Origin of the sequence: Kitasatospora sp. NPDC101235, assembly GCF_044767505.1 — a bacterium.
In the GTDB taxonomy this organism is placed as follows: domain Bacteria; phylum Actinomycetota; class Actinomycetes; order Streptomycetales; family Streptomycetaceae; genus Kitasatospora.
On record NZ_JBIWNZ010000006.1, the window covers coordinates 108514 to 163526 of the forward strand.

The window sequence follows — 55013 nt, forward strand, 5'->3', positions numbered from 1 at the left end:
GGCCGCCCGGCCCCCCCCCGGCCCGGCGCCCGCCCCCGCCGGGAGCCCGCCCGCCGGGGCGGCCGGGGGTCGGGCCCGGGCCGGCGCCCCGGCCGGCCGCCCGCCGGGCCCGCAGCCCTGTCCGCACACCACGGCCGGCTCCGCACACCGCAGCCGGCTCAGTGCCCGTTGACGTCCACCACCTCGACGCCGCGGATGTTCCGCTCGATCTCCTCGACCGGCAGCGCGATCGCCAGCGCCCAGTAGTAGACGACCAGCGAGAACGCCACCACGACGGCGATGTCCCACCACAGCGGCAGGTTCCCCCGCGAGCCCGCGCCGAAGGTGCCCTGCCAGGAGATCAGGCCCATGCCGACCAGGTAGACCGGCAGCCACTGCCCGGCCCGGAAGTCCATCCGGGGCGCGTTCGGCATCCCCTTCGAGCGCGCGTACCAGGAGTACCCGCCGAGCAGCAGGTAGCCGATCACGATCGCCAGGCCCAGCCGCCACAGGGTGTCCCAGCCGGACCAGTAGATGACCAGGCTGGCCACCACGAAGGCCAGCGGCGAGACCACCGAGCCGCCGGGCAGGTGGTACGAGCGCTCCATCGCGGGCAGCCGCTTGCGCAGCACCCCGAAGGCCAGCGGGGCGCCCGCGTACATCAGCACCACCGCCGAGGTGATGAACCCGACCAGCCGCTGCCAGCTCGGGAAGGGCAGGAAGCAGATCACCCCGGCCACCCAGGCGATGAGCAGGCCGAGCCAGGGCACCGAGCGCTTGTCGGTGGACTGCAGCACCTGCGGCGCGTAGCCGTTGCGGCTCAGGCCGTAGGTGACCCGGGAGCTGGAGGTGATGTAGACCAGCCCGGTGCCGGCCGGCGAGATGACCGCGTCGATGAACAGCACGGTGGCCAGCCAGCCCAGGCCGATCAGGGTCGCCAGGCCGGCGAACGGCCCGCTGATCCCGGGGTAGTCGAGCGTGCTCCAGCCCTGGGCGAAGGTCTCCGGCGGCAGCGCGCCGATGAACACCACCTGGAGCATCACGTAGACGATCGTGCCGACCACCACCGAGCCGAGCACGGCGCGCGGGATGTCCCGGCGCGGGTTGCGGCTCTCCCCCGCCCACTGGATGGCCTGCTCGAAGCCGAGCAGCGCGAAGATCACCCCGCTGCTGCTGATCGCGGTGAGCACGCCCTTGGCGCCGTCCGGCGCGAAACCGTGCACGGCGAAGTTGGAGCCGTGGAACTCGGTGATGCCGAGCGCGAAGATGGTCAGCACCGGGATGGCGACCTTCCACACGGTGGCCGCGCTGTTGGTGTGGGCGAGCAGCCGCACGCCGAGGAAGTTGACCGCGACGAAGACCCCGAGCAGGACGGCCGCGACGACGAACCCCCAGCCGGTCAGCGTCAGGTTCTTGTTCAGCAGGCCGTCCGCCCAGCTCCAGTGCTGGGCGTAGTTGATCATCGCCTGCACCTCGATCGGCGCGATGGTCGCGGCCTGGAGCCAGGTGAACCAGCCGAAGGACATCCCGGCGAACCCGCCGAAGGCGTAGTGCGGGTAGCGGGCCGTACCGCCCGCCACCGGGAACAGGCCGCCCAGCTCGGCGTGCACCAGCGCCAGCAGGATGATCGCCACCGCACCGATGCCCCAGGACAGCAGTGCCGACGGCCCGGCCGCCACCGCCGCCTTCTGCGCCCCGAACAGCCAGCCGGAGCCGATGATCGCCCCGACCGAGGCCCAGAGCAGTCCGATGACGCCGACCTCGCGCCGCAGCCCGGTGTGCCCCGCGCCGGGCGGAGTGGAGGAGGAATGGGCCATGGCCGATCGCCTCTCGAAGCAGGAGAAATTCCTCCGACAGTGCCGCAGCCATGCCGTCTCCCCACCCCGAAACGCCCCGTGCCCCGCTCCCCTCACTCGAACAGCCTGCCGGGGGTCGGTTACCGCGACCGCCTGCCGGCACAGTTCCCGCAGCGTTCACCCGCCCGGCACGTGGAACTCACCGGGGGCAGGCAGGCTCCCGACCAGGGCGTGAAGTTGGCTATACAACTTCAGCCAATACGACAGCCGTAGTGCCGCCGAGGAGAAGACCGATGACCGAGCTGCCGCCGTACTGGCTGCGCGACAACTGCCCGTGCGCCGAGTGCCGGGACCCGCGCAACGGGCAGAAGCTGTTCCAGATCGACGACCTGCCGCAGGACCTGGCCGTCGTCGGGAGCGAGGAGGCCGACGGGCACCTGGAGGTGCTCTGGTCGGACGGGCACCGCTCCCGTTACCCGCTGGAGTGGCTCGACCGGGCGGACGAGGGCGACGGACGGACCGAGCACGGCAAGCGGCTCTGGACGGCGGCGGACTTCGCCCCCGGCATCCCGGAAGCGGGCTGGGAGGCGTACCTGACCGACCCGGCCGAGCAGGCCGCGGTGCTGGCCGCCGTACGGCGCAGCGGCTTCGCCCTGCTGCGCGGGGTGCCGGCCGTGGAGCGGCAGGTGCTGCGGGTCGCCGAGAGCTTCGGGTACGTGCGGGTCACCAACTACGGGGAGCTGTTCGACGTCCGGGTCGAGCCGGACCCGAACAACCTCGCCTTCACCAGCGTCGCCATCGCCCCGCACACCGACAACCCGTACCGGGACCCGGTGCCGACCCTCCAGCTGCTGCACTGCCTGGAGAACTCGGCGACCGGCGGCGACTCCGGGCTGGTGGACGGGTTCACGGCCGCGGCGGTCCTCCGGGAGGAGGCGCCGGCCGAGTTCGAGGTCCTCACCCGCACGCCCGTCCCGTTCGTCTTCCGCGACCGTCGCACCGAGCTGCGCGCCGACCGCCCGCTGATCGACGTGGACCCGCAGGGAAGGATCCGGGAGGTCAGGTTCAACAACCGCTCGATCGGCACCCTGCGCGGGCACGGGCCGGACGACCTGGACGCCTTCTACGCCGCCTACCGCCGGTTCGCCGCGATCACCCTGCGCCCCGAGCTCCGGCTCACCTTCCGCCTCGGCCCCGGCGACTGCCTGATCTTCGACAACACCCGCCTGCTGCACGCCCGGACGGCGTTCCGGCAGGACGGCCACCGGCACCTCCAGGGCTGCTACGCCGACCTCGACGCACTGCACAGCACTCTCGCCGTGCTGCACCGCCGCGCCGCCGCGCTGGACACGATCGCCGCCCTGTTCGCGGGCGAGGGCGCCGGGGAGTACCTGGGCGAGGAGGTCACCATGGCGGAGCACATGCTCCAGGCGGCCGCTGCCGCCGAGGCCGCCGGGGCGCCGGAGCACCTGGTCGCCGCCGCCCTGCTGCACGACGCCGGCCACTTCTTCGACGAGCACGGCCGGGGCACCCTGCACGGACGGGATCTGATGGAGGGTCAGGACAACCGCCACAGCCACACGGGCGCCGACTGGCTGGCCCGCTGGTTCGGCCCGGAGGTCACCGAGCCGGTCCGGCTGCACGTGGCCGCCAAGCGCTACCTGTGCGCGGTCGAGCCCGGGTACCGGGAGCGGCTCTCCGCGGCCTCGGAGTACACGCTGGGCGTCCAGGGCGGCCCGATGGACGAACACCAGGCCGCCGCCTTCGCCGAACTCCCGGGCGCCCAGGACGCGGTGGCGGTGCGGCGCTGGGACGAGCAGGCGAAGGTGGCCGGCGCCCCGACGCCGGACTTCGAGCACTACCGCCCGCTGCTCGCCGCGCTCATGCGGTGAGGACTCCCGGCGGGCGGGCTCAGTCCAGCTCCCGGGCGTGCCGCGAAAGCGCCGAGGTGGCCAGGGAGTTGTGCACGCTGAACGCCACCGTCCCGGGCAGGTAGCGGTCCTGGGACCACTCCACCGGCGTGCCCGTCGGGTCGGTCGTGCGCCGCCGCTCGCGCAGCAGCGGACCGCCCCGACGGCAGCCGAGCAGCCGGGCGTCCTCGGCGTTGGCCGCGACGATGTCGATCGTGTGGTCGGCGTCGGTGAACAGGATGCCGTGCTCGCGCAGCACTTCGGTGTGCGAGACCACGTCCGGCGGCAGCTCGACGACGATCTCGCCGACCCGTGGCGGGTAGACGGTGCGCTCGACCATCACCGGCGTGCCGGACAGCGTCCGCAGCCGGACCGTCACGTACACCTCGGCGCCCGGCTCCAGGCGCAGCTGCTCGCGCTCGGCGGCGTCGGCCGGGCGGCGCACCAGCGAGTCCAGGATGCCGCCGGGCTCCTCGCCCATCGAGTACGCCCAGTGCGTGAAGCTGAGCAGTTCGGAGAAGCTCTGCACCCGGGCGCCGCCGAGCACCACCCGGCGGGTGCCGCGGCGGGAGGTGACCAGTCCGTCGGAGCGCAGCACGGCGAGCGCCTGGCGGACGGTGCCGCGGGAGACGCCGTACTGCTCGGCCAGCGCGCCCTCGGCGGGCAGCCGGCCGGCCTCGCCGTACGCGCCGGTGGTGATCGCCTCGCGCAGGTCGGCGGCCACCTTCCGGTACAGCGCGCCGGAGCGCTCGGCAGGGTGGTCCCCGGCTGCCGGGCGCCCCTCGGCCTCGGGGCGCTGGGGCTCAGTTGCCACGTCAGTCAATGTCCCTCCTGAGGGTGTCCTGCGCAGCCGTACCGGCGCGGACAGCCCGACCTTATCCCGCTGCGCCTTCGAAGCATCGCACCGAACGGATCACGCTCCGATGGCCGGATTCCACCGTTCCCGCAGCCGACCCCGGTTCTGGGCCGTCCGTTCACCTTCCTGTCACCGGGCTCCGGCGTACTTACTGCCGTCAGCGAAGTTGGCTAGTCAACTCGGACGACGTCGATCGATCGCTCACCCGGCCGGTCCGCCGCCCTTCGCGAGACGCAAGCCCGCGGAACCCCCGCGAACGCCCCTCGCAGTACGCCCCCTTAACAGGAGACTTCCCCGTGACCGTGCACCGCGCCCGCGCCGCCGCCTTCGCGGCCGTACTGACCGCCGCCGCGCTCTCCCTCACCGCCTGCGGCTCCGCCGGTTCGGGCACCAAGTCCGGCGACACCGCCACGGGCGGCGCCAAGGACGCCAAGACGGCCACCTCGGCCGCCGACTTCGGCGGCATGGACGGCCTGGTCGCCGCCGCCAAGAAGGAGGGCAAGCTGCACGTCATCACGCTGCCCCGGGACTGGGCGAACTACGGCAAGATCATCGACGGCTTCAAGGCCAAGTACGGCATCGAGGTCGAGGAGGAGAACCCGGACGGCTCCAGCCAGGACGAGATCAACGCGATCAACTCCCGCAAGGGCCAGGACCGCGCCCCCGACGTGGTCGACCTGGGCAGCGCCTTCGCCCTCCAGGCGGTCAAGGACGGCATCCTCGCCCCCTACAAGGTGGCCACCTTCGACAAGGTGCCGGACACCATGAAGGACGCGAACGGCGCCGCCGTCAACGACTACGGCGGCTACGTCTCGATCGGCTGCGACGCCAAGAAGATCGCCAACTGCCCGAAGACCTTCGCCGACCTGCTCAAGCCGGAGTACAAGGGCCAGGTCGCCCTCAACGGCAACCCGACCAAGTCCGGCTCCGCCTTCGGCGGTGTCTACGCGGCCGCGCTCGCCAACGGCGGCTCGCTGGACAACATCCAGCCCGGCATCGACTTCTTCGGCAAGCTGAAGCAGTCCGGCAACTTCAACCCGGTCGAGTCGACCCCGGCCACCGTCGAGAAGGGCGAGACCCCGATCTCGATCGACTGGTCGTACCTGAACGCCGGCTACACCGACGAGTTCAAGGACAAGGGCGTCGACTGGAAGGTCTCCATCCCCTCCGACGGCTCCTACGCCCAGTTCTACAACCAGGCCGTCAACAAGTGGGCCCCGCACCCGGCGGCCGCCCGCCTGTGGCAGGAGTACCTGTTCAGCGCCGAGGGCCAGAACCTCTTCCTCGGCGGCTACGCCACCCCGGCCACCTTCGAGGCCCTGAAGAAGGACGGCAGCCTGGACGCCGCCGCGGCCGCCAAGCTGCCGGCCGTCGAGAAGCCGTTCACCACCTTCCCGACCGTCGACCAGATCAACGCGGCCAAGAAGGTCGTCACCGAGAACTGGACCAAGGCCATCGCGGGCTGACACCCGCGCCGCGCACCGTACTTCGGGCTGAGAAAAGGCACTCATGACCACGGCTCCCACCCCGGTGCCGACCACCCCCGCCGCCACCTCCCCCGGTGGCGGCGCGGGGGCGTCCGCCACCGCCACGACCTCCCCCACCGCCCCCGCTCCCACCCCGCGGCGCCGGCCGCTCGCCCGCCTCGGCGGCGCGTCCTGGCTGGCCACCGTGCCGCTGCTGCTGTTCTTCCTGATCGGCTTCGGACTGCCCACCGTCGCCATCGTGATCGGCGCGTTCACCACCTCCAGCGACGCGGAGACCGGCGCCGGGCAGTTCACCTTCGACAACCTGACGGCCTCCGTCCAGGGCGGCTACCAGACGGCCATGCTGAGCAGCCTCAAGCTCTCCGCGCTGACCGCGCTGCTCGCCACCGTGCTCGGCCTGCCGCTCGCCCAGGCCGTCGTCACCTCCCGGCACGGCTGGCTGCGCCAGGCGGTGCTCACCGCCTCCGGCGTGCTCGCCAACTTCGGCGGTCTGCCGCTCGCCTTCGCGTTCGTCGCCACCCTCGGCAACGCCGGCGAGATCACCAAGCTGCTGCACCTCACCGACCACGGCTGGTCGCTGTACTCCTTCACCGGCCTGACCATCGTGTACCTGTACTTCCTCATCCCGCTGATGGTGCTCACCATCACCCCGGCCCTGGACGGCCTGCGGACCCAGTGGCGCGAGGCGGCCCAGAACAACCGCGCCACCACCGTCCAGTACTGGCGCCACGTCGCCCTGCCGATCCTGCTGCCCTCCCTGCTCGGCGGCTTCGTGCTGCTCTTCGGCAGCGCCTTCGCCGCCTACGCGACGGCCGCCGCCATGGTCGGCGCGACCGTCCCGCTGGTCAGCCGCTCGATCGCGGACGCGCTCTCCGGCAACGTGCTGGTCGGCCAGGGCAACCTCGCCCTCGCCCTCAGCCTCAACATGATCATCGTGGCCGTCCTGGTGATGGCCGTGTACCTCCCCCTCCAGCGCCGGAGCGCCCGATGGCTCAGCTGACCACCCCCGCCCGCCCCGGCCGACACACCGTGCGCTGGTGGCGCGGCGCCGTGCTGCTGCTCGCCGGTGTCTACTTCGTCGTCCCGCTCGCGGCCTCCTTCTGGTTCTCGGTCGACGACCCCAAGGGCATCTCCTTCGCGGCCTACACCGGGCTGCTCTCCGCCCCGGGCTTCCTGGACAGCCTCTGGCTGACCCTCGGCCTCGCCGTCGTCACCGTCGTGGTGCTGCTGCTCCTGCTCGTCCCGGCGCTGATCGCCGTCCGGCTCGGCTCGCCGAAGCTGCGCCCGGTCATCGACGTGCTCTGCACCCTGCCGCTGGTCGTCCCGCCGGTCGCCCTGACCGCCGGCCTCATCGGCGTGCTCCGCTGGGGCCCGGACTACCTGATGGACACCCCGTTCTTCCAGACCTTCGTGTTCATCCAGGACCCCGACTTCCCGCTGGTGCTGGTCATCGCGTACGTGCTGATGGCCCTGCCGCTCGCCTACCGCGCCCTGGACGCCGGCCTGCGCTCGATGGACGTGCGCACCCTGGTCGAGGCCGCCCGCAACTGCGGCGCGAGCTGGCCGCGCGCGGTGTTCACCGTCGTCCTGCCCAACCTGCGCGGGGCCCTGCTGAACGCCTCCTTCCTCACCCTGGCCCTGGTGCTCGGCGAGTTCACCTCCGCCTCGATCCTCGGTTTCCAGCCCTTCCCGGTCTGGATCTACTCGGTCGGCAACAGCCAGGCCCACATGTCGGTCGCGGTCTCCATCCTGAGCCTGCTGCTCACCTGGCTGCTGCTGCTCCTGCTGGCCACCGCCGGGCGCGAGCGCCGCGCCAAGACCGCCGCCTCCTGAACCCCCCGGAGTCACCAGTCATGACCACGCCCACCGCCATCGCCAACGGCATCTCGCTCTCCCCCGGCAGCGCCACCGTCGAGTTCCGCTCCCTGCGCCGCACGTTCGGCGCCACCACCGCGCTCGACGGCCTGGACCTGACCGTCCACCCGGGCGAGCTGCTCGCCCTGCTCGGCCCGTCCGGCTGTGGCAAGACCACCGCCCTGCGCATCCTGGCCGGCTTCGAGCAGCACGACTCCGGCGAGGTGCTGGTCGACGGCCAGGACATCACCAGGATCCCCGCGCACAAGCGCGACGCGGGCATGGTGTTCCAGTCCTACAGCCTCTTCCCGCACCTGACCGCGCTGGACAACGTCGCCTTCGGGCTGCGGATGCGCGGCACCGGCAAGGCCGAGCGTCGCAAGCGGGCCCAGGAGCTGCTGGAGCTGGTCGGCCTGCCGCACCGCGCCGAGCACTACCCGCACCAGATGTCCGGCGGCCAGCAGCAGCGCATCGCGCTCGCCCGCGCGCTCGCCCTCCAGCCGCGCGTCCTGCTGCTGGACGAGCCGCTGTCCGCGCTGGACGCCAAGGTCCGCCTCCAGCTGCGCGAGGAGATCCGCCGCCTCCAGCAGGAGCTGGGCATCACCACCCTGTTCGTCACCCACGACCAGGAGGAGGCGCTGTCGATGGCCGACCGGGTCGCGGTGCTGCGTGCCGGAAGGCTGGAGCAGTGCGCCGTCCCGTCCGAGCTGTACGGCCGGCCGGCCACCGCATTCGTCGCCGAGTTCGTCGGCACCATGAGCCGCATCCCGTGCACCCGCACCTCGGACGGCGTCGAGGTGCTCGGCCGCCGGCACGCGGTGGACGGCGCGATCCCGGCCGACGGCGAGCTCCAGGTGCTGGTCCGCCCGGAGAACGTCACCCTGACCCCGGACGAGAACGGCCCCGCACTGGTGGTCACCGCCTCCTTCCTGGGCGCCGTCACCCGGCTCACCGCCCGCCTGGACGACGGCACCGAGGTCAAGGTCGACCTGCCGACCGAGGCCGCCGCCGCGCTGCCGGCCGGCGCGCGGGCCGCACTCACCCTGCCGGAGCGTCCGGTACTGGTGGACCGCCGCGCCGCCTGAGAGCCTCATACCTCCCCGATCCGACCGAAGAACCACCGAAGGTACCGCCATGCCTGACACCGCCATGCCCGACAGCACCCTGCCCGACTCCGGGCCCGTACTCCCCGCCGCCGTCCTGTTCGACATGGACGGCACCCTGGTCGACACCGAGCAGCTGTGGTGGCAGACCGCCGCCGAACTCGCCGAGGAGCTGCACCGGCCGCTCACCGACCTGGACGCCCCCGAGGTGCTCGGCCAGGCCGTCGAGCACACCGCCGCCCACCTGCACAAGGTCAGCGGCACCGCCCTCAGCGAGGCCGAACTCGCCGCCCGGCTGGGCGAGTCCTTCGCCGGGAAGGTCGCCGCCGAGACGGTGCCGCGTCCCGGCGCGCTCGCCCTGCTCGCCTCGCTGCGCGACGCAAGGGTGCCCACCGCGCTGGTCTCCGCCTCCCCGCGCCTGGTGGTCGACCTGGTGCTGTCCGCCATCGGCCGGGACTGGTTCGCCGTCACCCTGGCCGCCGAGGACACCGAGCGCACCAAGCCCGCGCCCGACCCGTACCTCGCCGCCGCCGAGCGGCTCGGCCTGGACCCGGCCGCCTGCCTCGCCGTCGAGGACACCCCGACCGGGGTCACCTCCGCCACCGCGGCCGGCTGCGCCGTGCTCGCCGTGCCGTCCACCGCGGTGCCGATGCCGCGGGGCGAGCGGATCACCCTGCTCGCCAGCCTGGAGCAGGCCGATCTCGCCCTGCTCGGGAAGCTCGCCGGCGCGGGCGCGGTTCGACCCTGACATGCCCTATCTCCTGCTCACCCTTGCCATCGTCAGCGAGGTCTGCGCCACCAGCTGCCTCAAGCTCACCGAGGGGTTCACCCGGCTCTGGCCGAGCCTCGGCGTCGGCCTCGGCTACGTGCTCTCCTTCCTGCTGCTCGGCCGCGCGCTCAAGCACATACCGGTCTCCGTCGCCTACGCGGTCTGGTCCGGGGCCGGCACCGCGGCGGTCGCCGGGATCGGCGTGGTCGCCTTCGGCGAGTCGCTCGGGCGGCTGCAGTGGCTGGGGATAGCGCTGGTGATCGTCGGGGTGGTCGTGCTCAACCTCAAGGGCGGCCACTCCTGACGACGCGTCAACTCTGATCTCGCTGGTCAACTCGCCTGTCGGGGGGGGGGGGGGGGGGGGGGGGGCGGGCCCCCCCCCGCGGGGGGCGGGGGGCTCACCCACCCCCCGGCCCCCCCCCGGCGCCCCCCGCCCCCCCCGCGCGGGGGGCGCCCCCCGGGGGGGGGGGGGGGGCCCGGGGGCGCCCCCCCCCCCCCCCCCCGACGGCTTCGCTACGGTGTCCCCCATGACGGACCCCCGGCCCCACCACTACCGCTTCGTCCACCGCGAGCTCGCCCGCCAGGTACTGGAGTTCGGCCCGCGCGTGGCCACCCCGACCCCGGACGGCGGCAGTCTGCTGCCCGTCGTCACCCAGATCTGGGACGACCTCGGCAGCACCCTTCCGCCCGAGGACCGCCTGCCCAGCCACGGCCTCGACTGCCGCCACCTGTCGGTCGACGGCCACCACATGCTGCTGGTCACCCTGCCCACCCCGGCCGGCGCCACCGAGGCCCACTTCGTCGCCGCCGTTCAGCCCCAGGGCGCCAGGGCCGTCCGCTACGTGACCCTGGAACACGCGTTCAGCCCCTTCGACGGCAGCCCCGGCACCGTCCTCGGCGAGTGGACCGCCGAGAGCCACCTCAACCACGGCCCGGGCCCTTCACCCGTCGCCGAACTGTTCGTCACGGCCGTGGTGCAGCTCGTCACCCCGAAGAAGCGCGGCTTCTGGCGCCGCTGAGGCCCGATCGCACGCGCACACCCCAGGGTTGGGCCGCCGGCGTCAAGAAGGCGTCGACGGCCCGTAAAGGTCCCGTGACGACCGCGCCCTCTCCCGGTACGGGCGATCACCGGCAGCGCCGGCTGGGACTATGCTCGCCCGGTCCGACAATCGACGCATCGGGGGGCGAAAGTGTCCGACTTCAAAGTCAGTACCGAATTCCTCGCCAAGTTGGCCCAGGACCTCAAAGCCTGTGGCGACGAACTCGACCAGGGGCTCAAGGCCTTCGAAGCGGCCGGCCACACCGGCACCGGCTACGACTTCCTGGACGAGGCCTGCGGGCACTTCAAGGACAAGTGGCAGTTCGGCCTGAAGAAGGTCCGCGAGTGCGTCAAGGCCCTGGACGAGGGCCTTGAGCAGGTGCAGAAGAACTACGACGGCACCGAGCAGAGCATCGTCAAGGTCCTCGCCCCGGCGGGGCAGTCGTGAGCGCCCCCACGCCGGCGGCGCCCGACTGGTCCGGCCTCGGCTTCAACCCCACCCCCGGCGACTCCGCCGCCGTCACCGCGCTCAGCAACAGCCTGCGCCGGGTGGGCCAGCACCTGAGCGGAGTTCACACCACGCTCTCCCAGATCTCCAACAACGAAGGCCAGTGGACGGGCGAGGCGGCCAAGCAGTTCGCCAAGCAGTTCGGCAAGCTGCCCGGCTACCTCCAGGACGCCGCCGACTCGATCACCGCGGCCTACACGGCGCTCGACGTCTGGTACAAGGCGCTGACCGAACACCAGCCCAAGGCCGCCGAGTTGGCCGCCTCCGCGGTCGCCGCCAAGAAGAAGAAGGACGAGGCCGACCAGGCCCACAGAGCCGCGGCCGCCGCCCCCGACCTCGAACTGGCCGGCCGCCACTTCTCCGACGACGCGAGCCTCGCCGCCGCTGAACAGCGCTACAACACGGCGAAGAGCCACCTGGACTCGGCCGCCAACCTGCTCACCAGCGCCTCGAACGAGCTGGCCGGCCTTCAGAAGCAGGCCCACGAACTCGCCGGGACCCACAAGTCGGACGCACAGAAGACGGCCGAGGCCATCCGCAAGGCCGCCGACAGCAAGGCCCCGCCGGAGCCGGGCCTGCTCAGCAAGATCGGCGACTGGTTCAGCAAGCACGGCGCGGACCTGCTGACGGTGGCCTCGGGCATCTGCGGTGTCGCGGCCATCTTCTGCCCGGCGTTCGCCCTGCCCGCCATCCTGCTGAGCGTCGGCGCGGCGGGCCTGCACGCAAAGCAGTACGGCATCAAGGGACTGATGCCGACCAGCTGGGACAATCTCGGTAATGACCTCACCCTGGCCGGCGACATCCTCGGGGCGCTCCCCGGAGGCGCCCTCGTCAAGGGCGGGATCACCGCGTTCAGGGGTGCCCGCGCCGCCGAAGGCGGGGTCAAGGCTGTGAGCGCCACAGCCAAGGAGGTCCGCACCGCCGCCAGGGCGATCGACCCGGCCAACCCGATCTTCACCGCGATCGAGAAGCCCGCCATGAAGCTCGGGCTCTCCAAGGCCGCCGCGATGAACGTCTCCGACGGTGCGCAGGCGGCGAGCGGCCTCGCGCTGACGGCCCCCACCGCCGCCGGCCTCTTCACCGACAACCCGAGCCCGGGGCTGGGCGCCGCGATCAACTACACCACGGGCGGCGGAACCGCGCTCAACGGTGCCGGAGGCGCCATTGGCGGCAGCGGCAAGGGCCGGATCCTGCCCGCACTGCTCGGCGGCGGCAGTGCGATCGTCACCGGCGTCTGGGGAGTGGGCCATGACTGACACGATCGCCCCGTCGTTCTGGCTCTCACTGCCCGAGGGGTTCACCGGCATCGACCTGTCCGAGGACCCCGGCGACCGCATGAGCCGGATCGTGGACGGACTCGACGCGCTCACCGATGCGGGTCCGGAGCAGAAGCTCGGCATCGCCGTCTCCGCCGAGCTCGCCCTCCAGGCGCAGCTGCGCGAGGGCGCGGTCCACGTCTCCAACTGCCTGGTGGAAACCGAGGAAGGCGCGATCCTCCAGGGCATGTTCAGCCTGTTCCTGCGCGAGCAGGAGCAGGGTGCCCCGGGTACCTACCCCCAGCGCGTCGCGGAAGAGCTCGCGACCGCCTGGCCGGACGCCGACGTCGCCGTCCTCGACTTCCCGCTCGGCCGAGCCGCCGTGACCGTCCGCGACCTGGCCGTTCCCGTGTCCGGGGCGGTCTACGGCCTGCCGGGATCGGGCATCGCGACCGTCCGCCAGCTGGAGGCCCTGTTCGCGCACCCGTGGAGCCCCCACGTGCTCGCCGTCGTCTTCACCACTCAGCACCTGGACTACTGGGACGGCTGGTCGGTCCTGGTGGGCGCCGCCATCAGCGGGATCTCCTTCTACCCTCCGCTCGACGAAGCACGGAGCGCCCTGCCGCCGGAGCGGCGGGACAACATCCGGAAAGCCTTCGGGTGACCAGCACCGGCGAGTCCGCCCGGCCCCGGACGGAGCCCCGCCGGGGCTCCGTCCCGCTGACGACCGCCCTCGCGCTCGTCGCACCGCTGGCGGTCGTCGGCCTCACCGCCGCCTACGGGGCCTACGGCTGGCCCGCCGGCCTGGCCGTCGTGGTGGCAGCCACCGCCGTCCTGTCGCCCGGCCTCGGCCGCCTGGCCGGCGGCGGGCGCGGCTGCGTCGCGATCCTGATCGTCCCGTTCCTCCTGCTCGTCGCGGCGTCGGCGACCAAGAACGTACGCGACGACCTGGTACTGAACGCCGGATCCACGGTGACCGCCCACGTCGTCGACAAGGAGCGCCCCGCCGGATCGCGCGATCAGTCCTGGGACTACGCCCTGGCGGCACCCGACGGCACCCCCGTCCCGGGCGGCCGGCTCAACCAGCGCAAACCGGAACTGCGGATCGGCGACGAGGTCACCGTCCGCTACGCCCCCGACGGGACCGCCCGCCCCGAGCGACCCGAACGGATCGACCTGGGCACCGACCTCGTCTGGGCCGCCACCGTCCTGCTCGGCACCGTCCTCGCGGTGGTCGCGGTCGGCATCCACGCCCGACCCACCAGTCCCCTGCAGGGCCGCCTCACCGCCCTCGCCCGGGCCACTCGCACCCGTGCCACCGAGCTCGGCGCCACCCGCGCCGCCCTCGTCTGGGGCGCCCTGTCCGCCGTCTGGCTCGCGTTCTTTCTGCTCGCCCGGCACACCGTCGGCGGCCCGCTCACCTCGGCGCTCCTCCTCCTCCACTTCCTCGCCCTCTTCACCTGCGCCTGGCCGATCCTCGAGAAGCCCACGGCCGGGCCCGCCGCCGCCCTCCTCACCACCGGAACCGCCTTCCTCCTCCTGGCGCTGTTCCTCTGACTGGCGGCCGACACCCGTCGGCAAGGTGAGCCAGAGACCCGAAAGGCCTTCGGATGACCATCACCCAGTCCGACCAGGGCACGCGGAGCGGGCTCCGCCGGCTCCGCGGAGCCCTCGCCCTCATCGCCGTCACCACCACGGTGCTCGTCGGCGTCATCGCACTGGACGTCTACGTCAACTCGTTCCTCGCCGGCATCGTGGGGCTCGCCTACCCCCTGATCGTGCTGTACGCGTTCGCCGTACGCCGCGACGCCGACAGCAACCCCCGGTTCCAGAAGAACATGGCCGCCTGGGGGCTGGGCATCTCCGCCGCCGGATTCGTCGCCTATCTGGCGGGTTCCGACGCCTGGGCGAACCTGATCCTGAGCACGGGGCGGACGGTGCAGGCCGTGGTCGTCGACGAGGAGGTCACCAACGTGCTCCACGACTCCGGGCGGGCGTACACCCTGACCTCGACGGGGTCGGCCGACGCGGTGCCGGGCGGCCCCCTCAAGGAGGACTCCCGCCGGCTCCAGCGCGGCGACGTGGTCACCGTCCGGATGGACCCGGCCGGACGGGTCGCCCCCAAGCTGCCCGGCGAGGCCGACTCCCCCGCGAGTCTGCTGCTGTTCCTCGGCTGCAACGTCCTGATCGACGGCACCGTGCTCTGGTCCGTGCGCAGGCCCGGACCGTCGCCCGCCTGAGTCGGGCGGGCGCCTTGCGACGCCCGCCCGACGCGGTCCGCCCGATCAGCCCAGCAGGGCGGGCAGTTCGGCGATCGACCCGAGCACGTGGGTCGCGCCGTCGGCCCGCAGGCGGGCCTCGTCGTGGGCGCCGGTGAGGACGCCGGCGACGACCGAGGCGCCGGCCCGGGTGCCGGTCAGCATGTCGTAGCCGGTGTCGCCGGCGACGGCGACCCGGCGGACCGATTCGGTGCCGGTGCGCAGCAGGGCGGTGAGTGCGAGGTCGGGGTACGGGCGGCCGCGGCCGGCCTCGGCGGGGCAGAGGGTCAGGTCGGCGATGGACTGCCAGCCGAGGGCGTCCAGGATGCGGTCCTGGGTGGCCCGGGAGAAGCCGGTGGTGAGGACCACCTTGCGGCCCTGGCCGCGCAGTTCGGCGATGGCCTCGGCGGCGCCGGGCAGCGCGGCGCAGTGACCGGCGTCGACCAGGTCATGGTAGGCGGCCTCGAAGGCGGTGTTGGCCCGCTGGGCCTTCTCCTCCTCGCCGAACAGGTGGCGGAAGACGGAGATCTTGGACTCGCCCATGGTGGCCCGGACGTGGGCCAGCATCGGGTCGAACTCCGGGCTGCCGGCCTCGACGCCGAGCGCCGCGGCGGCCGCGGTGAAGGCCTGCTCGACGAGGCCGTCGTCGGCGACTGTGGTGCCGGCCATGTCGAGCACGACCAGGTGGATGTCGGTGGTCACAACAACGTTCCTTACAGGTTGGCGAGTTCGGCGGTGGTCTCGGCGATGGCGGGCGAGCAGGTCATGCCGCGCCCGCCCGGGCCGGTGACCAGCCAGACGCCGTCGCGCACGCGCTCGCGGTGGACGACCCGGGCGGAGTCGACGCACTGGGCGTACACCCCGGCCCAGCGGCGGCGGATCCGCGGCATCGGGCGGCCGAGCAGTTCCTCGACGACGCCCACCAGGTGGTCGTACGGGTCCTCGACGACGTCGAAGCCGAACGGCTGGTCGTACTCGTGGGTGTCGCCGATGGTCAGGCCGCCGTCGCGGCGCTGGACCATCAGCAGCTGCATCTTGTGCTCGGCGGCGACCGGCGGCTGCGGCTGGGTCTCGCGCAGCCGGTCCAGGGCGGTGCCGGTGAAGGCGGGGTAGTAGCGGAAGCTGTCGCCGTCGGCGACGGAGGTGGTCAGGGTCTCGCCGAGCGGGTCGGTCTGCATCATCTGGAGGCGGACCCGGCGGACGGGCAGGGCGGGGGCGAGTTCGCGGACCAGGCCGCCGAGCCAGGCGCCGGTGCAGAGGATCACCAGGTCGCCGGTGTGGACGTCGCCGTGGTCGTCGCGGACGGCGTTCTCGCCGACCACCTCGCGCACCTCGCGCCCGGGCAGGAAGGTGTACCGGCCGGTGGACTCCAGGTACCCGCGCAGCGCGCGCTGGGCGGTGCGGGGCTCGACGGCGGCGTCGCGCTCGCACCACAGGGCGCCGAGCAGCTTGCCGCGCAGGGCCGGGTTGACGGCGCGGGTCTCGTCCGGGTCGAGCAGCCGGTAGCCGCGGGCGGCGGCGTCCGGCAGGGTCAGGGCCTGCTCGGCGACGGCGAGTTCGGCCTCGGTGCGGATGGCGGTGAGCGATCCGTTGGCCCGGAAGCCGAGGTCCGGGACGCGGGCGCCGATGGCCTCCCACAGTTCGCGGGCGCGCAGCGCGGTGTCCAGTTCCTCGCCCTGCGCCCGGCCGCTGACCCAGACCAGGCCGAAGTTGCGCACCGAGGCGCCGCGCGCCTCGGCCTCGCGCTCCAGGTGGACGACCTCGTGGCCGCGCTCGACGGCCTGCCAGGCGTGCATGGTGCCCAGCACGCCTGCTCCTACGACGATGACTCTCATGCGGCCAGGCTGATGCGTCCAGGTGTCCGAGGGGCGTCGCACTGCGGTCCCGCAGATGAACCACCCGAAAAGTTGTACAGACAACCTGTCGGTCATCGCGACCGACTACGACCGCACCACCCGCGCCCGCAGGTAGTTGCGCCGGCCGAAGTTCGGCTCGTCCACCGCCGTCAGCCCCTCCACCTGGAACCGGTACAGCGCCGCCGCCCCGCCCCCGGTGAGGAACTGCCGCCGGACCTCCTCGTCCTGCGCGAAGGCCGGGTAGCGCCCCTGGTAGGCGGCCAGCGCCGCCTCGGCCTGCCGCCCCCAGGCCTCGCTCGCACTGCCGGTCAACTGGAGGCCGCGCAGCTGTTCGCCGAAGACCGGCGGCGGCAGGAAGACCGTGGCGGCGGCCCGTGCCTCCTCGGCCAGGTGGTGGCTGTGCCGGGTGGATCGCTCGCTGACGAAGTAGAGGACGAGGTCGTCGTCGTACGCGAAGAAGGCCAGATTGGCGTGCGGGCCGTGCTTGTGGCCCGCGGTGGCGAGGGTGAGCACCATGGCCTCGGCCAGCAGCCCCTCGACGCCCTTGTGCAGCAGGTCGCCCGGCCAGTCCCCCTGCGTGATGTCGAGTCGGTACGGCATTCGGCACTCCCTTCGCCGGCACGCCCGGCGCCCGCGCGCCCGAGCACGACTGAGCCGGGCGGGCGCCCCCCCTGGGGAGGCCCCACGCCCGGCTCACATGCTCCACCCGCCGTCCGAAACCGGACAAGGGGGCAGGCGGACCAACAGCATGACGACGGCGGAGGTCAGTGCCGCCGCGCGGAGTACGACGGGTACCCGTGGCTGACCACCGGCAGCTCGCCGGGCCCGAGCAGCGGCCGCAGCGCGCTCGCCCGCATCCGGTCCACCAGCGGCCCGCAGCGCCCGGCGAGCGGCGCCAGCACCACCGCGACCAGCAGCCCGACCAGCGCACCCGCCGCCACGTCGTGCGGGTAGTGCACGCCGACCCAGACCCGGGAGGCGGCCATCAGCACCGCGAACAGGCCGGCCACCCAGCCGAGCCGCCGGTTGACGAACCAGAGCGAGGCCGCGGCGGCGAAGGCGATCACCGAGTGGTTGCTCGGGAAGGACCAGTCCCCCGCGGCCGGGCAGGTCTCCAGCGCGACGCTGCCGGGGATCTGCGCGCAGGGCCGCAGTTCCTCGACCCCGCCCTTGAGCACCGAGTTGATGCCGTACGCGAGGACCACGATCACCGGCGAGGCCAGCACCCTGGCCATCACCGCCGAGTCCGCGCCGCGCGCCCGCCACCACGCGTAGACCATGAAGACCGCGAACAGTCCGAGGCCGAGCGCCGACCAGACCTTGATCAGCTCGTCCAGCCAGTGCGGGGCCGACTGGGCCCAGCCGTTGACCCGGGTGTACAGGCCACCGTCGATGCCGCTGCCGTCGTACACGGCGAGCGCCCGGGAAGGCATCACGCGTCACCTCCGTGACGTCGCGCCTGACGGGCGCGGAACAGTTCGAGAACAATGGGGAGCACGGAGATAACTACTACCAGACCGATGATCGGCAGCAGATATCCGTCGATTCCGGGAATGGACGAGCCGAGCCCGTACCCGGCGAACACCACGCCGACCGTCCAGACCGCGCCGCCGGCCACCTGCCAGAGGGTGAACGAGCGGACCGGCACTTCGAGTACGCCGCAGAGCGGATTGAGCACCGTACGGACCACCGGGATGAACCGGGCGAGCACGATCGCCTTGCCGTGGCCGTACTTGGCCAGCAGCTCCTCGGCCCGCGCCACACCGTCCAGCAGGCTCCTGCGCCGACTGCGCCGCAGCAGCGCCCGGCCGCCGCGCCGGCCGATCAGGTAGCCGACCTGGGCTCCGACGAGCGCACCGGCCAGGGCGGCGGGCAGCACCTGCCACAGCTGCAGCTGCGGCCCCTGGGTGGCGCCGGGCACGCAGAGCAGTCCGGCGGTGAACAGCAGCGAGTCGCCGGGCAGGAAGAAGCCCACCAGCAAGCCGGTCTCGGCGAACAGCACCACGGCGATGCCGAGCGCGCCGAAGGCGGCGAGCAGCGAAGATGCGTCCAGCGGGTTCACCGCGAGGTGAACGGCCGGATCGGCGAGGAACTGGAGCAAGGCCGACGGACCTCCCGTACGTTGGGGGGGCGGTTCGCACGGGAACCCGCCCGGACCGTCTACAGTTCCGTAGACGGTCTACATGACTGTAGACGAAAGTTGGAGGAAGCGCCGCCATGCCCGACGTACCGTCCGCCCGCCGGCCCGCCGGGGAGCTGGAGGCCGAGGTGCTGGCCGCCCTCTGGTCCGCCCGACAGCCGATGACGCCGCAGGACGTCCAGGCCGCGCTCGGCGGGGACCTCGCCCGCACCACCGTCGCGACGATCCTGGCCCGGCTGTTCGACAAGGGGACGGTCGTGCGCACCCGGGCCGGCCGGGCCTACGCCTACACCCCGACCGTCCAGGACACCGCGGGGCTCGCCGCCCGCCGGATGCACACCGAGCTCGGCCGCGAGGCCGACCGCTCCACCGTGCTGGCCCGCTTCGTCTCCGACCTCTCCGCCGAGGACGAGCGGCTGCTGCGCGAGCTGCTCGGCGACGGCGCCCCGGAGGCGGACGCCGTGCGGCCGGACACTGCGGGGCCGGACGCGCCGGGAGCGGCCGGCCGATGATGCTCGCCGTCTGGGTCCCGCTGCTGCTGCCCTTCCTGGCCGCCCCGCTGGCCCGCCGCCTCGCCGAGGCGCTGCCGCCCCGGGCCGCCGCCTGGATGCTGGCCGGCAGCGCCGCCGTCCTGGCCGGCGGCACCCTCTGCTCGCTCGGCCTGCTGGCCACCGACGGGCTGCTCCAGCTCCCGCCGGTCGCGGCCCTCGGCCACCTCTCGCTGCCGTGGCTCACCGCGGCCGCGCCCGACGCTCCGTTCGCGGCCGCGCTGGCCGCCCTGGCGCTCCTCGCGCTCGGTGCGCTGGCGGTGCGCACCGCCCGCCGACGGCTCCGGGAGCTGCGCACCGCCCGGGCCGCGCTCCCGGCCCACGGGCACCCCGCGGCGCCCTGCGGCGAGCTCCGTACGGAGCCGTTCGTCGGCCACCCCGCGGACCACGCCGACGGTCACCGGCCGGGCCGCACCCCCTCCCCTGCCCAGCATTCGGACATGCGCCCCCCGGGCGCCTCCGTGCGCCGGTCACGCACCCCGGCGCGGCTGACCGCCCTGCTCCGGCGCACCGCGCTGCTCCGGTCCGCCGACCACCCGCTCACCGTCCTGGACGACGAGTGCGCCGACGCCTTCGCCCTGCCCGGGCGCCTGGGCCGCCCCGGCAGGCCGGGCGAACCCGGCCGGATCGTGGTCACCTCCGGCATGCTGCGTGCCCTGACCGCCCCCGAGCGCTCCGCCCTGCTCGCGCACGAACGGGCCCATCTGACCGCCCGCCACCACCTCTTCCTCTCCCTCGCCGAGCACGCCGCCGGCGTCCACCCGGCGCTGCGCCCACTGCGAGCGCCCCTCGGGTACCACCTGGAGCGCTGGGCCGACGAGGTGGCGGCGGCCCGGGTCGGCGACCGTGCCGTGACCGCCCGCGCGGTCGGCCGGGCCGCCCTGGCCGCGAGCCGTTCCCCCTGGCCGGCCCGCCCCCGGCTGGTCCCCGCCGCCCACTCCGGCCCGGTCCCGCGCCGCGTCGCCGCACTGCTCCAGCCCCGCCCGGCCACCGCCCCCGGCACCTGGCGTCGGGCCGCCGCCGTGGCCCTGGCCGCCTGCCTGGCGCTGAGCACCGCCGCCAGCCTGCAGGCCACCGCCGACCTGCACCACACCGTGGAGGCGGCCCAGCAGGGCTCCGGCGCCCAGCGCTGACCCCGCCCGGATGCGGGCCCGCCCTCGAACGCCCACCGGGCGTCCCGGGGCCGGGCCCGCATCCGTACCGTCCGGTATGCCGACTTGCCGGACCCCATCCCCAGCGGCCCACCGCACCCGTACGCTTTCGTCAGCGCGTCGACCCCGACGCGTCCTCGAACGGCGGCGAGGAGCAACGCGAGTGCGGCAGACCGGACGGCAGTCCCGACGACCAGAGCGCCGCACCCCGCCGACCGCGGCGGAACTGGCCAAGGTCCACGACCGCACCCTCGCCGACGCCGCCGCCCGGGAACTGACCGCTCCCGCCCTCACCGAGCAGGCCGGCGGCCCCGGCCTGCTCGAACCCCGCCCCGAGATCGGCGACTCCTGGGCCCGGCTGCGCCGCCTCGGCCTCGACCCCGACACCGGCGCCGCCGCCGTCCTGCTGGGCCCCGGCGAAATCGAACAGCGCCGACGCACCAGCGGGCTCGACACCGTCCTGCCGGTGCTGCGCGAAACCCTGCTGGAGGTGGGCGGCGCGGCCCCGCTGCTGCTGGCCGTCGCCGACGCCGAGGGCCACGTGCTCTGGCAGGAGGGCGAGCGCGGCCTGCGCCGCAGCGCCGACCGGATCGGCTTCATCACCGGCGCCCGCTGGATCGAGGAGAGTGTCGGCACCAACGGCATCGCGGTCGCCCTGCGCACCCGGCGCCCGATGCACGTCCACTCCGCCGAGCACTACCTGCGCAGCCACCACTCCTGGACCTGTGTGGCCGCGCCGGTGCGCGACCCCGGCACCGGGCAGCTGGTCGGTGCCGTCAACCTGAGCGGCCCGGCGCACAGTGTCCGCCCGTACCTGCTCCAGCTCACCGCCACCGCCGCGCGGCTCGCCGAGACCGAGCTGCGCGCCCACCGGCTGGAGGCGCTGCACCAGCTGCGCACCCTGGCCGCCCCGCTGCTCGCCCGGGTCGGCGGCCCGGCGCTGGTGGTGGACGCGGCCGGCTGGACCGCCGCCGCGGCCGGGCTGCCGCCGCCCAGCCGGCTGCAGGTGCCCAGCGAGGGCTGGGCCCCGGCCACCGTGCACTGGGTGCCGGGCCTCGGCGAGTGCGCGCTGGAGCCGCTCGCCGACGGCTGGCTGGTGCGCCCCGTCCGGCCGACCGAGGAGGACGGCTCCGGCACGGTGACCGCCGAACAGGCCGAGGGCGCCCACCTCCGGCTCGACCTGCGCCGCCCGGACCGCGCCGAGCTGTCCGTCCGGGGCGCCGCCGGCAGCTGGTCGCACCCGCTCAGCCCGCGCCACGCCGAACTGCTGCTCCTGCTCGCCACCGGACGCGAGGGCAGCACCGCCGCCCAACTCGCCGAGGCGCTGTTCGGTGACGCGGGCCGGACGGTGACGGTCCGCGCCGAGCTGTCCCGGCTGCGCCGCTACCTGGGCGGGCTGCTGGCCCACCGGCCCTACCGGATCGCCGAGTCGGTACTGGTCACCGTGGACGGGCCGGACGACCCGTACGACCTGCTGCCCGCCTCCTCGGCCCCGGCCGTCCGGCGACTGCGGGCCGCGCTGGCCGCGGGGACGGCCCGGCTGCCCGGCGCGCCGTCACTCCCACCGCCGTGCGCCGCCGCGCCGCCGGAGCGTCGCTGACGACCCGTCCTCAGCCGTCCGCGAGCAGTGCGGCCAGCTCGGCGTCGGTGGGGCCGCAGCAGCGCTCCTGGTGCTCGGAGACCAGTGCGTAGGTGCGGTCCAGCCAGGCCTGCACCCGGGGCCTGGAGGCTTCCAGCAGTGCGCTGCCGTGCGGGGATTCGAGCGCCAGGTGCACCGTCGCGCCGTGGCACGGGCAGTACGCCGGCCACAGCTTGACGTCGCCCTGGCCGCTCAGCGTGCGCAGGCCGTCGCGCAGCAGTTCGCGCGAGAACACCCAGTCGGCCTCGTCCGGCCGCCCCAGGTGGAAGGTCAGCAGCACCTCGTACGGGCGCGCGGCGTCGAACCGGAGCCTGGTGCGCACCTCGCCGACCACGTCCTCGCCCAGCGAGATCCGCAGGATCAGCACCTCCTCCTCCACCGCCGCCGGAGCGGCGGTGGAGCCGTCCCCATCGCCGCCCGTGGGGGTGGCGGCGAGGGGTGCACTGGAGGCTGCGGACAGCGGGTCGAGCGGCATGACGGTCTCTCCGGGACGGCGTGGGATGCCCTCAGCCTGCGTCACGCCCGGCGCGGCGGGCAAGGGTTGCAAGGGGGTTGCAATAACCCCCGTCCGGGGCAACCGACCCTTACCGCGCTTGTCGGACTGAACGTCAACTTCCGCATATCGAACGGTTGTCCGCGAAACGGATGCCAAGGGATCACGATGCGGTCGCCCGCTGGTACGCTCTCCCCCTCCCCGCGCGGGCCCGCGCGGAACCGGCCCTCGTCGGCCGGAGCCGGGCCCGGCGGCGGCGCGTGGGAGAATACGGCGACGCGACGGCGGCTTCGGGGAGGGAGGGGTCCGGTGGCTGTGCGCGAGGACACCGCGCGGGACGTGCAGCACGAGCCCGCACGGCAGGGCCGGCACGGTCGGCCGCGCCGTCTCGGCGGCCTGTTCCGGCTGCCCACCCTGCGCTTCTCCGGCGCCGCGATGGCCATGTCCACCGTGGTCGGCATCAGCATCGCCACCACCCTGCTGCTCAACGAGCAGCAGGGGATCGGTCGCCGGGCCGGCGTCGCCCGGGTCGGCACCACCCCGCCGCCCACGCCGGGCACCACCGACCGGGCCGAAGCGGTCTCGGCGCAGACTCCGACCGACGGCCCGTCGTCCGGCGCCTCCCCCGGCCACCCCACCGCGGGCCGGCCCTCCTCGCACGTCTCGGCGCATCCCTCGGGGGCCGCGCCGGTCGCCGTCTCCCCGCCCGCACCCCGCCCGGCGGGCCCGGGCGCACCCCAGACCGGCGGCCAGACCTCGGCCGGGCAGGACGCGCCGGCCCCCGGCACCCAGCTCGCCGGCACCGAGGCCGGCGTCCCTGCCCCGGCCGGCCCCTCGCCCTCCCCTTCCGTCCCGGCCCCGGGCACCGGGCAGCCCGGCTACGCCCCACCCGCCTCCGGCCAGACGCCGAACGCCCCCGGGCTGCGGCCGGACATGCCCGCCCGCCCGGCGCCGCCGCCCGCCGCGAACGTCCCGGAGACCGACACACCGGCCGCCCCCGCCAAGGGCACCGACCCGGACGCCGACCACGCGCTGTCCGGCGCCGCCCTGGTCTGCCCGCTCGGCCGTGACGGCCTGCGGCACCAGCTCACCCTCACCGTCGCCGAGCCGGTCACCGCGTTCCAGGCCGAGTTCCGGCTCGCCCCGGGCGAGTCGGCCCCCGGTACCGGCTCCGCCTGGACCGACCTGCCGGGCGCCGTGGTGACCGCCCAGCAGGAGCGCGGCACCCTCGTCTACCGGTTCACCACCCCGCCCGGCGTCGACGTCCGGCCCGGCCACTACACCTTCGGCGTCCGCGGTGCCCGTCCGGCCGCCGACCCGTCCGCCGTGGTCCGCAAGCCGGCCCCGGCGGAGAGCTGGAGCGTCTCCGCGTTCGCCCTCGACCGCCCCCGCGCGGTCGCCGCGCTCGGCGGCTTCGGCCCGGTACCGCCGTTGCCCGCCGAGCCGCAGACGCCCGGCGCCCCGGTCGCCTCGCCGGCCCCCGCCTCGCCAGTTCCCGCGCCGGTTACCACCCGGGCCGCCACGGCGCGCTGACCTGCCGACGGCCGGGCGCGGCGGTCGTCCGACGATCCGACAGTCGGCCCCGCCGCAGGGGCGCATCCCCGTACCCTCGTTCGTTACTGTGGGCAGCACCCGGCCCGGCGCCCCCGACGGCCCCGGCCGGGCCGCCGTTCCGCACCCGAGGAGGAGTCCGTGTCCACCGTCCTGACCCAAGGCGGCAACGCACCGCTGACCGCCGCGCGAGTGACCGTCGAGGTCACCGCGCCCAAGGCGCTGGACGTCTCCGGCCTGCTGCTGACCGATGCCGGAAAGGTCCGCTCGGACGACGACTTCGTCTTCTTCAACGCCCCGAACGGCCCGGGCGTCAGCCACCGCCCGGCCACCGCCGGCGCCCCCGACGCGATCACCGTCGACACCCGGGCCGTCCCGGCGGGCATCAGCAAGATCGTGGTCACCGCGAGCCCCGCCGACCAGGTCTCCACCTTCTCCGGGATGGAGCCCACCGCCACCGTCCGCGACGCCGACACCGGCGAGGTGCTGGTCACCTTCACCCCGCCCCGGCTGGGTCTGGAGACCGCGCTCATCGTGGTCGAGGTCTACCTGCGGGGCGGCGCATGGAAGGTGCGCGCGGTCGGCCAGGGCTACGCCGACGGCCTCGCGGGCATCGCCACCGACTTCGGCGTCACCGTCCAGGACTCCCCGGCCCCGGCCGCCGCCGCGCCGGTCGCGCCGCCGGCCCCCGAGGCCCCGGTCGCGCCGCCCGCCCCGGTGGACCGGACCGTCCAGCTCCCCGTCCCGCCCGCCCCGCCCGTCCCGCCCGCACCGGTCTCCGCCCCGGTGGACCCGCGGATCGCCCTCGCCACCGGCCAGACCGCCGTCCCGGCCCCGCCCGCGGCTCCCCCGGCGCCCGCCGCGCCCCCGGCCCCGGCCGCCCCCGGGAAGATCACCCTGGACAAGGGCCGGATCAGCCTGGTCAAGGGCAGCTCGGTCTCCCTGGTCAAGAACGGCCGTCCCTTCCTCTCCTCCGTCCGGATGGCCCTCGGCTGGAAGTCCACCGCCCGCGGCCGCGACATCGACCTGGACGCCTCCTGCCTCGCCTTCGACGCCCGGCACAAGCGGCTGGAGACGGCCTGGTTCATGAAGCTGAACATCTTCAACGGCGCGATCTCCCACTCCGGCGACAACCTGGTCGGCGGCGAGGGCGGCGACGACGAGGTGATCACCGTCCACCTGGAGGGCCTGCCGGCCGAGGTCCACGGGCTGGTCTTCGTCGTGAACTCCTTCTCCGGCCAGAAGTTCACCGACGTGCGCGACGCCTACTGCCGCCTGCTCGACGCCCGGACGGAGGAGGAGCTGGTCCGCTTCGACCTCACCAACTCCGAGCCGCACACGGGTGTGATGATGTGCAAGCTGGTCCGCCGTCCGGGCGGCGAGTGGGAGATGACGGCACTCGGCGAGTACGTCGACGGCAAGACCGCCCGGGCGATGATCGAGCCCGCTGCCGCGGCGCTCTAGGAACGCCCTGCCCCGCGGCGTCACGGCCGCGCCCGCGGATTCACCCCCCTGAGGCATCAAGTCACCCACGCGGCGACTCGATTGACTCTCAAGGGGGGTGAATCGCGCTCTCCCCCGCACCCCGAGGAGGAGAGCCGTGCCACGCTTCCTGTCCCGCCTCGCCGTCGCCGGCACTGCCACCGCGCTCGCCGCCGGGCTGATCACCCCGACCACCGCCCAGGCGGCCGCCCGGCCGGGCGGCCGCGCCGGCGCACTGCGGTGGACGGCCCTCGGCGACTCCTACACCGCCGGGGTCATCGAGGCCACCGGCGAGGAGACCGCGCCGCGCGACGGCTGCGCCCGCACCGTCGAGTCCTACCCCGAGATCATCCGCCGCGACCTCGGCTCCCTGGTCGCGCTGCGCAACGTCAGCTGCAGCGGCGCCACCACCGACGCCGTCGACGCGCACGCGCAGTCCCCGCTCGGCCGCCCGCTCCCGCCGCTCGGCACCGACCCGAACGCCCCCTACCCGCCCGTCCCGCCGCAGATCGACGCCGTCGACCCGGCCACCGACCTCGTCACTGTCGGGATCGGCGGCAACGACCTCGGCTTCGCCGAGATCCTCAAGGGCTGCATCGAACTCGGCGCCGTCCGGCTCGGCCAGGGCACGCCCTGCAAGGACAAGTTCGACGCGGGCCTGCCCGACCGCTTCGCCCGGCTGCGCAACGACTACGACCGGATGCTGACCGCACTGCACGCCAAGGCCCCGTCCGCCAGGGTCCTCACCGTCGGCTACCCGCACCTCGTCCCCGAGGACGCCGCCCTCTGCCAGTACGGCAACCCCTTGCAGTTCGGCACCTTCACCACCGGCGACCTCGCCTGGGCCCGCACCGCGCTCCTGGAGCCGCTCAACGCGCTCATCGCCCGGGACAGCGCCGCCCACGGCGACACCTTCGTGGACCTCTACCGCGCCGGCGCCGGCCACAGCGTCTGCGACGCCGACCACTGGCTGGACGGCGTGCTGACCAGCATCCTCCCCCTCGAGTACGCCGTGGTGCACCCCAACGCCACCGGCCAGGCCCACACCGCCGCCCTGGTCGAGGACGCCGTCCTCGGCGGCTGACCCGCTCCGCCCCCGGCGGCCGGCCCCGGCCGACCGAACCGCGCAAAACCGGTGGCCCACCCACCCGTCGGGGGACCATCCTGGTCCGATGCCCTACGACATCCGCGAGGCCACCCCCGACGACTGGCCCGCCATCTGGCCGTTCTTCCGGACCATCGTCGCCGCCGGCGAGACCTTCCCCTACCCCCTGGACATGCCCTCCGAGCTGGGCCGGGAGTGGTGGCTGCTCGCCGCCCCGAACCGCACGGTGGTCGCCGTGGACGAGGACGGGCGGATCCTCGGCACCGCCAACATGACCCGCAACCGCCCGGGCAACGGGGCGCACGTCGCCAGCGCCAGTTACATGGTCGACCCGGCCCACCACGGCAAGGGGATCGGGCGGGCCCTGGTCGAGTACACCCTCGACTGGGCTCGCCGGTCCGGCTTCCGCGCCATGCAGTACAACGCGGTGGTCGCCAACAACCACCACGCCGTGAAGCTCTACGAGTCGCTCGGCTTCGAGATCGTCGGCACCGTTCCCGAGGCCTTCCTCCACCCGGTGGACGGCTACGTCGGCCTGCACGTCATGTACCGGCCGCTGTGACCGGCCTACTCCTCGATCGCCCCGCCGACCCGCCGCAGGTGCTGCCGGAAGCTGTACGCCGGGTCGGCGGCGCGCCGCTCCAGGTACGCGTCGAAGGCGGTCTGCCGGCGCAGCGTGTCCCCGGCCGTGATCCGCCCGGCCTGGGCGCGCTCGGTCCGGGCGATCGCGCCGGCCGTCTCCAGCACCTCCGCGACCCGGTCCGCGGGCACGAACAGCACCCCGTCCGGGTCGGCGAACACCACGTCCTCGGCGCTCACCGGGTGCGGCCCGAACTTCGCCGTCAGCAGCGCCTCCGGCTCCCGGTCGTCCAGCCGCACCGGGCCGAGCGGCAGCGCCCCGTAGCTGAACACCGGAAGCCCGATCTCCAGCAGCTCGGGAGTGTCCCGGTGCAGTCCCCACACCACGATCCCGGCCACCCCGGCGGCCCGCGCCTCCAGCACCGCGAGGTCCCCGATGCAGGCCTCGTCGGTCCGCCCGCCGTTGTCGATCACCAGCACGTCCCCGTCCCGGGCCGCCCCGTACGCCTCCAGGAACACGTCCACGCTCCCGTAGTGCCGTACCGGCAGCGCCCGCCCCGCCACCCGGGCCCCGGCCACCACCGCCGCCACCCCCACCGGCGCGACCCGCAAGCCCACCCCGAGCCGCACACAGGCATCCGCCACCAACGGCGTCGACAACCCCTCGAAGGCCTTCAGCATCCCCAACTCCTCCGCTCGAAAAGCCAGTTCACCAGCAGGGAGATCCTAGGCCCGACTTCAAACTCACACCATCGAGTGAAACTCCGCCGTATACGGCATGGCCCGGCCGAGCCGCGACTAGCGTGACGGTCCTCTGAAGGAGGGGCATCATGAGTGCTGTGGCGCATGAGCAACCGATCACGGGCTCCCCATCGCATGCCGACATCCTGCTGGAGAGCTTCCTGAGCCTGCACTCCCCCGAAGGCTTCCGAGCCGAGCTCATCGAGGGAGAGATCATCGTGGCACCACCGCCGGACGGCGATCACGAGGACTACATCGACCTTCTCATCGATCAGGTGAAGGCCAAGTCCAAGGTCCACATGCAAGTGTCCGGCGGCAAAGGTCTCCGGCTTGTCAGCGGCGGCCTTTGCCCGAAGAACCACGTCATCCCGGATGCGACGTTCGCGCCACGGGAACTCCGCCTCTTCCGCGGCGCCCCGCCGTGGATGGAACCCGACGGTGTGGCCATGGTCGCCGAGGTCACGTCGAGCAAGCCCGACCAGGACCGCATCACCAAGCGGCACTGCTACGCCCGTGCCGGCATCCCGCTCTACCTGCTGATCGACCGCGAGAAGTCGCAAGTGAGCCTTTTCGGCAAGCCCCACCGCGAGGAGTACACCGAGGTGCATCTCGCCGCCTTCGGCGAACCGCTCGTGGTTCCGGCCCCGTTCGAATTCGAGCTGGACACCAAGGACTTCCTCTAGAGCCGGGAGTACACGACGGCCCGCACCCCCGTCAGGGGTGCGGGCCGTGGTCCGTGGGTGCCAGGGTCAGCCGCGGGTGGCCATGGCGCGCAGGAAGAAGGTCAGGTTGGCCGGGCGCTCGGCGAGGCGGCGCATGAAGTAGCCGTACCACTCCTGCCCGTACGGGAGGTAGACGCGCATGGTGTTGCCCTCGCCGGCGAGGCGCAGCTGCTCCTCGGGGCGGATGCCGAACAGCATCTGGTACTCGAAGGAGTCCCGCTTGCGGCCGTTCCACTGGGCCAGCTGGCCGGCGATCTTGATCATGTTGGGGTCGTGCGAGGCGATCATCGGGTAGCCCTCGCCCGCCATCAGGACCTTCAGTGCGCGGACGTACGCGAGGTCGACCTCGTGCTTGCCCTGGAAGGCGACCGACTCGGGCTCCTTGTAGGCGCCCTTGCACAGGCGCACGCGCGAGCCTGCGCCGGAGAAGTCACGGCAGTCGGCCTCGGTGCGGCGCAGGTAGGCCTGGAGCACGACGCCCAGCCAGGGGAAGTCCGCCCGCAGCTCACGCGCGATGCCGAGGGTGGAGTCGGTGGTGGTGTGGTCCTCCATGTCGAGGGTCACCGTGGTGCCCGCGTCGGCGGCGGCCTCGCAGATCCGGCGGGCGTTCTCCAGCGCGATCTTCTCGCCGTCCACCGGGAGGAACTGGCCGACGGCCGACAGCTTGACCGACACCTCGGCGCCGGCGGCGAGGCCGGTCTCCTTGAGGGCCTTGAGCAGGTGCTCGTACGCCTCGGCGGTGGCGGCGGCCTGGGCGGCGTCCTGGGTGTCCTCGCCGAGGTGGTCCAGGGTGACCTTGCGGCCGGTGGCGATCAGGTCGTCGGTGGCGGTGATGGCCGCTTCGAGGGCGTCGCCGGCGACGAAGCGCTCGACTATCGCGTGGGTCGGGGGGAACTTCTCGACCACGGTGCGGACCTGCGGGGACCGGGAGGCCGCGAGGAGGGCGGAACGGAGCATCGTGACTCCTGGAGCTGGTGTTTCCAAGGGTGGCAGAAGGGCCGGGGCGGCGGAACGGGGGTGATCTCGCCGCCCCGGCGGGCGACGCCCGGCTGCGGGACCGGGCGTCGCGGGTGACCGATGGCTACTGGACGAGCCGTGCGATCAGGAGGACAGGGCTGGTCAGCCCATGTGCGGGTAGCGGTAGTCCGTCGGCGGGACGAAGGTCTCCTTGACCGAGCGGGTCGAGGTCCAGCGCGCCAGGTTCTGCTTGGCGCCCGCCTTGTCGTTGGTGCCCGAGGCGCGGCCGCCGCCGAAGGGCTGCTGGCCGACGACGGCGCCGGTCGGCTTGTCGTTGATGTAGAAGTTGCCGGCGGCGAAGCGCAGCTTGTGCATCGCGTCCTGGGCCGCGGCGCGGTCCTGGGAGATGATCGAGCCGGTCAGGCCGTACGCGGACACCGACTCCATCTGGGCCAGCATCTCCTCGTACTTCTCGTCCTCGTAGACGTACACGGCCAGGATCGGGCCGAAGTACTCGTCCTTGAAGTACTCGCTCGCCGGGTCCTGGCAGACCAGGACGGTCGGGCGGACGAAGTAGCCCACCGAGTCGTCGTAGGTGCCGCCGGCGAGGACCTCCACGGCCGGGTCGGCCTGGGCGCGGTCGATGGCGGCCTTGTTCTTGGCGAAGGAGCGCTCGTCGATGACGGCCGACATGAAGTTGGACAGGTCGGTGACGTCGCCCATGGTGAGGCCCTCGACCTCGGCGGCGAACTCGTCCTTGAGGCCGGCCCAGATCGACGCCGGGACGTAGGCCCGCGACAGCGCCGAGCACTTCTGGCCCTGGAACTCGAAGGCGCCGCGGGTCATCGCGGTCTTCAGGACCTTCGGGTCGGCGGACGGGTGGGCGACCAGGAAGTCCTTGCCGCCGGTCTCGCCGACGATCCGCGGGTAGGTGCGGTAGCCGGCGATGTTGTTGCCGACCTCGCGCCACAGGTGCTGGAAGGTGGCGGTGGAGCCGGTGAAGTGGATGCCGGCCAGCGCCGGGTGCTTGAGCGCGACCTCGGAGACGGCCAGGCCGTCGCCGGTCACCATGTTGATGACGCCCTTGGGCAGGCCGGCCTCCTCCAGCAGCTGCATCAGCAGGTGCGCGGAGAACTGCTGGGTCGGGGACGGCTTCCACAGCACCACGTTGCCCATCAGCGCGGGCGCGGTCGGCAGGTTGCCGGCGATCGCGGTGAAGTTGAACGGGGTGATCGCGTAGACGAAGCCCTCGAGCGGGCGGTGGTCGCTGCGGTTCCACACGCCGTCCGAGGAGATCGGCTGCTCGGCCATGATCTGGCGGGCGAAGTGCACGTTGAAGCGCAGGAAGTCGACCAGCTCGCAGGGGGTGTCGATCTCGGCCTGCTGGGCGGTCTTGGACTGGCCGAGCATGGTGGCGGCGGCCAGGGTCTCGCGCCAGGGGCCGGCCAGCAGGTCGGCGGCCTTGAGGAAGATCGCGGCGCGGGAGTCGAAGGAGAGCGCCTGCCAGGCCGGGGCAGCGGCCAGGGCAGTGTCGATGGCGTCCTGCGCGTCGGCCTGGGTGGCGTTGCGCAGGGTGCCGAGCCGAGCCGCGTGGTTGTGCGGCTGGACGACGTGGATCTCGGTGCCGCCGCCCATCCGGCGCTCACCGTTGATCGTCATGGTCAGCTGGACCGGCTCCTGGCCGCCCAGCTCCTTCAGCTTGGCCTCCAGACGAGCCCGTTCCGGGCTCCCGGGGGCGTAGCTGTGGACCGGCTCGTTCACCGGCGCGGGGACCTGGGTCACAGCGTCCATGAGCGCACGCTCTCCTTCGTTCAGTGCGGGGGGGATTGCCGGCGCGGGTCGCACGCAGGCCACAGCACGAACGCTATTCCTGGCCACCGGCCCACATGATTGGCCGGGCGGCTAAATTCCCCCGTACGGCGTTGTCCGGCCCGACGAATCGGGTCACGCCGCGGTCACGAACCGCCCCCGACCGCCACACCGTTCACACCACCCCGCACCACCGGCTCACGCCCCCGGCCCGGGGCACCGGCTCACACGCCGGCGCTCGCTTTCTGACCGTTCACCACCGCCGCCTTGGCCGCGACCGCCTCCACCACCGGCCGCCGGGCCGCCTCGTACGCCGCCAGGGCACGCGCCAGGTCGGGCTGCCCGGCCAGGCAGCGGGCCAGTTCGACGGCGCTCTCGACGGCCAGCGAGACCCCCTGGCCGGAGCTGTTGGACGGGGCGTGCACCGAGTCGCCGACCAGCACCATCCGGTCGCGGTACCAGTGCGGCACGGACGGCATGATCTCCAGCCGGGGGAAGACCTCGACGGTCGCAGGGTCCACCTGTGCCAGCACCTCCCGGGCGGGCAGGTCGTCGGCGTGCGCCTCGCGGGCGAGCGCCAGCCACTCCTCCCGCGAGATGGCACGGGCCTGCTCGGGCGTGAGCTGCTCGGGCTGCGGGATGTTGCTGAACCAGGCCGTCCCGGCCCCGCCGGGCATCGCCCAGTAACCGAAGAACGCCCGCGGGCCCTGTGCGAAGTGGATGGACTCCCCGGCCCCGCGCGGGCCGGTGAGCCGGTGTCCGCTGTACCCGCCGACCCCGATCAGACCGGTGTACTGCGGGCCGGGCGCGGCCGGGTCGATCAGGGTGCGGACGACGGAGCGGGTGCCGTCCGTCCCGATCAGCAGGTCGCCGTCCGCGGTGGTGCCGTCCTCGAACCGGGCGGTGACGCCGCTCTCGCCCTCCTCGGCGCCGACCAGCCGCTTGCCGTACCGGACGGCGACGCCCTCCTCGCGCAGCCGCCGCTGGAGGACGGTGTACAGCTCGGCGCGCCTCATCAGCCTGCCGGACACCTGGGGGAGTTCGGCGAGCACGCCGTCCTCGGCGTCCTCCATGACCATCTTTCCGATGGCCTGGCCGACCACGCCGACCTCCGCCTCCAGGCCGACCGCCGCCAGTGCCGCCAGCCCGTTGGGCGCGATCATGAAGGTGCCGCCGATGCCGTCCGCGGAGGTCGGGTAGGCCTCGAAGACCTCCGCGTCGATGCCGGCCTGGCGCAGGGCCAGGGCCATCACCGGTCCGGCGATGCCGCCGCCGACGACCAGGGCCTTCGAGATGGTGCTGGGGTTGCGGGTGGTGCTGACGGTGCTCATTCCAGGCTCCTCATGAATTCCCGCAGGGTCCGGTTGAAATCCGGCTCCCCGAGCTGTGCGATGAGGCTCTCGGTGAAGCGGCGCTCGGCCTGGAGCAGCGCGAGGGCGTACTCCTCCTCGACGACGAACATCGGGTGGACGCCCATCTGCCCGCCCTTGTGCAGGAGGGCGCGCGAGGCGTCGATCCGTGTGTCCAGCGCCTCCAGCCGCCGGCCGAGGAGTTCGGCCGACTCCTCGGTCGGGAGCGCCACGAGCAGGCACAGGGCGACCCCGAAGGCCGGGTACTCGTCCTGCGGTTCGGAGATCCACTCGCGCATCCAGTCGAGCATCTCCGCCTGGCCCTCCGGGGTGAGGGCGTAGACGGTGCGCTCGGGCCGCTGGGTGTCGCGGACGGTCTCCTGCTCGGCGACGAACCCGGCCTTCCGCAGCTGCTCCACGACCATGTAGAGCGAACTGCGGTTGTACCTGACGTTGCGGTCCTTGCCGTGCTCCTTGAGCCTGCGCCCCATCTCGTACGGGTGCATCGGCTCGGCACCGAGTTCGGCCAGGACCACCAGGGCCAGCGGATTCGACACCTTGCGTCGCTTCGCCATGAGACTTGCCTCATCTCTTGGTTGGTTATGACTATCCATTGTCGAATAGTCAGAGTCAACTATTCAGGAGTGACTATCCTCGGACGGCCCACAACTCTGTCCGCCCGGCTAAAATCAACCACAAAACGTTGTCCGAGCGGATGAAGGAGGACCGGCGTGACCACCCCCGGCCTGCCGCTCCGTCAACTCCTGATGTCCCTCGGCGAACCGCTGGTCGAACTCCAGGCCGCCCCGCAGGGCCTGGACGTCCCGGTGCGCGACGTCGCCATCCTCGACCCGGAGGACCCGCCGACCGCCGCCCCCGGCGAACTCGTGCTCGCGATCGGCGCCCGCGGCCGCGCCGCCCTGCCCGCCCTGCGCGCGGCCGGCCGGGCCGGGGCCGCCGCCGTCGCGGTCAAGCTGGACGGCCCCGGCCAGGCCGACGCGCTGCGCGAGGCCGCCACCGACGCGGGCGTCGCGCTGCTCTCGGTGCGCCGCGAGACCCGCTGGGAACACCTCGACTCGCTGGCCCGCGCGATCATCGCCGGACCGGACGCCCCGGACGCCCCCGGCTCCCCCGAGCCCAACGCGGGCGACCTCTTCTCCCTCGCCCAGACCGTCGCCGTGCTGACCAACGGCATCGTCTCGATCGAGGACACCTCCAGCCGGGTGCTGGCCTACTCCCGCTCCTCCGACTCCGACGAGGTCGACGACCTGCGCCGGCTGTCCATCCTCGGCTGGCAGGGCCCGGAGCCGTACCTGTCCAAGCTCCGCGAGTGGGGCATCTTCCAGCACCTGCGCAGCTCGGACACCCCGATCGCGGTCGAACCGCACCCCGAACTGGGCCTGCGCCGCCGCCTGGCGGTCGGCATCCGGGCCGGGGCGCAGCCGCTCGGCACCATCTGGGTGCAGGAGGGCGCCCAGCCGCTGGCCCCGCTGGCCGAGCAGGCCCTGGTCGGCGCCGCCCGGGTCGCGGCCGCCCAGCTGGTGCGCCGCCGCCGGGAGCTGTCTGCCGACGTCCGGCTCACCCAGACCCTGCTCACCGGCCTGCTGGAGGGCTCCACCGGCCCCCAGTCGCTCGCCACCCACCTCGGCCTGGACCTGCGCCGCCCGGCCACCGTGCTCGCCTACAGCGCGCACACCACCGACGCGCTGCACCGCTCCGACGTCACCGGCCTGATCTCGGTGCACACCGCCGCCCGGCACCGCACCGCGCTGCTCGCCCCGATCGAGTCCCGGGTGTACGTACTGCTGCCCGAGCTGCCTCCCGGCCTGCCGATGACCACCGTGCGCGACTGGGCCTCCGCGGTGGTGACGGCCGCCCGCGAGCACCTGGGCGTCCCGCTGCGCGCCGCGATCGGCTCGACCGTCGACGGCCTGGCCCAGGTCCCCGACTCCCGCGCGCAGGCGGACCGCATCCTGGACGCGATGGGCCGCGGCGGGGTGGACCTCGACGTCGCCGCGCTGATCGACGTCCAGGCGGAGGTGCTGGTCAGCGAGATGCTCGCGCTGCTCCAGGAGCGCACCGGCCTGCGCGACCCGCGGCTGACCGCGCTCACCGAGTACGACCGCCGGCACGGCACCCGGCTGGCCGAGTCGGTGCTGGCCTGGCTGGACGCGCTCGGCGAGGTCCGGGTGGCCTCGGACGCCCTGCACATCCACCCCAACACCCTGCGCTACCGGGTGCGCCGCGCCGAGCAGTTGACCGGAATCGACCTCGCCCAGCCGCAGCAGCGCCTGCTGGCGATGCTGCAACTGCGACTGCCCGCGGACGAGTAGTCCGCGGGCAGCCACCGGTCACGCCTGTTCGGTCATACCTGATCAGTCATGCCTGTTCGGTCATGCCCGAGCGTTCGAACCCGGCCGTCCACATCCGGCCGTTCAGGCCTGAACGGCCATCACGCGCCGTAGCCCTGGCCGCGCTTGTGCTCGTTCAGCCGGCGCCACGGGCCGCTGATGGCCAGCTGGATGCCCGGGGTCTGGATGTTGGCGAACAGGGTCTTGCCGTCGTCCGAGAAGGTCACCCCGGTGAACTCGCTGAACTCGGGCTTCTCGGCGGTGCCGATGTTCAGCTCGTTGCGGGCGATCGGGAAGACCAGGCCGTCCTCGGTGGCGCCGAACAGGTGCGAGATGCCCTCGCCGTCCTCGGCGATCACGATGCCGCCGTACGGCGAGACGGTGATGTTGTCCGGGCCGTCGAAGTTGTCGTGGTCGCCCCAGACGTCGTTGTTGACGCCCAGCAGCACCTTCAGGGTGATGGTGCGGCGGTTCGGGTTGTAGAACCAGACCTGGCCGTCGTGCTGGAGCGGGCTCTCCGAACGGGCGTAGCTGGAGACGAAGTAGAAGCCGCCGTCACCCCACCACATGCCCTCCAGCTTGCGGGCGCGGGTGACCTCGCCGTCCTTGAACTGCTTGCGCACCGAGACGGTCCTGGCGTCGCGGTCCTGGACCTTGACCCAGTCCACGCCGTAGGTGGTGCCGACCTTGGTGGCGCGGGACAGGTCGTCGATGAACTTGCCCTGCGCGTCGAAGACCTTGAAGGCCTCCAGCACACCGGCGTCGGCGGCGAGCTCGCGCAGCTTGTAGCGGCCGTGCTTGAAGCCGGCCGGCGGCGTCCAGCGGAACAGCAGGCCGTTCGGGTTCGAGGCGTCCTCGGTCAGGTAGACGTGGGCGCGCTTCGGGTCCACCACGACGGCCTCGTGCGCGTAGCGGCCGAAGGCCTTGATCGGCTGCGGGTCGCGGTTGTAGTCGTCGTCGAACGGGTCGACCTCGAAGACGTAGCCGTGGTCCTTGGTGAAGCCGTTCTTGCCGGCCTTGTCCTCGGTCTCCTCACCGGACAGCCAGGTGCCCCACGGAGTCACGCCACCGGCGCAGTTGGTGGCGGTGCCGGCGATGCCGACCCACTGCTCGACCGAGCCGTCCCGCTTGGCGTGCACGATGGTGCAGCCGCCGGCCGCGCCCGGGTCGTAGACGTGGCCCTCGGTCAGCGGCACCGGGTGCGGCCAGTTGGCGCGGGCGCCGGCCAGCTCGTGGTTGACGACCATCAGGTTGCCGCCACGCTCGTCCTCGAAGGCGGAGGTGCCGTCGTGGTTGCTCGGGGTGAACTCGCCGGTGCGCAGCTTGGTGACGCCGGCCCGGTTGAGGACCTTGTACGAGAAGCCCTTCGGCAGGGACAGCAGACCGGCCGGGTCCTGGACCAGCGGGCCGTAGCCGATGGCGGTGCCGGCGGCCGAGTTGGTCCCGGTGGCCGCGGCCACCGGGGCCTCGCCGCCGACCGGGGCGGCGATCGCGCCCGGGGCGCTGGCCAGCGCCTCGGCGCTGCCGGCGATCAGCACGCCGGCCCCGACGAGGGTGGAACGGTTGACGAAGTCCCGGCGGGACAGCGACATGGCAGCAACTCCTGAGGATGAGCGGGGGCGTCGGTGCGGGATGCCGACGCCCAGCAGGCTCCGCCGGACGGGTGAACCCGGCATGACGTCCACCTCACACCCAGGCGGCCATTTGCCGACCGATGACCATCACATGACCTCCGCTTTACGCGTGTCCCGGTCAGGACGAACAGGTCGGCGCCCCGTCAGCGCCGCGCCGCCCGCCACTGCTCCCAGGCCGACAGCCACAGCTGCTCGGCCAGCCGCTGCTCCTCCCAGACCCCCGCCCCGCCGCCGCCCCGCCGCTCCCGCCACAGCTGCGCCCAGGCCCGCTGCGCCGGCAGGCTCGCCACCTCGCTCGCGAACACCGTGTACCGGACGACCTCCTCGACGGCCGCCTCGCCCTCCGCCGTGCCGACCAGCCAATGCGTCTGCTGGGACAGCCGGTTGAGGTGGTTCACCATCGAGGTCACCGCCGCCACGGCCTCCTCCCGGGTCTCGGTGGCCAGCCGCATCTGCTGGCGCACCGCCGCCTCCCAGCGCACCGCGCCGACCTCCCCGCGCAGCCCGCGCGGCAGCCTCGGCGTGCGCCCGACCCGCACCTGCGCCTCGATCGCGGCGGACTCGGCGACGGTCTGCGCGATCAGCGCCCGGTGCGCCTCCATCCCGACGGCGGGCGGCAGTTCGCGCTCCTCGACCGGCACGTGGCGGGCCCGACGGGCGGCCAGGTCGCGCAGCAGTTCGGTGCGCCCGCGCAGGCAGCGCTCGAAGTCGCCGATCGAGCCGAGCTCCACCACGCCGGGGGCCACCCCGCGCCCGCACACCGTCACGGTCAGCCCGCCGACCCGCAGCCGCCCGGCCCACACCGGCTCCGGCCCGCCCGACCCGGGGGCGCCGGGCTCCGGCACCGGCCGGTCCTCGTGCACCTCCACCGCGCAGGGCTCGCCGTCGACCGTGATCCACGCGCGCAACGCCCGTACCCGGCCCGGTCCGTCGCCCTCGTCGACTCCCAACTGCTCGTAGACGCGGTCCCGTTCGTCCTCGACCAGGTCCTCCAGCTCGGGCAGCTGCTCGCCCCGCTCGGCCCCCGGCCGGTAGGTGCGCACGGTCACGTACGGGCCGGCCGCCGAGCGCCAGTCACCGCACTGGACCTCGACCCAGCGCAGCTTGCCGCCGGAGGTCTCGAAGGCGGCCAGCGCCTCACCGGCCGGCGCCTCGCCCACCGGCGCCTCACCGGCCGACGCCCCACCCGCGGTGGCCGGGGCGACGGCCACGCCGTACACCGGGAAGTCGGCCGCCGCCAGGGTCCGACGGGAGAACTCCTCCTGGTCGGCGAACCCGTCGTCAAACCGGTCGGCGGGCTGGTCGGCGAATCGGTCGGCGGGCTGGTCGGCCGACCGGTCCAGTGGCCGGTCCGCGGTCCGGTCTGCGGTCCGACCGGCGAAACGGTCCTCCCGGACCCGACGGTCCGGAGCCGGGGCGGACCCCGAGGACCCGACGTTCCGCTTCTGGTGCCTGCCGCCGCTCTCCCGCATCATCCTGTGCCGCACCCCCGAGTCCTCGCACCCGCACCGCTGACGCCACCTTACGTGCCCGCAGCTGCCGGGTCATCAGCTCCGCCTCCGGACGAGGGCGGTGGTCGTGTCAGGACGCCCGGTTGTCAGCCGCCCTCCCTAACCTGGCGGCATGACAGCACAGAACGACGCAGCACAGGACCGGACCGCGCAGGGCACCTTCCCCGCCCGGATCAGCATCGTCACCCTCGGGGTGACCGACCTCGACCGCAGCGCCCGCTTCTACGAGGCGCTCGGCTGGAAGCGCTCCGCCGCCTCCAGCCCGGAGATCGTCTGGTTCCGCACCGCCGACTCGGCGCTCGGCCTCTTCCCCACCGAGGAGCTGGCCGCCGACGCGGGCGTGCCCTCCAGCGGCGAGCCCTCCTTCCGCGGCGTCACCCTCGCGGTGAACCTGGAGTCCCCCGCACTGGTGGACGCCGCGCTGCGGACGGCGGTCGAGGCCGGCGCCGTGGTGGTCAAGGCTCCGGTCCCGACCGACTGGGGCGGCTACTCCGGCTACTTCGAGGACCCGGACGGCCACCTCTGGGAGCTGGCCCACAACCCGTTCTTCCCCTTCACCGAGGACGGCTCGCTGGACCTGCCCTAGACCCTCGACCGCCTCGGAGCCCGCCTTGCGGGTTCAGTTCCGGGAGCGTGCCTTGAAGGCGGCCTTGCGCGCCTCCTTGGCCAGCGCCCGGTCCGGGTGCAGCTCCCCGATCGCCTCCAGGACGTCCGCCGTGTACGGGTGGTCGACCCGCCACAGCTCGCCGAACCACCCGGCCGGATCGCCGTTCACCGGCAGGTCGGTGATCAGTTCGCGCAGCAGCTCGGCGTCCCCGCCGGTGTCCAGCAGCTGGGCGGCGAACGTGTCGACCACCGTCCACAGCGCCATCGCCCGGTCCGGCACCGGCACGTCCGTCGCCCCCTGCGCGCTCAGCCAGGCCCGCGCCGCGCCGCCCAGCTCGGGATCGTCCATGACTTCCCGGACGGCCGGCGCCGCGTCCGGCCCGAGCAGGTTGAGCGCCGAGACGCAGAGCATCCGGCGCAGCGGGCCGTAGCCGTCGGTGCCGCGCGCCGCCGCGAGCAGCTCACGTGCCGCCGCCACCGGCTCCCGGCCCGCGGTCCACACCCGCAGCTCCTCCTCCGGCAGCACGTTGGCCGACTCGCACACCCCGCGCAGCAGCTCGGCCGCGTCCCCCTTGGCCAGGTCGCCGACCAGCGGCGCCTCGTAGCCGTCCTCCAGCAGCCACTGCCGGATGCCGTACTGGCCGAGCGGGGTGAGCCGGACCAGCCCGAAGCGGGCCGACTCCTCCTCGCCCAGCGGCTCCTCGCCGACCACGGCGGGCTCCTCGCCGTCCTCCTCGTCGAACAGCTCGGGGTCGATCGGGCGGTAGTCCAGCAGACCGAGCTCGGCGAGGTCGCCCAGCATCGGGTCCAGCGCGACCATCACGTCCGTGATGTCGCCGAGCAGCTCCTCGCTCGGCTCCTCGCCCTCCGGAACCACCAGCAGCGCGGCCAGCACGCCCAGCGGCACGGTCTCGTTGCCCGGCTCGGCGAAGGCGGTGGTCTCGTAGAGCACCTGCAGGGCCTCGTCCAGCAGCTCGGCGGCCTCGTCGCGGGCCTCCTCGACCTCGGAGAGCCCGTCCTCGTCCTCCTCGCCGCCCCCGGCCGGCTCCCCGGCCTCGGCCTCCTCCGGGACCGAGTCCGCCTCGACGGCCAGCTCCCGGACGATCCCGGCGGCGGTCAGCCACAGCTCCAGGACGGTCTCCGGGTCTCCCTGCTCGGCGGGCTCCAGGTCCGGGCCCGGAACCGCGACGTGCTCGCCCTCCGCGGTCGTGCCGAGCTCCACCAAGTCCAGGTCGCAGGCCAGCGACCAGGCCCGTAGCGCCTCGACCTCGGCCTCCTCGGGCACCTCGCCCTCGGCCGGCGCCAGGCCCAGCAGCCGGGCCGCGGGGGCCCGGTCCTCCTCGACCAGGTCGCCGAACTCGTCCACCGCCCGGTGCGGGGCGGCCCAGCGAGCCAGCGCCAGCGCGTACCCGAACATCGGTACGGCCTTCGCCTGCTCCGCCAGTTCGCGCTCGGCGGGCAGCTTCACCGGTGGGACCAGGACCGCCGCGTCGTCCAGGTCCTCGTCATCCAGCCCGTGCGCGGCGAACGCCCCGTAGAGGTCCTGGAGCTCCAGGTCGGCGGGCAGGACCGTCTCACCCGCGCCCTCCCCCGCCGAAGCTCCCGCGTTCTTCCGACGTCGTCCGGCCATCGTCGTGTGCTCTCCCTCAGCCAGCGGTCAGCTCGAACAGCTCCGCGTACCGATCTACCATCTCAGCGTATAGGCCGGGCACCCCCGATGCCCGGCCTCAAGGGGCGCGCACCGGGGCGCGCGCCGCTTCCGTACGCCCACCCTTTATCCTTCGGTCTGGTACCGCGCACACCCCGCGCGTGCCACCGGGGCAACGAAGCCCACCGCCCTCCGCCCGATCCCGGGCCGGAGGGGCCCTCTTCAGCTCACCTCGCCCCACCAGGGAGCCCGTACCCGCGGCCACCACCACAGCGCCTCCGGACGGGCGCGCCGGCACACCCCGCCGACCCCGGTGGTGCCCGGCCACAGGAGACCCCTGCCATGGCGGACCTCTCCCCCGCCGGCTCCGGCCTGCGCACCGCGCAGCTCGACGGACGCCGACTGTCGGAGGCCCTGCTTCCCCTGGAGCTCGCGCCGCGCGCCCAGCTCCAGCTCGCCGCGATCAGCCGCTGGAACGCGCTGCGCGGCGTCCGCGTCGGCCTGGTGGCCGCCGCCCTGCTGCTGATGCTGATCGGCGCCAACCTCGCGACCCCGATCTACTCGCTCCTCCAGCAGCGGATGGCGTTCACCCCGCTCGACACCACGATCCTCTTCGCGGTCTACGTGCTCGCGCTGCTCCCGGTGCTGGCCATCGTCGGGCACTGGTCCGACCACCTCGGCCGCCGCGCCCTGATCCTGCCCGCGGTGGCGCTGTCCGCCATGGGCGACGTCGTGTTCGCCACCGCCGGCGGCTTCTGGCAGCTCGCCGCCGGCCGCGCCGTCCAGGGCATCGCCGTCGGCCTGTCCACCGGCGCCGCCGGGGCCGCCCTCGGCGACCTGCTGCCCGACCGCCCGACTCTCGCCGCCAAGATCACCCTCGCCTGCTCGGCGGGCGGCGTCGCGCTCGGCCCGATCGTCGGCGCCCTGCTGGCCGACGGCTCCGACCCGCTGGTGACGCCCTTCCTGCTGCACGCCATCGCCCTGCTGGCGCTCTGCGTGCCGCTGGCCCTGCTCCACCCCCGGATGCCCGGCCAAAACCGCCCGCCGGCCTCGCCGCCCCGGATCACCACCCCGGCCCACCTGCGCCCGCAGCGCCTGCGCCTGCCGCGCACCGGACGCCGGGAGTTCCTGCACGCCGCGATCGCCGGATTCATCTCCTACGCGGTGTTCGGCGTCTACCTCAGCCTGGCCCCGGCCTTCGCCGCCACGCTGCTGCACACCGACTCCAAGCTGGTCGGCGCGATCGTGGCCGCCCTCCTGCTCGGCACCTCGGCGGCCACCCAGCTGATCGTCCCGCCGACCTCGGACCGTGTGGTCACCGCCCTCGGCATGACCGGCCTGGCCACCGGCCTCGGCCTGGTCGTCGCCGCCGGCTACACCGGCACCCCCGCACTGCTCTTCATCGGCAGCGTCGTCGGCGGCATCTCCCAGGGCATCGCCTACCGCTCCCTGTTCACCAGCGCCGTCGCCGCCATGAACCCGGAACGCCGCGGCTCCGAGCTGAGCTCCCTGTGGATCATCGTCTACCTCGGCAGCTCCGGCCCCATCATCGCCCTCGGCGCCCTCGTCCAGCGCTACGGCCTCCTCCCCGCCGTCAGCGGCTTCACCGCCCTCGCCGCCCTCCTCTGCGCCGCCCTCGCCATCGCCGTCGCCCGCCGCCCCAAGGCGGCCTGACCACGCACGAACGCCGCTGCCCGGGACTCCTTCGGAAGCCCCGGGCAGCGGCGTTTCCGTGCCTCAGCATCTGCCTACCCCCGCTTCGCCCGCCGCCGGGTGAACACCCGCGCGGCATCCGCTGCGTTGAGCAGGTCCACCGCCGTTGCCCCCCCCCCCCCCCCCCCCCCCCGGGGGGGGGGGGGCCCCCCCCCCCCCCCCCCCCCCCCCCCCCCCCCCCCCCCCCCCCCGCGGCGCTGATGGAGCAGTACATCCCGCCCAAGCGGTCCGGAAGATCAAGGAGGCCCCTGTAGAGCCAGCGGTCAGGCAGTGAGCGCAGAGTCCAGGTACGCCTGCACCGGCTCGAAGAGCCCGTACGGCACGTACTCGGGGATCTCGGCCAGAGCCACCCATTCGAGAGCGTCCAGCTCATCCGTGTCCACCACCTCGGCGATACCACTCACGACCTCGCAGGCCGTATACGACATCAGCCGACCAGTCTTCGGATGCACCCGCTCACCCAGCAGCTTGACGGCGGCCACCCCCAGTCCGGTCTCCTCAACGGTCTCCCGGACGGCCGCCTCCTCGGGGGACTCGCCAGCCTCGATCTCACCGGCCGGGAACTGCCAGGAGAGCTGACCCTCGCTGACCCGTCGCCGGACCATCAGGACGCGACCTTCGTGGACCACGATCGCGGCGGCAATGCCCGGGCGTTCCTTTGCAGTCTGCTGTGTCATATCTGCTCCTCCAGGACGGCCAGGATGGATGGGAAATCGTATCGGCGTCGACGAAGCGGGTCACCGAGTTTCGAGGAACCCACATCACGTCGACGTTCTCGACGGCGTCGCTGTTGGTTGCCTCGCCGGCCAGGTACTCGCACAGGAAGCACTCGGTTTACGCAGCGGCTGGTTGACGAAATGGCCCGTCCCCTGACGCCGTGGACAGCCACACGCGGCGAGCACGGCAACATCGGCGTGTACTACCAGGCACCGCCGCCCCAGGCTCAGTGGATCGGGCGGATCATCGCGGTCAGCCGGGGCGACTCCGGAGAGGGCTGCTGCGCGTTGAACGCCCGGTAGCCCCAGGTCTCGTAGAGCCGCTGGACTTTGCCCTCCCCGGCGAGCGGGTTGACCAGAAGAGTGACACGGCCCTCGACGCGGCGGCGCAGCAGGTCGTCGTGGATCCGGCGGGCGGCTCCCGTGCCGCGCCAGCGGGTCCGGACGCCGATTTCCTTGATGGCCAGAGCCGGGGCCTCGGTGTAGCCGTCCGGAAGGGGCTCGGTCATGCGCTTCCAGTACCGGTCGCCCGCCTCGATCGTGTTGCCGTAGGCGTAGCCGACCGGTACCTCGCCGTCGCAGCCGAGGACGAGTTCGAAGCCGGGCTCGGTGGCATGCCGGTCGAGGCGTTCGGCGAACACGTCGACGCGGTAGTTCGGCAGGTGCAGCAGGGGGGCCCGCACATCGGCGTACACGTCCAGCAGGTCCTGCCGGGCCTCGGGGGACAGGGTGGTGTGGTGGCGGAGTTCGACGGTCACGCGGTGGTCCTCCAGCTGTTGTGGGCGTATGCCGTCCAGGTGCGGTCCGGGCCACTGCCGCCGGCCAGCTTGTGCAGCGAGGTGCCGAAGGCGACCAGCATCCGGGTGACGCGGGGGTGTGCGAAGTCCTCGGCCGGGACGGACATGGCGGTGGCGACCGCGGGCACGAGATCGCCCTGCCCGAGCTGGGCGCGGGCAAGCCGGACGGTGGTGATCGCTCGGGACCTCTGCATGGTGTCGCGCCGCTGGGCGATGCTGCGGTGCGCGTGTGCTTCCGCGTCCTCCCAGTTCCCGGCCGCGAGGTGGGCGGCGAGGGCGAGGGAGTCGAGTTCGGACTGGTCGTAGAAGGCGGTGATCCACACCGGTCGGGACACGTCGAGGTCGGCGCGGTTGAGGGCGTCCTGTGCGTGCCCGATGGACCGGCGGACCGCGTTGGAGTCCCCGGTCAGGCCGTGGATCGCCGCGTGGCGGGCGTGTCCGAGAGAGGCGAACAGCGGATCGCGTCGGGCGATCGGCAGGGTGCGGGCGACCTCATTGGCGGCGAGCGCGTCGCCTGGCTGCCCGAGGTGCCGGTACAGGCTGCCCGCGTGGGACCAGATGCGGAACTGGATGCCGGAGTCGCCGGACATCGCCGCGAGGGTGGCAGCCTTCTGGTGGTGTTCGAGGGCTGCGTCGAAGCGACGGCCGTCGATCGCGGCCCACATCGCCGAGGACATGAACGATGCCGCGCACGCGTACAGCTGGGCCCGGACCCGCTGGGTCGCGGTGCCGTTCTTCTGCAGGCCGAGGGCTTCCTCGGCGAGCGCGGTCGCCCTGGTCTCGATGCTGAGCCGACCGCCGTGGCGGTGGTCGCTGGCGATGACCTCGGCGAAGCGGGCCTGCAGTCTCCGCACGTCACCGACGCCGATCCGGCCACTCGATGCCACGGCAGGGGGGCTCGTGAGCACGGTCACGGCCGCGCCTCCGGCCGCCGCTATGAAGTCGCGTCGCCTCACGTCGTCCTCCGGTGTGGTGCGGGCCCGCCCGGTCGGGACGAAGCCCAGGTCTTCGGGCGTACATGCGAATACTGCCCTGAGTGCGAGGCGGATCTTCACCGGCGGCCACCGGGTCGCGCCGGTCAGCCAGTTGTGCACCGTTCGCTCTGACACGGAGCCGAGCTTCCCCGTGAGAATCCTGATCTCGGCGTTCACTTCGCGTGCCAACTCGGCCTTGGTCATTCGGCGTTCGGACATCCGGAGGCGGAGCGGGACATTGGCCAGCATGAGGTCAACGTAGTCGTGTTGTCACGTGCCGTGCATGGAGTCGGGTAATGAGACGGTCAAGTTTTCCGGTCGGAATGGGACCAGATTGCCAGCAACTTTGCCTCACCGTATTGCTTGTGACTGTCGTTCACTGATTGCACGCCGCCCGCCCCGGGCGGCCACCGGCGCAGGATCTCGCCCCGTGAACGGCCCTGCGCTGGCCCGGTCTCCGCCCTTGGAGGAGCAGCATGATGCACTCCCCGGCCCGATATCGGCTCCGCATCGCCCGTCGTCCGAGAACGGTCGTTGTCCAGGCTGACTCTTTCTGCAACCTGGACTGCACCTACTGCTACCTGCCCGACCGCAAGCGGCGGGCACCGATGTCGGTCGCGATCGCCGAGGCGGTGGCCCGCTCCGTCGCCGAGTTCGCCGATACGGCGTCACCGGAGCCGGTCGAGGTGGTCTGGCACGCCGGTGGGCCGCTGGCCGTCGGCCGCTCGCGACTCGCGGAGTTGTTGGCCCCGTTCGAGCCGTTGCGGCAGGCTGGGTTGGTCGAGCACTCGGTGCAGACCAACGCCGTACTGATCACACCGGCCTGGTGCGACTTCCTTACCGCGTACGGGTTCCGCGTCGGGGTGAGCATCGACGGCCCTTCCGCCCTCAACCGCCGGCGCGTGGACTGGACCGGACGTCCGGCCTTCGACCGGATCATGAAGGGCATCGGGTGCCTGCGCGAGTACGGCGTACGGTTCTCGGCGATCGCGGTCGTCGCCGCGGAGAGCATCGGCGACCCCGAGGGCCTGCTCGACTTCGTGGCCGACCTCGGCTGCCACACGGTGGGTCTGAACATGGAGGAAAGGGAAGGCGTCAACATCGACCGGGCGGTTCCCACCGCCGAGCAGGCCCGCGAGTTCTGGCGCCGCACCATCGCCTGGTCACGTTGCAACCGCGACCTGACCGTCCGCGAGATCGACCGACTCGGCGGCTACCTGCGGGATGTCCGCGACGGACACCGGGCCGCCTGGGACCGCGTGTTGATCGACCCGATCCCGACCATCGCCTCCAACGGCGACGTCGTCCTGCTGTCGCCCGAACTCGCCGGGACCACCGACCCGGCCTACGAGGACTTCCGGGCCGGGAACGTCCTGGAGCGGAGCATCGGATCGATGCTGGATCGCGCCCACCGCCTGCGCTACGTGCGCGAGTTCCTGACCGGCCTGGACGCGTGCGAGGCCACCTGCGACGTCTTCGACTTCTGCCGAGGGGCCCAGGCCGGCAATCGCTACTTCGAGAACGGCCGCCTGGACACCACGGAGACGAACTACTGCCGCGTGTCCCGACAGGCCCTGGTCACCGCCCTGTCCGATACCGTCCAAGAGGAGAAAGCCGCATGACCCTGCTCGAACTGCTGGCCGCCAGCAACACCGCCGTCGTCGCCGACCTCACCGGCGTCGTCACCGTGACCGACCCCACCGCCGGGCCGTTCGACAACCGGCCCACCTGGGACAACAACGGGCCGAAGTTCGACAACCGGCCCACCTGGGACAACAACGGGCCGAAGTTCGACAACCGGCCCACCTGGGACAACTGGTCGAACAAGAACAAGGGCAAGTAGCGCCACCCCGAACCACCCTGGGCCCGCACCAGCGGTGCGGGCCCGGCCCGACCCTCGCGAGAGCGGAGCACCTCATGGACAGCATCACCTTCGGCCGTGTCACCGTGACCCTGCCCCACCTGAACGAGCCCGGCCTGTACCTGTCCAACGTCACCACCCTCGACTCCGCCCGGGGCGTCGTCCAGGACTTCCAGTACGGTGACGCCGACCTGCGGGACCTGGATCTCGCCGAGACCCGCCTCGTCACCGGTCGCGTCTCCAACCTGCGGGTCGACCGCATGCAGCTCGACCAAGTCCGCCTTGACTCCGTCGAGTTCGATACCTGCGACCTCGCCGCCGCCCGCATCACCGACAGCAAGCTCTCCCGGGTCGTCTTCCGTAACTGCAGGATCATGGGCGCCGGGCTCATCGGCGGGACCCTGGACAACGTCCTCTTCGACAACTGCAAGCTCGACTACGCGACCTTCGAGCAGATCCGCGCCACCGGCGCGGTCGTCTTCTCCAAGTGCGCGCTCACTGAGGTGTCGTTCACGGGGTGCGACCTCGGCGGCGCGGTCCTCGACACCTGCGACCTGCGGCTGACCGAGTTCGGCCGGGGCAAGTACCAGGGCCTCGACCTGCGGGGCAACGACCTCACCTCGCTGCGGGGCGTCGCCAACCTCGGCAAGGTCCTCATCGACCGCACTCAGCAGGCCGAACTCGCCGAAGCCCTGGTCGCCGAGCTGGACGTGACCTTCGCCGACAACCTCGACGACCAGTGAACCCAGCCTGGGAGGAATCCGCGTGACTCTCGCGATCGCCCACACCGACCCAGCCGCCCTCATCGCCAGGTGTGACAGCACCGGCGTCCGCACCGCTCACGGCGAGCCCGACTACGAGGACGGGGCCGTTCTCCCGGCCGGCCCCTGGCAGCCCCTCACCGCCGTGCTGGCGGCAGAACTCCGCCCGACCGAGCGGAGCGCCGACAGCACGCTCGTGGAACTGGTGAAGCTGCCCGACGGCCCGCCCCCGGCCACCCTTGCCTCCCTCGCCGACGAACTCGGTGACCCCGATGCCGTCCACCTCGGCCAAGCCAGGAACCCGGCCAACGCCCTCACCACCACCCCGAATTACGAGGGCGTCCGCCGCATCGGCCTGCACATCGACAATTGGGACAGGCTCCGCTACCAGGCCAAGCACACCGGTCGCCGGCGCCTGTGCTTCAACCTCGGTCCAGGAACCCGCTACCTCCTGCTCGGTGGCCTCGACATCCGCGCCGTCTGCCGGGATCTCCACGCCGACCCCGAGGACCGCTATCCGCACACCGACGACCTGCGGGCCTACGCCGCCCTCGGGTTGCCCCTGCGGGTCTTCCGGCTGCGGATCGACCCCGGCGAGGGCTACATCACCCCCACCGAACTGCTGCCCCACGACGGCTCCACCGAGGACCAGCCCCAACCGTCCACCGCCGCGTTCTGGCTCGGCCACTGGCCACGCGGTGTCCTGGCCTCGCTGATCTGACACCGACCCATGCGAGCGTTCCGCTGCCCGTGATGGTGGCAGCGCCGCGTCCGATCCCCATTCACGTAGGAGACTCCATGGCTGCTGCGCCACCGCAAAGCCCCCGTCCGATCACGCCTCGGCTGCCGACCGGCCCGACCTTCGACCAGGAGCTGTGCGGGCTCGTGCTCGACACCGCGCCCCGTCTGTTCGCCGTCGTCCAGGTGTACGGCGAGGGCCTCCCGGACGTCGACGGGTGGATCGTGGCCTGGGGGGGTCGCCGACCACAGCGGGCGAGCGCACGTGATCAGCATCGACGGGCAGGCGCGAATGACCCTCACGTCTCCCGATCGGGCCCTGCGCCATTTCGCCGGGCGACCGGGGATCACCGCACGGCTGGTCTGGCTCGCACAGCCGAGTGCAGCAGCAGTGGATCGGGCCGAAGCCGCCTGATCTTGGCCTGCTGACGCGAGCGGGCCGTGATGGACGCGGCGGGCTCGGGCCTTGGGGGCGGCCCAACCGGGTTGGCCCGCGCTGATCACGCACTGAATGTCGCGAACGTCTCACACTGCGTCAAGTGCCGTGGTACGTTCCGTAGTCCAATCAAAAACAAGGCGACCCCGGCGGTGCTGGAACACCCCGGGGTCCGGCAACAGGAGCCAACACTCCCGATGCGCGTCCATCGTAGCGCCCACGTGCGCGACTTCACCGTGCTACCCAACGCCGTCCTGCAGTACCGACGGCTCTCCTACACCGCCCGCGGCCTGCTCGCGGACCTCCTCTCCCGCCCCGACGGCTGGCGCGAGGACGGCCGACACATGGCCGACACCAGCCCCCAGGGTCGCGGCGCCGTCCGCAAGGCCCTGAAGGAGCTGACCGAGGCCGGCTACTACCGGATCGAGAAGATCCGTATGCCGGACGGCACGATCCGCACCGAAACCCACGTCTACGACACCCCGCAGCTCGCGCGGCCGAGTGCCACCCCTCCGGCGTCCGGTGGAGCGACTACCGGTCGCGCAGTCGGCTCTGTAGTAAAGAACCGGCAGCAAGAACCCACCCTCCCGCCACCTCCGGATTCCGAAGAGGTCCGCGCAGCGGTGGCCACCCTGTTCCGGGTGATCCGGCCCGAGCCGCGTCTGCGCCTCGGCGAGGCCGAGGCCCGGGAGTTGGCGCCCCTCGTCGCGCAGTGGTTGCAGCGCGGCGCGACCCACGCCGACCTCGCCCACGCCCTGCTGCCGGGCCTGCCCACCCCGATGCACTCGGCGGCCGCCGTACTCCGCTACCGCCTGGAGCACAAGATGCCGCCCGCCCAGCCCACCGCACGGCCACCGGCCCGGTACGCCGAGTGCGCCAAGTGCCACGACCCCGTGCCCCGGCCGGGCATCTGCCGCCCGTGCGCCGGCCTGACAGCCCGAACCCCCACGGTCGGCCAGGGCGCGGACGTGGCGGCCGCAGGTGCCGCCCGTGTCCGAACCGCCCTGCGCTCCGCACTGGCCGGCAGTCGGCCCGCACAACTCGCCGCCTGAGACACGCGGTCCCACCGATCCGGGCGACACGCAGCTCCTCGGCCGCCACCCAGCTGATCGTCCCGCCCGCCTCGGACCGCGTGGTCACCGCCCTCGGCCCAGTCGTCGCCGGGTACACCGGCACCCCCGCGCTGCTCTTCATCGGCAGCGTCGTTCGTCGTGCGGCGGATCTCAGGCGTTCCAGGGCTTCCAGGCCCCGGTCACGATCTCGACGTCGAACGGCTCCGGCAGCCGGACGGACTCGCCGAACTTCCACTCCCCGAGCACCTCGTACGTCCCCTCGCCCCGGTCCGGCTCCCCGAACAACGTGACACCGGACTGCCGCGGGTCCCGGTCCACCAACAGGTAGTACGGCACCCCGGATCGCGCGTACCCGCTCCACTTGGTGGGCTTCTCAGACACAGGGCGCCGGTCATTGTGCGCACTGGGAAACGCGGTGACCTCAGCCGCCAAACTGATCTCATTCGGACTGAGGTACCGGTCCTCCGCTCTCGCCGACAGATCCACCTCGGCACTCACGACAACAAGGTCGGAAACGTAGCCGTCCCCGATCTCCACAAGGTCAACGCCCACGTTCTGCACAACCCGCCATGGATGGCCCGGAACTCCGAGTTCGGCCCAGTGAAGCCGTTCGGAGATGCGCCTGAGCATCGCGGCATGGGCAAAGGGTGGATACGGCGTCACGACGAACTCCCCGCCGATCACCTCGACCCGCAGCATCTCGGGCAGCCCCAGGTGCTCATCGAGCTCGCCCCGGGCCCACAGCGCGTACGGCGATTCCGGCAAGGTCCACTGCCCCGACGCAACAACAGGCGACATGGTCCTCACCCTCGCCGCCTACCAGCAGACACACCACTGCCGCGCAAAGCTTTCCCTCGAAGGAGAGGTTTGTGCGGCAGCAGGTTGACGGTCCCAGGCCAGGGGCGGGCACCCGCCGGGAGGCGGGTGGGGGGTGGATGGTGGGGAACGGCGGTGAACCCACGCAGCAAACGATGTGCCGCGCGGGTGTCCACCCCGCGACGGGCGGGCGAAGGAACCCGGACACGCCGCTGCCGCGCGACCCCGTGGGTGTCGCGCGGCAGCAGGTCGAGCCGAAGACGATCTCAGACGTTGAAGCCGAGGGCGCGGAGCTGCTCGCGGCCGTCATCGGTGATCTTGTCGGGGCCCCACGGCGGCATCCAGACCCAGTTGATGCGCAGGTCCTTCACCAGGCCGTCGGTGGCGGTCTTCGCCTGGTCCTCGATGACGTCGGTCAGCGGGCAGGCTGCCGAGGTGAGCGTCATGTCGATGGTGGCCACGTCGGACTCGTCGATGTGGACGCCGTAGATCAGGCCCAGGTTGACGACGTCGATGCCCAGTTCGGGGTCGACGACGTCCATCAGGGCCTCGGTCAGGTCCTCGACCGAGACGGTGCCGGCGGTGGTGCCGACGATGCCGCCGTTCGGCTGCTCCTCCGCAGCGGAGGGGGTTTCGTCAGTCATGGTCATTCCTCCTCTGCGAGGTCAGTCGTTCGTGGCGGGGTTCTGGGCGAGCGCCTGGACGGTGGCGTCCTTCCAGGCCATCCAGCTGAGCAGGGCGCACTTGACCCGGGCCGGGTACTTGGAGACGCCGGCGAACGCGACCGCGTCCTCCAGCACCTCCTCGTCGCCCTCGCCCTGGCCCCGGCTCTGCATCAGCTCCAGGAAGGCCTCCTGGACCGCCTGCGCCTCGCCCACGGACTTGCCGACCACCAGGTCGTTGAGCACCGAGGCGCTCGCCTGGCTGATCGAACAGCCCTGCGACTCGTACGAGACGTCGGCGACGGTGACGCCGTCGAGCTTCACCCGCAGGGTGATCTCGTCGCCGCACGTCGGGTTGACGTGGTGCACCTCGGCGTCGCCGTCCCGCAGCCCCTTGCCGTGCGGGTTGCGGTAGTGGTCCAGGATGATGTCCTGGTACATCGAGTCGAGCTTCATGGTCGTCCTGCCCCGTCCGTTCAGCCGAAGAAGTTCCGGACGTGGTGCAGGCCGTCGATCAGCGCGTCGACCTCGCCCGGCGTCGAGTACAGATAGAACGACGCCCGCGTGGTCGCCGGAATTCCGTACCGCAGGCAGACCGGCCGCGCGCAGTGGTGGCCGACGCGCACGGCGATGCCCTGCTCGTCCAGCACCTGGCCCACGTCGTGCGGGTGGATGTCACCGAGGGTGAAGGAGATCGCGGCGCCGCGGTCCACGGCCGTGCGCGGGCCGATGATCCGCAGGTCCGGGACCTCCAGCAGCCGCTCGACGGCGTACTCGGTGATCGCGTGCTCGTGTGCCGCGATCTTCTCCATGCCGATGCCCTGGAGGTAGTCGATGGCCGCGCCGAGCCCGACCGCCTGGGCGATCGGCGGGGTGCCGGCCTCGAACTTGTGCGGCGCCGGGGCGTAGGTGGACGAGCCCATGGTGACGGTCTCGATCATCTCGCCGCCGCCGAGGAACGGCGGGAGGTCCTCCAGCAGCTCGTGACGGCCCCAGAGCACACCGATGCCGGTCGGGGCCAGCATCTTGTGGCCGGTGAAGGCGACGAAGTCGGCCTCCAGCGCCTGCACGTCCAGCACCATGTGCGGTGCGGCCTGCGAGGCGTCGATGACGACCAGCGCGCCGACCGACTGGGCCTTGCGGACGATCGCCTCGACCGGGTTGACCGTGCCCAGCAGGTTGGAGACCAGGGTGAAGGAGACCACCTTGGTCTTCTCGGTGATCAGCTCGTCGATGTTCGACAGGTCGAGCCGGCCCTCGTCGGTCAGCCCGAACCACTTGAGCTTCGCACCGGTGCGCTGCGACAGCAGCTGCCACGGGACGATGTTGGAGTGGTGCTCCATCTCCGTGATCACGATCTCGGAGTCGGCGTCCACCCGGTACGGCTCGTCGGCCCAGCCGAGCATGTTGGCCACGAGGTTGAGCGACTCCGAGGCGTTCTTCGTGAAGATCACCTCGTTGCGGCTCGGCGCGTTGATGAACGCCGCGACCTTGTCCCGGGCGCCCTCGTACAGCGCCGTGGCCTCCTCGGCGAGCACGTGCACGCCGCGGTGGACGTTGGCGTTGTGCCGCTCGTAGTAGGCGTTCAGGGCCTCCAGCACCTGGCGCGGCTTCTGCGAGGTGGCCGCGTTGTCCAGGTAGACCAGCGGCCTGTCGTCGTGCAGCAACCGCTGGAGGACCGGGAAGTCCTTGCGGATCGCGTCGGTGTCGAGCAGTCCCGTAAACGGATGCGTCACTCGGACGCGCCCCCCTTCACATACGCCTCGTAGCCCTCGTCCTCCAGCTTGTCGGCCAGCTCGGCACCGCCGGACTCGACGATGCGGCCGCCGGCGAAGACGTGGACGTAGTCGGGCTTGATGTACCGCAGGATGCGGGTGTAGTGGGTCACCAGCAGGGTGCCGACCTCGCCGGTCGAACGGACCCGGTTGATGCCCTCGGAGACGATCCGCAGCGCGTCGACGTCCAGGCCGGAGTCGGTCTCGTCGAGGATCGCGATCTTCGGCTTGAGCAGCTCCAGCTGGAGGATCTCGTGGCGCTTCTTCTCACCGCCGGAGAAGCCCTCGTTGACGTTGCGCTCGGCGAAGGCCGGGTCCATCTGGAGGGCGGCCATCGCCTCCTTGACCTCCTTCACCCACAGCCGCAGCTTCGGGGCCTCGCCGCGGACGGCGGTGGCGGCGGTGCGCAGGAAGTTGCTGACCGACACGCCCGGGACCTCGACCGGGTACTGCATGGCCAGGAAGACGCCGGCCTTGGCACGCTCGTCGACGGACATCTCCAGGACGTCCTCGCCGTCCAGCAGCACCGAGCCGCCGGTGACGGTGTACTTGGGGTGGCCGGCCAGCGAGTAGGCCAGGGTGGACTTGCCGGAGCCGTTCGGACCCATGATGGCGTGGGTCTCGCCCTGCTTCACGGTCAGGTCGACACCCTTCAGGATCTCGCGCGGGCCGTTCTCGGCCTCCACGGAGACGTGCAGGTCGCGGATTTCAAGGGTTGCCATGTGTACTCAGGACTCCTGGTTGACGGAGACGAGCACATCGTCCCCTTCGATCTTTACGGGGTAGACAGCGACCGGCTTGGTGGCGGGCAGGCCGGAGGGCTTGCCGGTGCGCAGGTCGAAGCTGGAGCCGTGCAGCCAGCACTCGATCATGCAGCCCTCGACCTCGCCCTCGGAGAGCGAGACGTTCGCGTGCGAGCAGGTGTCGTTGATCGCGAACACCCCCTCGTCGGTGCGGACGACGGAGACCGGCACGCCATTGAGGTCCACACGCTTCGGAACGTCCTCCTGGAGGTCGCTCAGCGCGCAGGCACGGAGGAAGGTCATCGCGCTCAGACCGCCGATTCCAGCTCGGCGTCGATCTTCTCCATGAGCTGCTCCTGGACCTCGGCCACGCCGATCTGCTGGAGCAGCTCGGCGAAGAAGCCGCGCACCACCAGGCGGCGGGCCTCGTCGGCCGGGATGCCGCGGGCCTGCAGGTAGAACAGCTGCTCGTCGTCGAAGCGGCCGGTCGCCGAGGCGTGGCCGGCGCCGACGATCTCGCCGGTCTCGATCTCCAGGTTCGGGATCGAGTCGACCCGGGCGCCGTCGGTGAGCACCAGGTTCCGGTTGAGCTCGTAGGTGTCGGTGCCGAGCGCGGCGGCGCGGATCAGCACGTCGCCGACCCAGACCGCGTGGGCGTCCTGGCCCTGGAGCGCGCCCTTGTACGCCACGTTCGACCGGCAGTGCGGCGTGTCGTGGTCGATCACCAGGCGGTGCTCGAGGTGCTGGCCGGCGTCGGCGAAGTAGAGGCCGAACAGCTCGGCCTCGCCGCCGGGGCCGGCGTAGTTGACCCGCGGGTGCAGGCGGACCAGGTCGCCGCCGAAGGTGACGACCACGGACTTGAACGAGGCGTCCCGGCCGACCAGCGCGTTGTGCTGGGCGACGTGGACGGCGTCGCGGTCCCAGTCCTGCACGGACACGAAGGTGAGCTTGGCGCCCTCGCCGACCAGCAGCTCGACGTTGGCGGCCCGGGTGCCGCTGCCCGCGTGGTTCAGCACCACGACGGCCTCGGCGAACGGCTTGACGTCGATCACCACGTGGGCGAAGCGGACCCCGCCCTCGCCGCGCACGTCGATCTTGACCGGCTCGGCCAGCACCGCCTCCTTGGGGACGGTGACCACCAGGGCCTGCTCGAAGGCGCTGAACGCCTGCGCGGCGACCCGGTCGACCGGCGTGCCGGCCTTGCCCAGACGGGCGTCGTCCCGGCCGACGGTCTCGGCGGTGACGCCGTCCGGCAGGGAGA

At 72.8% G+C, this 55013-nt stretch carries 55 protein-coding genes and 1 pseudogene (1 of these 56 running past the window's edge); 29 read left to right on the forward strand and 27 right to left on the reverse strand.

Annotated elements, in window-relative coordinates:
• Positions 1 to 158 precede the first annotated feature (158 nt).
• Positions 159 to 1796: an APC family permease gene (locus tag ACIRRH_RS12560; RefSeq protein WP_403065781.1), complete on the reverse strand. Its 1638-nt coding sequence runs from the start codon at positions 1794 to 1796 to the stop codon at positions 159 to 161.
• Between the two features lie 272 nt (positions 1797 to 2068).
• On the opposite strand from ACIRRH_RS12560, the gene ACIRRH_RS12565 reads away from it, so the two are divergent.
• The gene (locus ACIRRH_RS12565) at positions 2069 to 3667 is read left to right on the forward strand and encodes a phosphonate degradation HD-domain oxygenase (RefSeq protein WP_403065784.1); all 1599 of its coding nucleotides are present in this window, start codon (positions 2069 to 2071) and stop codon (positions 3665 to 3667) included.
• 19 nt (positions 3668 to 3686) lie between these two features.
• Here the strand turns inward: ACIRRH_RS12565 and ACIRRH_RS12570 are convergent, their stop codons facing one another.
• Positions 3687 to 4499: a GntR family transcriptional regulator gene (locus ACIRRH_RS12570; RefSeq protein ID WP_403065787.1), complete on the reverse strand. Its 813-nt coding sequence runs from the start codon at positions 4497 to 4499 to the stop codon at positions 3687 to 3689.
• 338 nt (positions 4500 to 4837) lie between these two features.
• Between ACIRRH_RS12570 and ACIRRH_RS12575 the strand changes: the two genes are divergently transcribed.
• From ACIRRH_RS12575 to ACIRRH_RS12630, 12 genes are all read left to right on the forward strand, one after another.
• Entirely contained in the window at positions 4838 to 6007 is a 1170-nt protein-coding gene (locus ACIRRH_RS12575) for an ABC transporter substrate-binding protein (protein ID WP_403065790.1), read from the forward strand.
• Between the two features lie 43 nt (positions 6008 to 6050).
• Positions 6051 to 7028, forward strand: a complete 978-nt coding sequence (locus ACIRRH_RS12580) for an ABC transporter permease (protein ID WP_403065793.1) — start codon at positions 6051 to 6053, stop codon at positions 7026 to 7028.
• Complete coding sequence (locus ACIRRH_RS12585) at positions 7016 to 7861, forward strand: ABC transporter permease (RefSeq protein ID WP_403065796.1); 846 nt, start codon at positions 7016 to 7018, stop codon at positions 7859 to 7861. The genes ACIRRH_RS12580 and ACIRRH_RS12585 overlap by 13 nt, the downstream gene beginning before the upstream one ends.
• Before the next feature lie 20 nt (positions 7862 to 7881).
• On the forward strand, positions 7882 to 8967 hold the full coding sequence (locus tag ACIRRH_RS12590) for an ABC transporter ATP-binding protein (protein WP_403065799.1): 1086 nt from the start codon (positions 7882 to 7884) through the stop codon (positions 8965 to 8967).
• Positions 8968 to 9016: 49 nt separating this feature from the next.
• The gene (locus ACIRRH_RS12595) at positions 9017 to 9733 is read left to right on the forward strand and encodes an HAD family hydrolase (protein WP_403065802.1); all 717 of its coding nucleotides are present in this window, start codon (positions 9017 to 9019) and stop codon (positions 9731 to 9733) included.
• Between the two features lies 1 nt (position 9734).
• A complete protein-coding gene (locus ACIRRH_RS12600) occupies positions 9735 to 10058 on the forward strand; it encodes a multidrug efflux SMR transporter (RefSeq protein ID WP_224281290.1) in 324 nt (107 codons plus the stop codon).
• 223 nt (positions 10059 to 10281) lie between these two features.
• Positions 10282 to 10773, forward strand: coding sequence for a hypothetical protein (locus ACIRRH_RS12605; RefSeq protein ID WP_403065805.1), 492 nt, complete (start codon positions 10282 to 10284; stop codon positions 10771 to 10773).
• Positions 10774 to 10944: 171 nt separating this feature from the next.
• Entirely contained in the window at positions 10945 to 11241 is a 297-nt protein-coding gene (locus ACIRRH_RS12610) for a hypothetical protein (RefSeq protein ID WP_403065808.1), read from the forward strand.
• Positions 11238 to 12557, forward strand: a complete 1320-nt coding sequence (locus ACIRRH_RS12615; RefSeq protein WP_403065811.1) for a putative T7SS-secreted protein — start codon at positions 11238 to 11240, stop codon at positions 12555 to 12557. Before ACIRRH_RS12610 ends, ACIRRH_RS12615 begins: the two co-directional genes overlap by 4 nt.
• Positions 12550 to 13221 carry a hypothetical protein gene (locus ACIRRH_RS12620; RefSeq protein ID WP_403065813.1) on the forward strand — a complete coding sequence of 224 codons (672 nt, stop codon included), beginning with the start codon at positions 12550 to 12552 and terminating at the stop codon, positions 13219 to 13221. The genes ACIRRH_RS12615 and ACIRRH_RS12620 overlap by 8 nt, the downstream gene beginning before the upstream one ends.
• Positions 13218 to 14114 (forward strand): hypothetical protein, encoded by an 897-nt coding sequence (locus tag ACIRRH_RS12625; RefSeq protein ID WP_403065815.1) that lies wholly within the window; start codon positions 13218 to 13220, stop codon positions 14112 to 14114. Before ACIRRH_RS12620 ends, ACIRRH_RS12625 begins: the two co-directional genes overlap by 4 nt.
• A 53-nt stretch (positions 14115 to 14167) precedes the next feature.
• On the forward strand, positions 14168 to 14797 hold the full coding sequence (locus tag ACIRRH_RS12630; RefSeq protein WP_403065817.1) for a hypothetical protein: 630 nt from the start codon (positions 14168 to 14170) through the stop codon (positions 14795 to 14797).
• Between the two features lie 45 nt (positions 14798 to 14842).
• Here the strand turns inward: ACIRRH_RS12630 and ACIRRH_RS12635 are convergent, their stop codons facing one another.
• From ACIRRH_RS12635 to ACIRRH_RS12655, 5 genes are all read right to left on the reverse strand, one after another.
• Positions 14843 to 15517, reverse strand: a complete 675-nt coding sequence (locus ACIRRH_RS12635; protein ID WP_403065820.1) for a phosphonatase-like hydrolase — start codon at positions 15515 to 15517, stop codon at positions 14843 to 14845.
• Positions 15518 to 15528: 11 nt separating this feature from the next.
• Positions 15529 to 16650: a TIGR03364 family FAD-dependent oxidoreductase gene (locus tag ACIRRH_RS12640; RefSeq protein WP_403065823.1), complete on the reverse strand. Its 1122-nt coding sequence runs from the start codon at positions 16648 to 16650 to the stop codon at positions 15529 to 15531.
• A gap of 105 nt (positions 16651 to 16755) precedes the next feature.
• A complete protein-coding gene (locus tag ACIRRH_RS12645; protein WP_403065826.1) occupies positions 16756 to 17271 on the reverse strand; it encodes a pyridoxamine 5'-phosphate oxidase family protein in 516 nt (171 codons plus the stop codon).
• A 164-nt stretch (positions 17272 to 17435) separates the two neighbouring features.
• The gene (locus tag ACIRRH_RS12650; RefSeq protein WP_403065829.1) at positions 17436 to 18104 is read right to left on the reverse strand and encodes a phosphatase PAP2 family protein; all 669 of its coding nucleotides are present in this window, start codon (positions 18102 to 18104) and stop codon (positions 17436 to 17438) included.
• A complete protein-coding gene (locus ACIRRH_RS12655) occupies positions 18104 to 18772 on the reverse strand; it encodes a DedA family protein (RefSeq protein ID WP_403065832.1) in 669 nt (222 codons plus the stop codon). Before ACIRRH_RS12655 ends, ACIRRH_RS12650 begins: the two co-directional genes overlap by 1 nt.
• Before the next feature lie 116 nt (positions 18773 to 18888).
• Between ACIRRH_RS12655 and ACIRRH_RS12660 the strand changes: the two genes are divergently transcribed.
• The 3 genes from ACIRRH_RS12660 (at position 18889) to ACIRRH_RS12670 (ending at position 22110) form a co-directional block, all read left to right on the forward strand.
• Positions 18889 to 19323, forward strand: coding sequence for a BlaI/MecI/CopY family transcriptional regulator (locus tag ACIRRH_RS12660; protein ID WP_224281278.1), 435 nt, complete (start codon positions 18889 to 18891; stop codon positions 19321 to 19323).
• A complete protein-coding gene (locus ACIRRH_RS12665; protein WP_403065836.1) occupies positions 19320 to 20492 on the forward strand; it encodes a M48 family metalloprotease in 1173 nt (390 codons plus the stop codon). Before ACIRRH_RS12660 ends, ACIRRH_RS12665 begins: the two co-directional genes overlap by 4 nt.
• A gap of 181 nt (positions 20493 to 20673) precedes the next feature.
• The gene (locus ACIRRH_RS12670) at positions 20674 to 22110 is read left to right on the forward strand and encodes a GAF domain-containing protein (RefSeq protein WP_403065839.1); all 1437 of its coding nucleotides are present in this window, start codon (positions 20674 to 20676) and stop codon (positions 22108 to 22110) included.
• 10 nt (positions 22111 to 22120) lie between these two features.
• On the opposite strand, the gene ACIRRH_RS12675 is transcribed toward ACIRRH_RS12670, so the two are convergent.
• Positions 22121 to 22624, reverse strand: coding sequence for an SsgA family sporulation/cell division regulator (locus ACIRRH_RS12675; protein WP_403065842.1), 504 nt, complete (start codon positions 22622 to 22624; stop codon positions 22121 to 22123).
• A gap of 327 nt (positions 22625 to 22951) precedes the next feature.
• Here ACIRRH_RS12675 and ACIRRH_RS12680 point away from each other — a divergent pair, with 327 nt between their 5' ends.
• The 4 genes from ACIRRH_RS12680 to ACIRRH_RS12695 all read left to right on the forward strand — a co-directional run bounded on the left by ACIRRH_RS12680 (position 22952) and on the right by ACIRRH_RS12695 (position 27342).
• Entirely contained in the window at positions 22952 to 24175 is a 1224-nt protein-coding gene (locus ACIRRH_RS12680; protein ID WP_403065845.1) for a hypothetical protein, read from the forward strand.
• A gap of 171 nt (positions 24176 to 24346) precedes the next feature.
• Entirely contained in the window at positions 24347 to 25657 is a 1311-nt protein-coding gene (locus ACIRRH_RS12685; protein WP_403066263.1) for a TerD family protein, read from the forward strand.
• Positions 25658 to 25793: 136 nt separating this feature from the next.
• Positions 25794 to 26759: an SGNH/GDSL hydrolase family protein gene (locus ACIRRH_RS12690; RefSeq protein ID WP_403065848.1), complete on the forward strand. Its 966-nt coding sequence runs from the start codon at positions 25794 to 25796 to the stop codon at positions 26757 to 26759.
• 88 nt (positions 26760 to 26847) lie between these two features.
• Positions 26848 to 27342 carry a GNAT family N-acetyltransferase gene (locus tag ACIRRH_RS12695; RefSeq protein ID WP_403065851.1) on the forward strand — a complete coding sequence of 165 codons (495 nt, stop codon included), beginning with the start codon at positions 26848 to 26850 and terminating at the stop codon, positions 27340 to 27342.
• 5 nt (positions 27343 to 27347) lie between these two features.
• On the opposite strand, the gene ACIRRH_RS12700 is transcribed toward ACIRRH_RS12695, so the two are convergent.
• The gene (locus tag ACIRRH_RS12700; protein WP_403065854.1) at positions 27348 to 28040 is read right to left on the reverse strand and encodes an RraA family protein; all 693 of its coding nucleotides are present in this window, start codon (positions 28038 to 28040) and stop codon (positions 27348 to 27350) included.
• A gap of 149 nt (positions 28041 to 28189) precedes the next feature.
• On the opposite strand from ACIRRH_RS12700, the gene ACIRRH_RS12705 reads away from it, so the two are divergent.
• Entirely contained in the window at positions 28190 to 28783 is a 594-nt protein-coding gene (locus tag ACIRRH_RS12705; RefSeq protein WP_403065857.1) for a Uma2 family endonuclease, read from the forward strand.
• A gap of 66 nt (positions 28784 to 28849) precedes the next feature.
• Here ACIRRH_RS12705 and ACIRRH_RS12710 read toward each other — a convergent pair whose 3' ends face one another.
• From ACIRRH_RS12710 to ACIRRH_RS12725, 4 genes are all read right to left on the reverse strand, one after another.
• Positions 28850 to 29779 carry a proline dehydrogenase family protein gene (locus ACIRRH_RS12710; protein ID WP_403065860.1) on the reverse strand — a complete coding sequence of 310 codons (930 nt, stop codon included), beginning with the start codon at positions 29777 to 29779 and terminating at the stop codon, positions 28850 to 28852.
• Positions 29780 to 29941: 162 nt separating this feature from the next.
• Positions 29942 to 31570 carry an L-glutamate gamma-semialdehyde dehydrogenase gene (gene pruA, locus ACIRRH_RS12715; protein ID WP_403065863.1) on the reverse strand — a complete coding sequence of 543 codons (1629 nt, stop codon included), beginning with the start codon at positions 31568 to 31570 and terminating at the stop codon, positions 29942 to 29944.
• A 242-nt stretch (positions 31571 to 31812) separates the two neighbouring features.
• Positions 31813 to 32919 (reverse strand): FAD-dependent oxidoreductase, encoded by a 1107-nt coding sequence (locus tag ACIRRH_RS12720; RefSeq protein WP_403065866.1) that lies wholly within the window; start codon positions 32917 to 32919, stop codon positions 31813 to 31815.
• Complete coding sequence (locus tag ACIRRH_RS12725; RefSeq protein WP_403065869.1) at positions 32916 to 33512, reverse strand: PadR family transcriptional regulator; 597 nt, start codon at positions 33510 to 33512, stop codon at positions 32916 to 32918. Before ACIRRH_RS12725 ends, ACIRRH_RS12720 begins: the two co-directional genes overlap by 4 nt.
• A gap of 156 nt (positions 33513 to 33668) precedes the next feature.
• Here ACIRRH_RS12725 and ACIRRH_RS12730 point away from each other — a divergent pair, with 156 nt between their 5' ends.
• Complete coding sequence (locus ACIRRH_RS12730) at positions 33669 to 35270, forward strand: PucR family transcriptional regulator (protein WP_403065872.1); 1602 nt, start codon at positions 33669 to 33671, stop codon at positions 35268 to 35270.
• A gap of 119 nt (positions 35271 to 35389) precedes the next feature.
• Here ACIRRH_RS12730 and ACIRRH_RS12735 read toward each other — a convergent pair whose 3' ends face one another.
• On the reverse strand, positions 35390 to 36880 hold the full coding sequence (locus ACIRRH_RS12735) for an alkaline phosphatase PhoX (RefSeq protein WP_403065875.1): 1491 nt from the start codon (positions 36878 to 36880) through the stop codon (positions 35390 to 35392).
• Positions 36881 to 37065: 185 nt separating this feature from the next.
• Positions 37066 to 38409, reverse strand: a complete 1344-nt coding sequence (locus tag ACIRRH_RS12740; protein ID WP_403065878.1) for a hypothetical protein — start codon at positions 38407 to 38409, stop codon at positions 37066 to 37068.
• A gap of 136 nt (positions 38410 to 38545) precedes the next feature.
• Here ACIRRH_RS12740 and ACIRRH_RS12745 point away from each other — a divergent pair, with 136 nt between their 5' ends.
• Positions 38546 to 39019, forward strand: coding sequence for a VOC family protein (locus ACIRRH_RS12745; protein WP_403065881.1), 474 nt, complete (start codon positions 38546 to 38548; stop codon positions 39017 to 39019).
• 33 nt (positions 39020 to 39052) lie between these two features.
• Here ACIRRH_RS12745 and ACIRRH_RS12750 read toward each other — a convergent pair whose 3' ends face one another.
• Positions 39053 to 40669, reverse strand: coding sequence for a hypothetical protein (locus ACIRRH_RS12750; protein WP_403065884.1), 1617 nt, complete (start codon positions 40667 to 40669; stop codon positions 39053 to 39055).
• A gap of 360 nt (positions 40670 to 41029) precedes the next feature.
• Between ACIRRH_RS12750 and ACIRRH_RS12755 the strand changes: the two genes are divergently transcribed.
• On the forward strand, positions 41030 to 42361 hold the full coding sequence (locus ACIRRH_RS12755) for an MFS transporter (protein WP_403065887.1): 1332 nt from the start codon (positions 41030 to 41032) through the stop codon (positions 42359 to 42361).
• Between the two features lie 302 nt (positions 42362 to 42663).
• Here the strand turns inward: ACIRRH_RS12755 and ACIRRH_RS12760 are convergent, their stop codons facing one another.
• From ACIRRH_RS12760 to ACIRRH_RS12775, 4 genes and pseudogenes are all read right to left on the reverse strand, one after another.
• Positions 42664 to 43077, reverse strand: a complete 414-nt coding sequence (locus ACIRRH_RS12760; protein WP_403065890.1) for an NUDIX hydrolase — start codon at positions 43075 to 43077, stop codon at positions 42664 to 42666.
• A pseudogene (locus ACIRRH_RS12765) lies at positions 43074 to 43231 on the reverse strand (NUDIX hydrolase); the annotation flags it as partial. The pseudogene ACIRRH_RS12765 and the gene ACIRRH_RS12760, both read right to left, overlap by 4 nt.
• Positions 43232 to 43343: 112 nt before the next feature.
• Positions 43344 to 43874, reverse strand: a complete 531-nt coding sequence (locus ACIRRH_RS12770; protein WP_403065893.1) for a GNAT family N-acetyltransferase — start codon at positions 43872 to 43874, stop codon at positions 43344 to 43346.
• Positions 43871 to 44767: a hypothetical protein gene (locus ACIRRH_RS12775; protein ID WP_403065896.1), complete on the reverse strand. Its 897-nt coding sequence runs from the start codon at positions 44765 to 44767 to the stop codon at positions 43871 to 43873. Before ACIRRH_RS12775 ends, ACIRRH_RS12770 begins: the two co-directional genes overlap by 4 nt.
• A gap of 596 nt (positions 44768 to 45363) precedes the next feature.
• Between ACIRRH_RS12775 and amcB the strand changes: the two genes are divergently transcribed.
• The 5 genes from amcB (at position 45364) to ACIRRH_RS12800 (ending at position 49735) form a co-directional block, all read left to right on the forward strand.
• Positions 45364 to 46509 (forward strand): cyclophane-forming radical SAM peptide maturase AmcB, encoded by a 1146-nt coding sequence (gene amcB, locus ACIRRH_RS12780; RefSeq protein ID WP_403065899.1) that lies wholly within the window; start codon positions 45364 to 45366, stop codon positions 46507 to 46509.
• Entirely contained in the window at positions 46506 to 46730 is a 225-nt protein-coding gene (gene amcA / locus ACIRRH_RS12785) for a multiple cyclophane-containing RiPP AmcA (RefSeq protein WP_403065902.1), read from the forward strand. The genes amcB and amcA overlap by 4 nt, the downstream gene beginning before the upstream one ends.
• Before the next feature lie 74 nt (positions 46731 to 46804).
• Positions 46805 to 47491: a pentapeptide repeat-containing protein gene (locus tag ACIRRH_RS12790; protein WP_403065905.1), complete on the forward strand. Its 687-nt coding sequence runs from the start codon at positions 46805 to 46807 to the stop codon at positions 47489 to 47491.
• 22 nt (positions 47492 to 47513) lie between these two features.
• Positions 47514 to 48230 carry a hypothetical protein gene (locus tag ACIRRH_RS12795; protein ID WP_403065908.1) on the forward strand — a complete coding sequence of 239 codons (717 nt, stop codon included), beginning with the start codon at positions 47514 to 47516 and terminating at the stop codon, positions 48228 to 48230.
• 650 nt (positions 48231 to 48880) lie between these two features.
• Complete coding sequence (locus ACIRRH_RS12800) at positions 48881 to 49735, forward strand: hypothetical protein (RefSeq protein WP_403065911.1); 855 nt, start codon at positions 48881 to 48883, stop codon at positions 49733 to 49735.
• A 171-nt stretch (positions 49736 to 49906) separates the two neighbouring features.
• On the opposite strand, the gene ACIRRH_RS12805 is transcribed toward ACIRRH_RS12800, so the two are convergent.
• From ACIRRH_RS12805 to sufD, 7 genes are all read right to left on the reverse strand, one after another.
• Positions 49907 to 50554, reverse strand: a complete 648-nt coding sequence (locus tag ACIRRH_RS12805; protein ID WP_403065914.1) for a Uma2 family endonuclease — start codon at positions 50552 to 50554, stop codon at positions 49907 to 49909.
• Positions 50555 to 50838: 284 nt separating this feature from the next.
• Positions 50839 to 51216, reverse strand: coding sequence for a metal-sulfur cluster assembly factor (locus tag ACIRRH_RS12810; protein ID WP_403065917.1), 378 nt, complete (start codon positions 51214 to 51216; stop codon positions 50839 to 50841).
• Positions 51217 to 51237: 21 nt separating this feature from the next.
• Positions 51238 to 51690 carry a Fe-S cluster assembly sulfur transfer protein SufU gene (gene sufU, locus ACIRRH_RS12815; protein ID WP_403065920.1) on the reverse strand — a complete coding sequence of 151 codons (453 nt, stop codon included), beginning with the start codon at positions 51688 to 51690 and terminating at the stop codon, positions 51238 to 51240.
• A 20-nt stretch (positions 51691 to 51710) separates the two neighbouring features.
• Positions 51711 to 52970 (reverse strand): cysteine desulfurase, encoded by a 1260-nt coding sequence (locus ACIRRH_RS12820; RefSeq protein ID WP_403065923.1) that lies wholly within the window; start codon positions 52968 to 52970, stop codon positions 51711 to 51713.
• Entirely contained in the window at positions 52967 to 53731 is a 765-nt protein-coding gene (sufC, locus tag ACIRRH_RS12825) for a Fe-S cluster assembly ATPase SufC (RefSeq protein ID WP_224280614.1), read from the reverse strand. The genes ACIRRH_RS12820 and sufC overlap by 4 nt, the downstream gene beginning before the upstream one ends.
• A 6-nt stretch (positions 53732 to 53737) precedes the next feature.
• Positions 53738 to 54055, reverse strand: a complete 318-nt coding sequence (locus ACIRRH_RS12830; protein ID WP_224280615.1) for a bifunctional 3-phenylpropionate/cinnamic acid dioxygenase ferredoxin subunit — start codon at positions 54053 to 54055, stop codon at positions 53738 to 53740.
• Between the two features lie 5 nt (positions 54056 to 54060).
• Positions 54061 to 55013: the 3' portion of a Fe-S cluster assembly protein SufD gene (gene sufD, locus ACIRRH_RS12835; RefSeq protein ID WP_403065927.1), read on the reverse strand. It continues 280 nt past the right edge of the window; the window shows 953 of its 1233 coding nt (coding positions 281-1233); its start codon lies off the right edge, out of view; the stop codon is at positions 54061 to 54063.

Bases quoted from the DNA above. Each gene is read 5' to 3' on its own strand.
- ACIRRH_RS12710 (WP_403065860.1), bottom strand. From the start codon at position 29,779: ATGCTCCGTTCCGCCCTCCTCGCGGCCTCCCGGTCCCCGCAGGTCCGC.
- ACIRRH_RS12735 (WP_403065875.1), bottom strand. From the start codon at position 36,880: ATGTCGCTGTCCCGCCGGGACTTCGTCAACCGTTCCACCCTCGTCGGG.
- ACIRRH_RS12630 (WP_403065817.1), top strand. From the start codon at position 14,168: ATGACCATCACCCAGTCCGACCAGGGCACGCGGAGCGGGCTCCGCCGG.
- ACIRRH_RS12700 (WP_403065854.1), bottom strand. From the start codon at position 28,040: ATGCTGAAGGCCTTCGAGGGGTTGTCGACGCCGTTGGTGGCGGATGCC.
- sufC (WP_224280614.1), bottom strand. From the start codon at position 53,731: ATGGCAACCCTTGAAATCCGCGACCTGCACGTCTCCGTGGAGGCCGAG.
- ACIRRH_RS12565 (WP_403065784.1), top strand. From the start codon at position 2,069: ATGACCGAGCTGCCGCCGTACTGGCTGCGCGACAACTGCCCGTGCGCC.
- ACIRRH_RS12650 (WP_403065829.1), bottom strand. From the start codon at position 18,104: ATGCCTTCCCGGGCGCTCGCCGTGTACGACGGCAGCGGCATCGACGGT.
- ACIRRH_RS12805 (WP_403065914.1), bottom strand. From the start codon at position 50,554: ATGTCGCCTGTTGTTGCGTCGGGGCAGTGGACCTTGCCGGAATCGCCG.
- sufU (WP_403065920.1), bottom strand. From the start codon at position 51,690: ATGAAGCTCGACTCGATGTACCAGGACATCATCCTGGACCACTACCGC.
- ACIRRH_RS12705 (WP_403065857.1), top strand. From the start codon at position 28,190: ATGAGTGCTGTGGCGCATGAGCAACCGATCACGGGCTCCCCATCGCAT.
- ACIRRH_RS12695 (WP_403065851.1), top strand. From the start codon at position 26,848: ATGCCCTACGACATCCGCGAGGCCACCCCCGACGACTGGCCCGCCATC.
- ACIRRH_RS12750 (WP_403065884.1), bottom strand. From the start codon at position 40,669: ATGGCCGGACGACGTCGGAAGAACGCGGGAGCTTCGGCGGGGGAGGGC.
- ACIRRH_RS12745 (WP_403065881.1), top strand. From the start codon at position 38,546: ATGACAGCACAGAACGACGCAGCACAGGACCGGACCGCGCAGGGCACC.
- ACIRRH_RS12605 (WP_403065805.1), top strand. From the start codon at position 10,282: ATGACGGACCCCCGGCCCCACCACTACCGCTTCGTCCACCGCGAGCTC.
- ACIRRH_RS12665 (WP_403065836.1), top strand. From the start codon at position 19,320: ATGATGCTCGCCGTCTGGGTCCCGCTGCTGCTGCCCTTCCTGGCCGCC.
- ACIRRH_RS12790 (WP_403065905.1), top strand. From the start codon at position 46,805: ATGGACAGCATCACCTTCGGCCGTGTCACCGTGACCCTGCCCCACCTG.
- ACIRRH_RS12760 (WP_403065890.1), bottom strand. From the start codon at position 43,077: ATGACACAGCAGACTGCAAAGGAACGCCCGGGCATTGCCGCCGCGATC.
- ACIRRH_RS12585 (WP_403065796.1), top strand. From the start codon at position 7,016: ATGGCTCAGCTGACCACCCCCGCCCGCCCCGGCCGACACACCGTGCGC.
- ACIRRH_RS12720 (WP_403065866.1), bottom strand. From the start codon at position 32,919: ATGAGCACCGTCAGCACCACCCGCAACCCCAGCACCATCTCGAAGGCC.
- pruA (WP_403065863.1), bottom strand. From the start codon at position 31,570: ATGGACGCTGTGACCCAGGTCCCCGCGCCGGTGAACGAGCCGGTCCAC.
- ACIRRH_RS12620 (WP_403065813.1), top strand. From the start codon at position 12,550: ATGACTGACACGATCGCCCCGTCGTTCTGGCTCTCACTGCCCGAGGGG.
- amcB (WP_403065899.1), top strand. From the start codon at position 45,364: ATGATGCACTCCCCGGCCCGATATCGGCTCCGCATCGCCCGTCGTCCG.
- ACIRRH_RS12560 (WP_403065781.1), bottom strand. From the start codon at position 1,796: ATGGCCCATTCCTCCTCCACTCCGCCCGGCGCGGGGCACACCGGGCTG.
- ACIRRH_RS12810 (WP_403065917.1), bottom strand. From the start codon at position 51,216: ATGACTGACGAAACCCCCTCCGCTGCGGAGGAGCAGCCGAACGGCGGC.
- ACIRRH_RS12595 (WP_403065802.1), top strand. From the start codon at position 9,017: ATGCCTGACACCGCCATGCCCGACAGCACCCTGCCCGACTCCGGGCCC.
- ACIRRH_RS12640 (WP_403065823.1), bottom strand. From the start codon at position 16,650: ATGAGAGTCATCGTCGTAGGAGCAGGCGTGCTGGGCACCATGCACGCC.
- ACIRRH_RS12675 (WP_403065842.1), bottom strand. From the start codon at position 22,624: ATGCCGCTCGACCCGCTGTCCGCAGCCTCCAGTGCACCCCTCGCCGCC.
- ACIRRH_RS12645 (WP_403065826.1), bottom strand. From the start codon at position 17,271: ATGCCGTACCGACTCGACATCACGCAGGGGGACTGGCCGGGCGACCTG.
- ACIRRH_RS12580 (WP_403065793.1), top strand. From the start codon at position 6,051: ATGACCACGGCTCCCACCCCGGTGCCGACCACCCCCGCCGCCACCTCC.
- ACIRRH_RS12600 (WP_224281290.1), top strand. From the start codon at position 9,735: ATGCCCTATCTCCTGCTCACCCTTGCCATCGTCAGCGAGGTCTGCGCC.
- ACIRRH_RS12660 (WP_224281278.1), top strand. From the start codon at position 18,889: ATGCCCGACGTACCGTCCGCCCGCCGGCCCGCCGGGGAGCTGGAGGCC.
- ACIRRH_RS12800 (WP_403065911.1), top strand. From the start codon at position 48,881: ATGCGCGTCCATCGTAGCGCCCACGTGCGCGACTTCACCGTGCTACCC.
- ACIRRH_RS12830 (WP_224280615.1), bottom strand. From the start codon at position 54,055: ATGACCTTCCTCCGTGCCTGCGCGCTGAGCGACCTCCAGGAGGACGTT.
- ACIRRH_RS12725 (WP_403065869.1), bottom strand. From the start codon at position 33,512: ATGGCGAAGCGACGCAAGGTGTCGAATCCGCTGGCCCTGGTGGTCCTG.
- amcA (WP_403065902.1), top strand. From the start codon at position 46,506: ATGACCCTGCTCGAACTGCTGGCCGCCAGCAACACCGCCGTCGTCGCC.
- ACIRRH_RS12755 (WP_403065887.1), top strand. From the start codon at position 41,030: ATGGCGGACCTCTCCCCCGCCGGCTCCGGCCTGCGCACCGCGCAGCTC.
- ACIRRH_RS12590 (WP_403065799.1), top strand. From the start codon at position 7,882: ATGACCACGCCCACCGCCATCGCCAACGGCATCTCGCTCTCCCCCGGC.